The organism is Stenotrophomonas sp. STEN056, from assembly GCF_056759635.1.
Genome location: NZ_JBRRDL010000002.1, coordinates 173,015 through 230,685, shown reverse-complemented (window position 1 = coordinate 230,685; position 57,671 = coordinate 173,015). Strand labels below are relative to the sequence as shown.

General features: G+C 64.0%; 34 protein-coding genes and 1 riboswitch (2 of these 35 running past the window's edge). Of the genes, 20 read left to right on the top strand and 14 right to left on the bottom strand.

Features of this window, described 5'->3' with window-relative positions; genetic code table 11:
- The 4 genes from glyQ to ACVOLO_RS02300 all read left to right on the top strand — a co-directional run.
- Positions 1-540: the 3' portion of a glycine--tRNA ligase subunit alpha gene (gene glyQ, locus ACVOLO_RS02315; RefSeq protein WP_481568660.1), read on the top strand. The gene continues 372 nt to the left of window position 1, outside the view; 540 of the gene's 912 nt are visible here — the last part of the coding sequence; its start codon lies beyond the left edge, outside the window; the stop codon is at positions 538-540.
- On the top strand, positions 537-2,708 hold the full coding sequence (gene glyS / locus ACVOLO_RS02310) for a glycine--tRNA ligase subunit beta (RefSeq protein WP_481568659.1): 2,172 nt from the start codon (positions 537-539) through the stop codon (positions 2,706-2,708). The genes glyQ and glyS overlap by 4 nt, the downstream gene beginning before the upstream one ends.
- A 383-nt stretch (positions 2,709-3,091) precedes the next feature.
- A complete protein-coding gene (locus tag ACVOLO_RS02305; RefSeq protein WP_481568658.1) occupies positions 3,092-4,879 on the top strand; it encodes an autotransporter assembly complex protein TamA in 1,788 nt (595 codons plus the stop codon).
- Positions 4,880-4,923: 44 nt separating this feature from the next.
- Positions 4,924-8,739: a translocation/assembly module TamB domain-containing protein gene (locus ACVOLO_RS02300; protein ID WP_481568676.1), complete on the top strand. Its 3,816-nt coding sequence runs from the start codon at positions 4,924-4,926 to the stop codon at positions 8,737-8,739.
- Positions 8,740-8,879: 140 nt separating this feature from the next.
- On the opposite strand, the gene ACVOLO_RS02295 is transcribed toward ACVOLO_RS02300, so the two are convergent.
- Entirely contained in the window at positions 8,880-10,448 is a 1,569-nt protein-coding gene (locus tag ACVOLO_RS02295) for a J domain-containing protein (RefSeq protein WP_481568657.1), read from the bottom strand.
- Entirely contained in the window at positions 10,445-12,130 is a 1,686-nt protein-coding gene (locus ACVOLO_RS02290; RefSeq protein WP_481568656.1) for an Hsp70 family protein, read from the bottom strand. Before ACVOLO_RS02290 ends, ACVOLO_RS02295 begins: the two co-directional genes overlap by 4 nt.
- Positions 12,131-12,375: 245 nt before the next feature.
- On the opposite strand from ACVOLO_RS02290, the gene ACVOLO_RS02285 reads away from it, so the two are divergent.
- The 5 genes from ACVOLO_RS02285 to ACVOLO_RS02265 all read left to right on the top strand — a co-directional run bounded on the left by ACVOLO_RS02285 (position 12,376) and on the right by ACVOLO_RS02265 (position 32,131).
- Positions 12,376-14,520, top strand: a complete 2,145-nt coding sequence (locus ACVOLO_RS02285) for a S46 family peptidase (protein WP_481568655.1) — start codon at positions 12,376-12,378, stop codon at positions 14,518-14,520.
- A 450-nt stretch (positions 14,521-14,970) separates the two neighbouring features.
- Entirely contained in the window at positions 14,971-15,690 is a 720-nt protein-coding gene (locus ACVOLO_RS02280; protein WP_481568654.1) for a winged helix-turn-helix domain-containing protein, read from the top strand.
- Positions 15,691-16,033: 343 nt separating this feature from the next.
- Positions 16,034-27,718, top strand: a complete 11,685-nt coding sequence (locus ACVOLO_RS02275) for an SdrD B-like domain-containing protein (RefSeq protein WP_481568653.1) — start codon at positions 16,034-16,036, stop codon at positions 27,716-27,718.
- Positions 27,715-31,095 (top strand): Ig-like domain-containing protein, encoded by a 3,381-nt coding sequence (locus tag ACVOLO_RS02270; RefSeq protein ID WP_481568652.1) that lies wholly within the window; start codon positions 27,715-27,717, stop codon positions 31,093-31,095. The genes ACVOLO_RS02275 and ACVOLO_RS02270 overlap by 4 nt, the downstream gene beginning before the upstream one ends.
- 10 nt (positions 31,096-31,105) lie before the next feature.
- Positions 31,106-32,131, top strand: a complete 1,026-nt coding sequence (locus ACVOLO_RS02265; protein WP_481568651.1) for an OmpA family protein — start codon at positions 31,106-31,108, stop codon at positions 32,129-32,131.
- Positions 32,132-32,250: 119 nt separating this feature from the next.
- On the opposite strand, the gene ACVOLO_RS02260 is transcribed toward ACVOLO_RS02265, so the two are convergent.
- From ACVOLO_RS02260 to ACVOLO_RS02245, 4 genes are all read right to left on the bottom strand, one after another.
- Positions 32,251-32,403 carry a hypothetical protein gene (locus ACVOLO_RS02260; RefSeq protein ID WP_481568650.1) on the bottom strand — a complete coding sequence of 51 codons (153 nt, stop codon included), beginning with the start codon at positions 32,401-32,403 and terminating at the stop codon, positions 32,251-32,253.
- A 109-nt stretch (positions 32,404-32,512) separates the two neighbouring features.
- Positions 32,513-34,627 carry a peptidase domain-containing ABC transporter gene (locus ACVOLO_RS02255; protein WP_481568649.1) on the bottom strand — a complete coding sequence of 705 codons (2,115 nt, stop codon included), beginning with the start codon at positions 34,625-34,627 and terminating at the stop codon, positions 32,513-32,515.
- Positions 34,628-34,852: 225 nt separating this feature from the next.
- The gene (locus ACVOLO_RS02250; RefSeq protein WP_481568648.1) at positions 34,853-34,996 is read right to left on the bottom strand and encodes a class IIb bacteriocin, lactobin A/cerein 7B family; all 144 of its coding nucleotides are present in this window, start codon (positions 34,994-34,996) and stop codon (positions 34,853-34,855) included.
- Positions 34,997-35,373: 377 nt separating this feature from the next.
- Positions 35,374-35,514: a hypothetical protein gene (locus tag ACVOLO_RS02245; RefSeq protein WP_481568647.1), complete on the bottom strand. Its 141-nt coding sequence runs from the start codon at positions 35,512-35,514 to the stop codon at positions 35,374-35,376.
- On the opposite strand from ACVOLO_RS02245, the gene ACVOLO_RS02240 reads away from it, so the two are divergent.
- Positions 35,513-35,680: a hypothetical protein gene (locus tag ACVOLO_RS02240; protein ID WP_481568646.1), complete on the top strand. Its 168-nt coding sequence runs from the start codon at positions 35,513-35,515 to the stop codon at positions 35,678-35,680. The genes ACVOLO_RS02245 and ACVOLO_RS02240 overlap by 2 nt on opposite strands.
- A gap of 1 nt (position 35,681) precedes the next feature.
- Here ACVOLO_RS02240 and ACVOLO_RS02235 read toward each other — a convergent pair whose 3' ends face one another.
- The 4 genes from ACVOLO_RS02235 to ACVOLO_RS02220 form a co-directional block, all read right to left on the bottom strand.
- On the bottom strand, positions 35,682-35,840 hold the full coding sequence (locus tag ACVOLO_RS02235; RefSeq protein WP_481568645.1) for a hypothetical protein: 159 nt from the start codon (positions 35,838-35,840) through the stop codon (positions 35,682-35,684).
- 129 nt (positions 35,841-35,969) lie between these two features.
- Complete coding sequence (locus ACVOLO_RS02230) at positions 35,970-37,235, bottom strand: beta-barrel domain-containing protein (protein ID WP_481568644.1); 1,266 nt, start codon at positions 37,233-37,235, stop codon at positions 35,970-35,972.
- 63 nt (positions 37,236-37,298) lie between these two features.
- On the bottom strand, positions 37,299-37,928 hold the full coding sequence (locus ACVOLO_RS02225) for an acyl-homoserine-lactone synthase (RefSeq protein ID WP_481568643.1): 630 nt from the start codon (positions 37,926-37,928) through the stop codon (positions 37,299-37,301).
- Between the two features lie 136 nt (positions 37,929-38,064).
- Positions 38,065-38,490, bottom strand: coding sequence for a DUF4902 domain-containing protein (locus tag ACVOLO_RS02220; RefSeq protein ID WP_481568642.1), 426 nt, complete (start codon positions 38,488-38,490; stop codon positions 38,065-38,067).
- Positions 38,491-38,656: 166 nt separating this feature from the next.
- Here ACVOLO_RS02220 and ACVOLO_RS02215 point away from each other — a divergent pair, with 166 nt between their 5' ends.
- Positions 38,657-39,376 carry a LuxR family transcriptional regulator gene (locus tag ACVOLO_RS02215; protein WP_481568641.1) on the top strand — a complete coding sequence of 240 codons (720 nt, stop codon included), beginning with the start codon at positions 38,657-38,659 and terminating at the stop codon, positions 39,374-39,376.
- A gap of 185 nt (positions 39,377-39,561) precedes the next feature.
- Entirely contained in the window at positions 39,562-43,014 is a 3,453-nt protein-coding gene (locus tag ACVOLO_RS02210; protein ID WP_481568640.1) for a hybrid sensor histidine kinase/response regulator, read from the top strand.
- A gap of 451 nt (positions 43,015-43,465) precedes the next feature.
- On the opposite strand, the gene ACVOLO_RS02205 is transcribed toward ACVOLO_RS02210, so the two are convergent.
- Positions 43,466-44,047 carry a manganese efflux pump MntP gene (locus tag ACVOLO_RS02205; RefSeq protein WP_481568639.1) on the bottom strand — a complete coding sequence of 194 codons (582 nt, stop codon included), beginning with the start codon at positions 44,045-44,047 and terminating at the stop codon, positions 43,466-43,468.
- 7 nt (positions 44,048-44,054) lie between these two features.
- A riboswitch (yybP-ykoY riboswitch) is annotated at positions 44,055-44,215 on the bottom strand.
- Positions 44,216-44,400: 185 nt separating this feature from the next.
- On the opposite strand from ACVOLO_RS02205, the gene ACVOLO_RS02200 reads away from it, so the two are divergent.
- The gene (locus tag ACVOLO_RS02200) at positions 44,401-46,881 is read left to right on the top strand and encodes a methyl-accepting chemotaxis protein (RefSeq protein WP_481568638.1); all 2,481 of its coding nucleotides are present in this window, start codon (positions 44,401-44,403) and stop codon (positions 46,879-46,881) included.
- Positions 46,882-47,347: 466 nt separating this feature from the next.
- Here ACVOLO_RS02200 and ACVOLO_RS02195 read toward each other — a convergent pair whose 3' ends face one another.
- Both ACVOLO_RS02195 and acs read right to left on the bottom strand, forming a co-directional pair.
- Entirely contained in the window at positions 47,348-48,013 is a 666-nt protein-coding gene (locus ACVOLO_RS02195) for a response regulator transcription factor (RefSeq protein ID WP_481568637.1), read from the bottom strand.
- Positions 48,014-48,171: 158 nt separating this feature from the next.
- Positions 48,172-50,115, bottom strand: a complete 1,944-nt coding sequence (acs, locus tag ACVOLO_RS02190) for an acetate--CoA ligase (protein WP_481568636.1) — start codon at positions 50,113-50,115, stop codon at positions 48,172-48,174.
- A 238-nt stretch (positions 50,116-50,353) separates the two neighbouring features.
- Between acs and ACVOLO_RS02185 the strand changes: the two genes are divergently transcribed.
- The 3 genes from ACVOLO_RS02185 to ACVOLO_RS02175 all read left to right on the top strand — a co-directional run bounded on the left by ACVOLO_RS02185 (position 50,354) and on the right by ACVOLO_RS02175 (position 53,975).
- Entirely contained in the window at positions 50,354-51,787 is a 1,434-nt protein-coding gene (locus ACVOLO_RS02185; RefSeq protein ID WP_481568635.1) for a DcaP family trimeric outer membrane transporter, read from the top strand.
- A gap of 152 nt (positions 51,788-51,939) precedes the next feature.
- Complete coding sequence (locus ACVOLO_RS02180; RefSeq protein WP_481568634.1) at positions 51,940-52,257, top strand: DUF485 domain-containing protein; 318 nt, start codon at positions 51,940-51,942, stop codon at positions 52,255-52,257.
- Between the two features lie 38 nt (positions 52,258-52,295).
- Entirely contained in the window at positions 52,296-53,975 is a 1,680-nt protein-coding gene (locus tag ACVOLO_RS02175; RefSeq protein WP_481568675.1) for a cation acetate symporter, read from the top strand.
- 181 nt (positions 53,976-54,156) lie between these two features.
- Here ACVOLO_RS02175 and ACVOLO_RS02170 read toward each other — a convergent pair whose 3' ends face one another.
- Complete coding sequence (locus tag ACVOLO_RS02170; RefSeq protein WP_481568633.1) at positions 54,157-54,909, bottom strand: PAS domain-containing protein; 753 nt, start codon at positions 54,907-54,909, stop codon at positions 54,157-54,159.
- 162 nt (positions 54,910-55,071) lie between these two features.
- On the opposite strand from ACVOLO_RS02170, the gene ACVOLO_RS02165 reads away from it, so the two are divergent.
- The 4 genes in view from ACVOLO_RS02165 to ACVOLO_RS02150 are tightly spaced (each overlapping or abutting the next) and all read left to right on the top strand, a layout consistent with a single transcriptional unit that may run on beyond the window.
- Positions 55,072-56,016, top strand: a complete 945-nt coding sequence (locus ACVOLO_RS02165) for a proline racemase family protein (protein ID WP_481568632.1) — start codon at positions 55,072-55,074, stop codon at positions 56,014-56,016.
- The gene (locus tag ACVOLO_RS02160; RefSeq protein WP_481568631.1) at positions 56,013-57,131 is read left to right on the top strand and encodes an NAD(P)/FAD-dependent oxidoreductase; all 1,119 of its coding nucleotides are present in this window, start codon (positions 56,013-56,015) and stop codon (positions 57,129-57,131) included. Before ACVOLO_RS02165 ends, ACVOLO_RS02160 begins: the two co-directional genes overlap by 4 nt.
- On the top strand, positions 57,128-57,370 hold the full coding sequence (locus ACVOLO_RS02155) for a 2Fe-2S iron-sulfur cluster-binding protein (protein ID WP_481568630.1): 243 nt from the start codon (positions 57,128-57,130) through the stop codon (positions 57,368-57,370). Before ACVOLO_RS02160 ends, ACVOLO_RS02155 begins: the two co-directional genes overlap by 4 nt.
- On the top strand, positions 57,367-57,671 hold the 5' portion of the coding sequence (locus tag ACVOLO_RS02150; RefSeq protein ID WP_481568629.1) for an FAD-dependent oxidoreductase. It continues 1,000 nt past the right edge of the window; the window shows 305 of its 1,305 coding nt (coding positions 1-305); it begins with the start codon at positions 57,367-57,369; its stop codon lies beyond the right edge, outside the window. Before ACVOLO_RS02155 ends, ACVOLO_RS02150 begins: the two co-directional genes overlap by 4 nt.

The window sequence follows — 57,671 nt, the reverse complement described above, 5'->3', positions numbered from 1 at the left end:
TCGCCGACGCTCGGCGCCTGGGGCCTGGGCTGGGAAGTCTGGCTCAACGGCATGGAAGTCACCCAGTTCACCTACTTCCAGCAAGCCGGCGGCCTGGAGTGCAAGCCGGTGCTGGGCGAGATCACCTACGGCCTGGAGCGGCTGTGCATGTACCTGCAGAACTGCGACAACGTCTATGACCTGATCTGGACCTACGGCCCGGACGGCACCCCGGTCAGCTATGGCGATGTCTACCACCAGAACGAGGTGGAGCAGAGCACCTACAACTTCGAGTACGCCGACGTGGAAGAAATGTTCCACCGCTTCGACGCCTGCGAGAAAGAAGCGCAGAAGCTGATTGAAGTGGGCCTGCCGTTGCCGGCCTACGAACAGGTCTGCAAGGCATCGCATTCGTTCAACCTGCTTGACGCGCGCCGCGCCATCTCGGTGACTGAGCGTCAGCGCTACATCCTGCGCGTGCGCGCGCTGGCCCAGGCCGTGGCCAAGTTGTACGAGGGCAAGCGCCTGGAAGCGGTGGCCGCCAAGGAGGTGCAGGCATGAGCATGCAACCGCTGCTGATCGAGCTGGGCGTGGAAGAGCTGCCGGTCAAGGCGCTGCCGGGTCTGGCGCAAGCCTTTTTTGATGGCGTGATCGACGGGCTGGCCAAGCGCGGCATCGCCTTCGAGCGCGACGACGCCAAGCCGCTGTCCACGCCGCGCCGCCTGGCCGTGCTGCTGCCGGGCGTGGAAACCGAACAGCCCGAGCAGCATTCGGAAGTGTTCGGCCCGTATTTGAATATCGCCCTGGATGCCAATGGTGAGCCGACCAAGGCGCTGCAGGGTTTTGCCGCCAAGGCCGGTATCAACTGGACCGCGCTGGAGCGCACCACCGACGCCAAGGGCGAGCGCTTTGTGTTGCGTTCGGTCAGCCCGGGCGCGAAGACCGCCGCGCTGCTGCCGGAGATCCTGCGCGAGGCCATCGCCGCCATGCCCATCCCCAAGCCGATGCGCTGGGGCAACCACGAATACGCCTTCGCCCGCCCGGTGCACTGGCTGGTGCTGCTGCACGGCAATGATGTGGTGGACGCCGAGCTGCTGGGCCTGAAATCCGACCGCATGAGCCGCGGCCACCGTTTCATGGCCGACAAGCAGGTGTGGTTGAGCAATCCGGGGGATTACATCCAGTCGCTGCAGGCCGCCAATGTGCTGGTCGATGCCGACGCACGCCGTGAGCGCATCGTCGCCGAGGTCAACGCCGCAGCGGCGCAGGCCGGCGGCGTGGCGCGCATCACCGAGGACAACCTGGAGCAGGTGGTCAACCTGGTCGAGTGGCCGGCAGCGGTGCTGTGCAGCTTCGAGCGCGAGTTCCTGGCCGTGCCGCAGGAAGCGTTGATCGAGACGATGGAGATCAACCAGAAGTTCTTCCCGGTGCTGGATGACAGCGGCAAGCTGACCGAGAAGTTCATCGGCATCGCCAACATCGAATCCAGGGACGTGGCCGAGGTTTCCAAGGGCTACGAGCGCGTGATTCGCCCGCGTTTCTCCGATGCCAAGTTCTTCTTTGACGAAGACCTGAAGCAGGGCCTGGTGTCGATGGGCGACGGTTTGAAGACCGTTACCTACCAGGCCAAGCTCGGCAGCGTGGCCGACAAGGTGCAGCGCGTGAGCGCGCTGGCGCAGGTCATCGCCACGCAGGTGGGCGCCGACCCGGTGCAGGCCAAGCGTGCCGCCGAGCTGGCCAAGAACGACCTGCAGTCGCGCATGGTCAACGAGTTCCCGGAACTGCAGGGCATCGCCGGTCGCCATTACGCGCTGGCCGGTGGCGAATCGCCGGCTGTGGCCTTGGCGATCGACGAGGCCTACCAGCCGCGCTTCGGCGGTGATGACATCGCACTGTCGCCGCTGGGCAAGGTGCTGGCGATTGCCGAGCGCCTGGATACGTTGGCCGGTGGTTTTGCCGCTGGCTTGAAGCCGACCGGCAACAAGGATCCGTTTGCGTTGCGCCGCAATGCTTTGGGCTTGGCGCGGACGGTGATTGAGTCGGGGTTTGATCTGGACTTGCGGCAATTGCTGCTGAGTTCGGCCTACGAAATCAGGAGTTCGACGGTTGCGCTGGAGGCCAACAGGGCGGTCGAGAAACTGAAGAAGCTTGAGGTCGAAGGCATCGACACCAAGTCGGCAGCTGTGACGCCGCTGGCTGAAGAACCTGAGACGCTGGCTCAAGAACTCTACGACTTCATCATCGACCGCCTGAAGGGCTACTACGCCGACAAGGGCGTGCCGGCCACGCACTTCAATGCCGTGGCCGAATTGAAGCCGGCCTCGCTGTACGACTTCGACCGCCGCATCGATGCCATCGGCACGTTTGCCCAGTTGCCGGAAGCTGAAGCACTGGCGGCAGCCAACAAGCGCATCCGCAACATCCTGCGCAAGGCCGAAGGCGATATTCCGGGCAGCATCGATGCATCGTTGCTGCGCGAGCCGGCTGAAAGCGAACTGGCCGAAGCCGTGGCCGCGGCCATCGATGACACCGGCGCCGCACTGGCACAGAAGGACTACGTGGCCGTGCTCGGCCGCCTGGCCCGCCTGCGCCCGCAGGTGGACGCGTTCTTCGACAACGTCATGGTCAACGCCGAAGACCTTGCACTGCGCGGCAACCGCCTGGCGCTGCTGCGCACCCTGGGCGACCGCCTGGGCAGCGTGGCCGCCATCGAGCACCTGTCCAGCTGATTGCGCACTGCGGATGCTGTTGCAACGAAGGCCCGCGCAAGCGGGCCTTCGTTTTTGCCTGTTCTGAAAGATGACGCGCGCTGCGCATGGCTGCATGGAATCGCCGCGCAGGAGCGGCCTTGGCCGCGAAACCAGCGAATCTGAAGGCACGCACTATCCGCATCGGACAAGGCCGGCGCGGCAGGGTGCAGGCTTTTGCGCGAACATTGTGAGCTTCGCGGCCAAGGCGGCTCCTGCGCAGGCTTGCTGCTGCACGTCGTCGGGTGGGCTTGCTCGCTTGCACCCGGCTTGCCGCAGGGCGCAGGAGATTTGGCGCAATAGCTGTTGTTGCGTTACAGCATTGTGATTTTGCTGGTCATGTTTAGCCCGGTATCCTGCTCGCCATGCAGCCATCCCGAATCGCACGTTCACTCCTGATTGCCACGTTGTTTTTGGCAGCGCCCCTCGCCCATGCCCGTGGCACCGTCCAGAAGGTGGACATCAAGGGGCTGGACAAGGGCGATGATGCCGCGCTCCTTGAAAACATCGAGGTCTCGCTGTCGCTGTACGACGCAATCGGCAAGGTCCAGGGCGAATCGCGGCTGGAGTACCTGCTCTCGCAGGCCGAGCGGCAGACCCGGCAGGCGCTGGAGCCGTTCGGCTACTACAACCCCACCATCACCGTGGAGGCCCCGCGCGAGGGCGACAACCTGCGGGTGGTGATCCAGGTGGACAAGGGGCAGCAGATCAAGGTGCGGCAGGAGGAAGTGGTCATCACCGGCCCGGCCTCGCGCGACCGCTACCTGCAGGATGACCTGGAGGCGTTCACGCCAAAACAGGGGCAGGCGTTCGACTCGGTGAGTTACGAGGCCAGCAAGGTCACCATCACCCGGCGGCTGGCCGAGCGTGGCTATTTCGACGCCGATTTCACCCAGCGCAAGGTGGAAGTCACCCGGGCCGAGAACGCGGCCGATATTTTCCTCAGCTGGGACAGTGGCCGCCGTTACAACATGGGGGCCATCGCCTTCGAGGAAGACTACTTCCGCCCGGGCCTGTTCGACCCGCTGGTGTACTGGAAAGAGGGCAGCTACTGGCACGAGGGCAAGCTGGACCGCCTGCGCGAGTCGCTGACCAAGCTCGACTATTTCAGCGTCATCGACATCCAGCCGCACCCCGAACAGGCCAATGAAAACGGCGATGTGCCGGTGAACGTGAAGCTGACCAAGGCCAAGCGCACCATCTACACCGCCGGTGTCAGCTACGGCAGCGAGAGCGGCGCCGGTGTGCGCGGCGGCGTGGAGCGCCGCTACGTCAACCGTCGTGGCCACAAGCTCAACACGCAGCTGGATTACGCGCAGCGGCGCAAGAGCCTGATCACCAGCTACCGCGTGCCGGGCTTCCGCTGGCTGGATGGCTGGTACACCTACGCGATCAGCGCCTATGACGAGCAGACCGACTACATCGACCTGCGCAACGTCAAGCTCATCGCCAGCCGCAGCGGCGAGATCAACGAGTTCTGGACCGCCATCGTGTCGATGAACGCACTGCGCGAGCGTTGGGGCTACAACACCGGCAACGGCCAGAACCGGACGGAGTACCAGTACTCCACGCTGGTCTACCCGCAGTTGACCGCCGATTACGTCAACGTGGACGACGAGGGCTTCCCGCGCAGCGGCATCAGCGGCAACGCCACCATGCGCGGCGGCATTGAAGGGGCCGGTTCGGACACCAGCTTTGTCCAGGCTGACATGACGCTGCGCTGGTACATCCCGGTGGGCAACGCCGACCGCCTGATCCTGCGCGGCCAGGCCGGCACCACCTGGACCAGCGACCTGGTGTCGATGCCGCCGAGCCTGCGCTACTTCGCCGGTGGTGACCGCTCCATCCGTGGTTACGCCTACCGCGAAGTGGGCCCGCGCACGCCGCCGCCGGACAAGTACGCGCTGGGTGCCAAGCACCTGGTGGTCGGCTCGGCCGAGTACGAGCACTACTTCAACGGCGGCCCGTGGGGCGCGGCGGTGTTCGTCGACACCGGCAGTGCCTTTGACAACACCATCGACCTGCACACCGGCGTGGGCCTGGGCGTGCGCTGGAAATCCCCGGTGGGGCCCGTCCGCATCGACATCGCCCGTGGTTTGAACAGCCCGGATTCGGCCTTCCAGCTGTACCTGAACATCGGAGCTGACCTGTGAGCCGCCGCCCTGATGAGGTAAGCCCCGAAGAGCGCGAAGCGCGTATCGCCGAACTGCGCGCCAGGCGCAAGGCGCGCCTGCGCAAGCTGGCCGTGCGCAGCGGCATCACCCTCACCGCGCTGGTGTTGCTGGGCTTGTTTGCACTGTATTGGCTGCTGCAGACCGTGGCCGGGCGCGAGGTGCTGCTGGCGCAGGTGGTGGCGCGCCTGCCGGCCAATTCGTCGCTGACCTGGAGCAAGGCCGATGGCCCCTTGGCCGGGCCGCTGATCCTGCACGACCTCGACTTCCGCTACGAAGACCTGCATTTCACCGCCAAACAGGCCTACCTGGACCCGGACATCCGCCCGCTGCTGGGCCGCAAGCTGCGCCTGGACGCGCTGCGCATCACCGATGCCACGCTGGAACTGGGGCCGTCGGAAGACACGCCTTTCGAGCTGCCCAACTGGCCGGATGTGCTGCCGGCCATCGAACTGCCGCTGGCCCTGCAGGCCGACACCATCGTGGTCGATGGCCTGCGCATCAGCCAGATGCAGGCGCCGGTGATCGACATCACCCGCATCCGCGGCGGGCTGGAAGCGGCCGATGGCGAGTTCCGCGCCACCCAGATCAAGGTCAACAGCAACCTGGGTGATTTCCGCATCGACGGCCATTACCTGCCGCGCAACGATTACGAAACCGACCTCACCGTGCGCGCGCTGATGCCGGCGCGCCCCGGCCAGCCCGCGGCACGGCTGGGCCTGGTGGCGCGTGGCGACCTGGCGCACATGGAAGTGGCGCTGGCCGGCTACGCACCCAAGCCGCTGCATGCCAGCCTGATCCTGGATGGCCGCAGCGACCCGGTGTGGAATGTTGCCGCGCGTTCGGAAGCGCTGGACCTGGGGCAACTGGTGCCGGCGCAGTTCATGGCCGAAGCCCCCGCGCCGCTGGCGCTGGATTTCACCGCGCGTGGCCGTGGCGGCCAGGCGCAGTTGCAGGGGCGGGTACGCCAGGGGGGGAACGAACTGGTGCTGGCGCCGTCCAACGTCGCCATCGACAAGCAGGTGTTGACGGTTGCACCGCTGGTGGCCGAGGTCTTCGGTGGCAGCGTGCGGCTGCAGGGCACCGCTGATTTCAGTGATGCGCAGAACCCCGGCTTCCGCTTTGCGGTGGTGGCCAACCAGCTGACCTGGACACCCGCGCCGGATCCCACCGCGCCGGACAGCGCGCCGCCGGTGCCGATGCACCTGAAGGAAGCGCGGCTGGGCGTGGCCGGCAATCTCAAGAACTGGGCGGCAATCGGCAAGGCCGATGTGGCCCGCGAAGCGCAGGACGCCAGCCTCGATTTCGACGTGCGCGGCAACGACCAGCAGGCTCGCATCGAACAACTCAAGGCGACCACGCCGGGTGGTTCGCTGGACCTGACCGGCTCCGCCGCCTGGGCGCCGGCCGTGAGCTGGGAAGTGGATGCCACGCTGGCCAGCTTCGACCCCGGTTACTTCCTGCCGGGCTGGGAAGGCAACCTGTCCGGCGCGCTGGCTTCCACCGGCAAGCAGCTGCCGTCGCCGGCCGGCACCGACGAGATGCGCTTTGAAGCCACCGTGGACATGCCGCAGCTCAAGGGCAGGCTGCGTGGCCGCAGCGTGGATGCACGCGCCAAGATTGCGCTGCAGGGCACCCAGGGCGAAGGCGACGTGCGCCTGGTGGTGGGCGAGAGCCGCATCGAAGCCAAGGGCAAGGTCGGCCAGCGCCTGGATGTGGATGCACAGCTGGAGCCGTTGCACCTGGCCGATCTGTTGCCGGGGGCCAGTGGCAGCCTGGCGGGCACATTGCGGCTGCGGGGCACACCGGAGCAGCCGGACATCACCGCCGACCTGCAGGGCAATGGCCTGCAGTGGGATGACTGGAAGGCCGGCCAGGTCAGCATCAACGGCCAACTGCCGTGGAAGGGCGACAACGGCAGCCTGCAGTTGCAGGGCAGTGCGGTGGAAGTGGGCATGCTGCTGGACAGCGTGCGCGTGGATGCGCGCGGCAGTGTGCAGAACCTGCGCCTGGAGGCCGACACTCGCAACGAGCTGGGGGCAATTGCACTGGGCGGCAGCGTGCGTCAGGCCGGGCAGGCGTGGCGTGGCGAACTGGCGTCGCTGCGGATTGCGCCGGTCAAGGGCGCGTCCTGGCAACTGCGGCAGCCGGCGGATTTCAACGTGCAGGGCAGCAGTTTCACCCTGGGCGATGCCTGCCTGGGTTCGGAAACCGGCGGCGCACTGTGCGTGAGCGCCAACTGGCCGCGTGAGGGCCTCAAGTTGCGTGGCGATGCCTTGCCGCTGGCACTGGTGCAACCGTGGCTGCCGCCGAACGAAGGCCGCCGCCTGTACCTGCGTGGCGAAGTCACCCTGGATGGCGAGCTTCGTCCGCGCGGCAACACATTCGAGGGTGGTTTCAAGGTGGCCTCGGCAGAGGGCGGTATCCGCCTGGGCGACAACGCCCGCGGTGAGCTGGTGCGCTATGACCACTTCTCGCTCAACGTGGACCTGCTGCCGAACAGCATCAAGGGCTATCTCGGTGTTGGTTTCCAGGGCGACGGCTTTGTCGATGCCAAGGTGCAGACCGGCTGGGAGCCGGGGGCCGCGCTCAACGGCGAGCTGTATCTCAACATGTCACGGCTGTACTGGCTGGAGTTGTTCTCGCCGGACCTGGTGCGGCCCAAGGGCTTGATCGAAGGCCACGTGAGCCTGCGTGGCACCCGTTCGCAGCCGACCCTGGGCGGTGACGCCAAGCTCAGTGACTTCACCGGCGAACTGCCTGCGCTGGGCCTGACCCTGAGCGAAGGCGCCGCCACCTTCATCGCCCAGCCTGACGGTTCGGCGCGCATCAACGCCTCGGCAAAGACCGGCGGTGAGGGGGCGTTGAAGGTGGATGGCGGACTGTCGTGGTTTGGCGACGCCCAGCCGCTGCAGCTGCATATCTCCGGTGACAAGGTGCTGTTGTCCAACACCAGCGAACTGCGCGTGGTGGCCAACCCGGACCTGAACTTCACCCTGGCCGGCACCGCGATGGAACTGCGTGGCAGCGTGCATGTGCCCGAGGCCGACCTGGACCTGGAGCGCCTGGACCTGGGCACGTCCGTGTCCGAGGACGTGGTGGTGCTGGACCCGGTGGACCCGGAAGAAGGCCCGTCCTCGCCGCTGGACATGGACCTGACCGTCAGCCTTGGCGACAAGGTCAAGATGACCGGCTTTGGCCTGAAGGGCGCGTTGACCGGGCGCATGCAGGTGCGTGCACGGCCCGGCCGCGAGATGACCGCCAACGGCGGGCTGGAAGTGAGCGGCCGCTACAAGGCCTACGGCCAGGACCTGACCATCACCGACGGCCAGCTGCTGTGGAACTACGGCATCGTTTCGGACCCGCGCATCAACATCAAGGCCGAGCGTGAGATCGGCGACATCACCGCCGGCATCCACGTCACCGGCCGCGCGCAGGCGCCGAAGGTGGACGTGTGGTCGGACCCGGCGATGTCGCAATCCGAGTCGCTGGCCTACCTGGTGCTGGGCCGCAGTTTGAGCATGGCCAGCAGCGACCAGGCACAGCAGGTCAACGCGGCGTCGGCGGCGTTGTCGGCGGGCAGCGGGCTGCTGGCAGCGCAGGTCGGCGCCAAGCTGGGCCTGGATGATGCCGGCGTCAGCCAGTCGCGCGCGCTGGGCGGTTCGGTGATCGGCGTGGGCAAATACATCACGCCCAAGCTCTACGTGGGCTATGGCGTGTCGTTGGTCGGCAGCGGCTCGGTGCTGACGCTGAAATACCTGCTGCGCCGCGGCTTCGACATTGAAGTGGAATCGTCCACGGTGGAAAACCGCGGCTCGGTGAACTGGCGCACGGAGAAGTAACGCGCGTCATTGGCGGATGTTCAAGGGCCGACGGATGCCAGGAGGGTGGGGTGGCCATGCAGCATTGCCACCCGAAAGGGACCACAAGAAAAGTTGGTCGAAGTGCGGTGAACCTGCAGACGGTGTGCTGGAAAGCACCGTCAGCAGGTTTTTCTCACGCGCAGCCACGCATCCCGCAGCCAGAGTAGAACTGCGCCGATGGCCGCGAGCTCGCCGAAGAAGAGCACGAGGAACAGTATTTTCATTGCAGGAAGGGCCACGAAGAAAAGGATGCAAAGCCATCCTCGGATATCGAGATTCAACTTCCACGTGTGCCGGCCACGCCGCCAAAGTCGGAGGGTAGCCATCCATAGCGCGAGCCATGCCAGGACGCACCCGGCAAAACGTTGATCGGCCAAGTGGGTCACGGCAACGCTGACGATCGCAAGCATGGGTATGAGCCACAAACGCAGTAGCGGATGGGGCTGACTGGGGTTCTCGTCGGCGGATATCCAGCGCATCAGCACTTGCCAGATGGGTAGCAGTGCGCTTGCTGCAACGAGTGCTCCGGCTCCCCATAGGCCCACTTTCAGAGCGCTGCTCAATGACACCGCGGCGCTGGAAGGTAGGAACAGCTGGATGACCAACCACAGCATGATGGCCATTGCCAAGAGTGCAAGGCCAGCTGAGGCGCTCCGCAGCAATGCCAGCATGAAACGCTGTGCCGACATTTGACTGCTTTTTATCGCCAGCCAGAATGCGACCTGTTCCGGTACCAGTGGGGGAGGAACATTTTGGTCATCATGGATCTGCAGTTTCTCCAGAAGGTGATTCATCCCGACCGTACGCCACGGGGGGATGGCGGTGCAGAGTGACTGCCTGGATCGCCACGGCCGACGCAGATACTGCATATAGCGGTGGACCTGTTCTGAGGTGAACGGCAGCCCGTTGCTGCGCAGATATCTGCCAAGGTCGCCTTGTCCATAGGGTTGCAGCATCCAGGAGCGATGCATGCGATGGCGGTACAAGGCTGCATCCATTGGATCCAGGCCACTACCGATTTCATCCCAGCGGAAGTAGCGGGCGAGTACGTCAAAATTGCTTTCCCGGAGCGCGTACTCGCCCTCAAACAATTTCCACTGCAGGAGTGCGCCAACCTGCGATTTGTCGCGTAGCAGCCAGAGCTCTGGAAGTGCGCTCAGCCAATGCTCCAGATCGGATGGCGAGTACGTGCGAGTACGCTCGATGATGGTTTCGCAGAGCCCCTCCACATCAAGTGGTACAGGCGCGCCCAACTGCACAGGTAGAGCCGGGGGGACGGGGAGTTCCGGGGAAAATGTGGGGGTAGGCTGCTGCTCTGGTGGATGCTCGTCGTTCCCCTTGGCAGGCAGGACCGAAGGGGGCGCTACCTCCTGCCGCCAAGGTAGCGCTTCAAAAGCGGAGTGTTCGCTCTGTGCGCTGTCGGCCGGATCAGCCATTGCCACCACATGAAGACCAAGGTTGTCATCGCAGTCCCTGGTTGGCGTGGGTGCTTCATCTGCCGCTTCCTGGTCCAGGGTTGACCGGAACTGCGCCCAGCTCAATGCGCTCTTGTACGCCTCGTTCAATCGCTGGAAGGCATCGGGATCATCATCGGGGCGGTTGCTGCGCAGCAGCCGTGCATAGGCGCGCTTGATCGCCCGTTCGTCGGCGTCCTGGTCCAGTTCCAGCATCTCCAGTGCCCGGTTCAAAACACGCCCTCCAGCTCGTCCAGGGCGCGGCTGAGTTCACGGCGGTGCCGCTCAACGCGCTGTACGTCCTGGCTTTCCAGCACTTCGCGGAACTGCAGCAGCCAGTTCTGCAACTGGTCGCGCCGATCGACGTATTCGGAATACATGCGCTCGGTGCGGGCCAGCAACGCAAGGTTGGGTTGCTGCTCGCGCGGGTGGATCTTGAGCGCATCCAGGGCCTGCAGGCGCTGGCGGATCTGCTCCGGTGCCAGCACGCCGGGGTTCTGCTCCAGCACCAGTTCGTGGCGCTTGCCGGTGGCGTTTTCGGTGACTTCCACCTGCAGGATGCCATCCACGTCATAGGTGAAGCGCGTGGTCACCGAGCGGTCGCCGTCGCTGGTGGTCAGCGGTATCTGCAGTTCGCCGAGCTTGATGTTCTTGTCCACGGTTGGGCTTTCACCCTGGTAGACATCAATGCGCAGGAATCTCTGCTCGTCGCGGATCGGGTGGAAAACATCCTCACGGCTGACCGGCACCACGCTGTTGCGTTGGATGATGGGGTGGAAATAGCCGGTGCGTTCCTTGCCGTCCGGCCCCGTCCGCGAGACCTGCGTGCCCAGCGTGTAAGGGCAGACATCGGTGAGCACGATTTCCTGCAGCGCGCTGTCGCGTGCCTTCATGCCCGCCGCGACGGCCGCACCCAGGGCAATGGCCTGGTCGGGATTGATATGGCGCAACGGCAGCCGGCCGAACATGCGTGTGGCCAGGCGGCTGACCATCGGCATGCGTGCGGCACCGCCGACCAGGATGATGTCATCCAGCGCCTCGGGCTTGAGCCGGGCATCACGGATGGCGCGCTCGATCGGTGCTCGCATGCGCTGCAGCAGCGGTTCGCACAACTGTGCGTAGCGTGATTCCTCGATGCTCCATTGCAGCTCGCGGCCGCCCAGGGTGATGTCCAGCTGGGCTTCGCTGCGCGCGCTGATTTCGCGCTTGAGTTGTTCCAGGCGCTGCATCAGCTGCGCCTGTTCAACACTGTCCAGCGTGGCGGTATCCAACTGCAGGTCGCGCTTGAATGCCTGCAGCAGCACCTGCAGGAAATCCTCGCCGCCGAGGAAGTTGTCGCCGGCACTGGCGTGTACTTCGACGATGCCTTCGAACAGCTCCAGGATGGAGACATCGAACGTGCCGCCGCCCAGGTCCAGCACCAGGATGCGTCCTTCCTGGTCGCGCTGCTGCAGGCCATAGGCCAATGCAGCGGCGGTGGGTTCGTTGATCAGGCGTTCGACGCGGATACCGGCCAGTTCACCGGCCGCGCGCGTGGCCTTGCGTTGTGCATCGGAAAAATAGGCCGGCACGCTGATCACCGCTTCTTCGACCTTGTGGCCGAGCGCGGCTTCGGCATCGGCCAGCAGCGTGCGCAGCACCAGCGCCGACAGTTCTTCCGGGCGGAAGCCATGGTCGCCCAGGCGGGTTTCACGCTGGGTGCCCATCCAGCGTTTGAAGTGGGCCACGCTTGCCCCCGGGTGGCTGATCAGGCGATCACATGCGGCCTGCCCGACCAGCACGGCGCCATCATCGGCAAGGCTGACCACTGATGGCGTCAGCACCTGCCCGTGTGGATTGGAAAAAAGCACCGGGCCCTCGGCACGGTGCATGCCGATCAACGAGTGCGTGGTGCCCAGATCAATACCGACGATCATCCTTGATGCCCCTGTTCTGATTGACCGCCGATTGTAGGTGCGCGGCGGCAGGGCTGAAACGGTTGCGCCGGGCGGCGCGCCGCGATCAAGCATCAGGGCAAGGCCCGGGCCTTGCGGTGGCGCAGGGCCGCGTCAGAAATGGCGCGGTGCTGTTTCCCGTCGGTCATTTCATGACCGCTGGCGGTTGCTCCGCCTGCCAGCCATCGCTACTGTCCATCCCTGTTCTGTAATCCGCTGGAGTTCCAATGACGCGCAAACCGCTTACCGCCGCGCTGGTGCTGGGCATGAGCCTGGCTGCCGCCGCCAACGCCAATGAGGGCATGTGGATGCCCACTCAGTTGCCGGAGTTGGCAAAAACGTTGAAGGAAGCAGGTTTCAACGGTGACCCGAAGGAGCTGGCCGATGTCACCGCGCCGCCGTTGAGCGCCGTGGTGCGGGTGGGCGGCGGCACCGGCGCGTTCGTGTCCGGCGATGGCCTGCTGTTGACCAACCACCATGTGGCCTATGGCGTGATCCAGTACAACGCCAGCAAGGAACACGACACCATCAACGAAGGTTTCATCGCCCAGGGCCGCGCCGATGAGCGCGCCGCCAATCCGGACTACCGGGTGCTGGTGACGGTGGGCTTCGACAAGGTCACCGACGATGTGCTCAAGGACGCCCGCGGCAAGACCGGCCGTGCCTACTACGACGCGGTGGAAAACGCACGCAAGCGCATCGTCGCCGACTGCGAGGCCGAAGGCGGCGTGCGCTGCTCGGTGGCCAACATGTACTACGGCACCGATTTCTACCGCATCCGCCAGCTGGAACTGACCGACATCCGCCTGGTCTACGCACCGCCGCGTGCCATCGGCAATTACGGCGATGAGATCGACAATTTCATGTGGCCGCGCCACACCGGCGACTTCACCTTGCTGCGCGCCTACGTTGGCAAGGACGGCAAGCCGGCGCCGTACAGCAAGGACAACGTGCCGTACCAGCCGCCGGCGCACCTGAAGATGTCGCTGGACGGCCCGAAGGAAGGTGACTACGCGATGCTGGCCGGTTACCCGGGCACCACCTATCGCCTGCGCACGGCCGCCGAGTTCTCCAACCAGATCGACACCGTGCTGCCGCGCCGCGTGGAGGTGTTCCAGCAGCTGATCGACACCATCGAAGCGCAGGGCAAGGGCAATGCCGATGTGCGCACGCGTTATGCCTCGCAGCTGCAATCGCTGAAGAACAACCGCAAGCGCGCGGCCGGTGAACTGGAAGGCCTGCTGCGCAGCGATGCCAAGGCCCAGCGCGCACAGGACGAGCAGGCGATGCTGGCGGCCACCGACAGCCGCTACAAGGCCGACATTGATGCGCTGTTCGCCTCGCTGGCGGCTGGTGAACAGGCCGAGACCAGCGAGTTCCTGGTGACGCTGATGTCCGGCCAGACCCAGCTGCTGCGCTCGGCCATGTTGCTGGAGCGCTTGCGCATCGAATCGGCCAAGCCCGATGCCGAGCGCGAGAGCGGCTACCAGCAGCGCGACCAGGCGCTGATCGAAGGCGTGCTCAAGCAGGTGCAGCGCCGCTACGACCCGGCGGTGGAGAAGGCCGTCCTCACGGCGCTGCTGACCCGCTACCAGCAGCTGCCGGACGCGCAGCGTGATGCCCATTACGACAACCTGTTCGGGCGTACCCCGGCCGAGCTGGCGCGGCACCTGGACGAGATGTACACGCAGACCCGCCTGGGCGATGAAGCGCAGCGCCTGTCGCGCTTTGAATCCGCGCGCAAGGGCGGATTCATCGAGGGCGACGCGCTGGTGTCGGTGGCGTCGGCGCTGGTGATGGCACAGCTCAACGCCGAACGTGAAAGCAAGGAGCGCGAAGGCGAGCAACTGCGCCTGCGCCCGTCCTACATGCAGGCGCTGTTTGATTGGCGCGCAAAGCAGGGCCGTGCGGTGTATCCGGATGCCAACAGGACGTTGCGCATCGGCTACGGCAAGGTGGAAGCGCTGCACCCGCGTGACGCAGTGAACTATTCGCCGGTTACCACCGTGGCCGGCATTGTCGAGAAGAACACCAACACCGTGCCGTTTGACGCGCCCCGGCCGCTGCTGGATGCAATCGCCAAGGGTGATTTCGGCAGCACCGCCGACCCGGTGCTGAAGACGCAGACGGTCAACTTCCTGACCAACCTGGATACCACCGGCGGCAATTCCGGTTCGCCGGTGCTCAACGCCAAGGGCGAGCTGATTGGCCTGAACTTCGACTCCAACTGGGAATCGGTCAGCGCCAGCTGGTGGTTCGACCCGCGTTACAAGCGCGCGGTGCACGTGGACATGCGCTACCTGCGCTGGCTGCTGGCCAAGGTCTACCCGGCGCCGGAACTGTTGAAGGAAATGGGCGTACCGGCCGAGTAACGCGGCCCTCGCCCCGCCCTTGTCGAGCATTGCTCGGCAAGGGCTCAGCGGCCGCGCCTGCACAGACACGCGCGGCTGTGGCACCGGGCCATGCCCGGCATGCAGCGTCGCCGGCGACCATGGCGCGCCAGAAAGTCTGGGCCGAACAGCGCCCAAGGCCAGCGCGGGCGTTTCTCCTGCGCGACAAAAATGTAATGACGATCCTGTACTGACGAGCCGCGCCCGGCATCCGGCGCGCGTGCCTGCATGCCCGCATTTCACAAAATCCGTGCGATCCCGGTCACGGGTCACTATCGACGCGGATTCAGGTCTTTCTTAACCGCAGTAGGAAAGCTCCGTAGGAAATGCCTCAGTAACTGACATTACGCTGGGCTACTATTCCCCCTATATTGGGCAAGGTCATGTGCCTCACAGCGGGGAGATTGTGTGGTAACGCAAGAATTGGACAACGTGTCGGCTGCTGACGATGCATTGGCGCTGGCTCTGGCGCCGCTACGGGTATGGATTGTTGGAAACCTGGACGTCGTCCTGCCGCTTCAGCGTTATGGCGCGCAGGTACACGCGATGGACAGCATTGCAGCGCTGTACCGTGAGTTGGCCATCGTGCCCTGCGATGTGGTGCTGATCGATACCGCCCTGGTGGACGAGGACCTTTCCACCACCGTTGGCCACCTGCGTCGTCGCGACGACCTGGGCATCGTGCTGCTGGTGGATGCAAAAACCCCGCAACGGGTGGCCCAGGGCCTGTGGGCCGGTGCCGATGCCTGCCTGGCGCAGCGGCCCGAGGCCGAACTGCTGGCCGCCAAACTGCACAGCCTGCGCCGCCGCCTGCCGGGTGAACCGGCCCAGGTGATGGAAGCCGCCGCCGCCGGTGTGACAGCGACCAGCTGGGAGCTGGAATCCGGTGGCTGGAACCTGCGCGCGCCCAGCGGCCAGGTTCTCGCTTTGACTGAGGCCGAGCGCTCGTTTTTGTCGCTTCTTTTTGCCTCTCCCGACGAAACCGTCGGCCGGGATCGGCTGATTGCGGCCCTGACCGACCAGCCGTGGAGCTTTGATCCCCATCGGATCGAGGTGCTGGTGCACCGGCTGCGCAACCGGGTGCGCAGTGTCACCCGCTGTACCCTGCCAATCCGCGCAGTTCGCGGCTCCGGGTACCGGCTGACGTTCTAGTTCACACTTTGGTGTTCAGCAAAAAGTCATGTTTGTGGAGAGAGTGCGGGTTCATATCTGTGAACTCGCACCTGATAAAATTTCCGTTAAATCAATGCGATAGCCGATGAATGTGGATCAGCGCACTGTTTGCGCGTGATCTACAGTGAGTTTTCGTCAGAGTTCGGCACTGTAACCCTCGAAGACGGGCGTAAGAATTCGCGCCGTCACGACATCACTGAACAGGGATGTCGCTCCGACGACCCGTTTTGGGGCGGGCCGTCTTCCAACCAATCACGTCTTACCCGGGTTGCCGTTGAAACGGCAGTCCGGCGTAGCCGCGCGTTTGCAATGGGGTTACCCGGTGAAAAGTCTTTTCGAGCAGAGCAGTGCCATTGGTGGCTACGTCGCCGTAGTCAAGCAGGAACGATCGGGGCTGCGGACACGCATCACCCGCGCGTTGGCCGCAATGACGTTGGCATGGCTGGCACCGGCCACTGCAATGGCGAGTGACCTGATCCTCAACGTCAGTGACACGGGCTTTGATCCGGTGGCTGCCGGCGCGTTGATCAAGTACCGGATTACGGCCAGCAACTCCGATATCGAGCCGGTCAGCAATGGCGCCGTGGTATTTGACCTGCCTCTGGGTGCGACGCTGAGCCAGGTCACCGGCTTGAACAGCTGTACCCCTGCGGCAACCACACCTGTGCGCGTGACCTGCACGCTGCCCGAGCTGAAGACAGACGAGCCGCTGACATTCCACCTTGAAGTGGACACCCGCGCCATCTCCGGGGCCACCACGCAGGATGTCTTCCTGTACGGTGCGATCGGTTTCGCCGATAAGCTCAATACCGTCACCGGCCCGGTGAAGGACATGGGCCCCGGCAACCCCGTGCCGCCCTTCTACGGCGATGACGGCAACACGAACAACAACTGGCAAGGTGAGCGCACGACACTGGAGCGCTCCACGGACCTGCGCCTGGTAAAGCAGGGCCCGGCGACCATCATTGGCGGCGGTATTGCCACGTATACCGTCACGGTGCACAACGACGGTCCGAGCCCCACGGCTGGATTCACGGTAACCGACACCCTGTCCGGCCCTACCTATGTCCCAGGCAGCTTCGTGGGCGCGGGTTGGTCCTTCAACGAAGGCAGCATGACGGCGACCTACACGGGCGCTGCGATTCCGGTGGGTGGCAGCGCCACGTTCACCCTGCGTGCCAAGGTCAATGCAGCCACCGGCACGGTTGAAAACCTGGCGGTGGTGGAACCCAGCGACGACCTCTCGCAGCCACGCGAGTCCAACCCGGAAAACAATGGCGATACGGCAACCACGATCGTCACTGCGGGTGCGGACCTGTCCATCAGCAAGACGCTGAAGACCACGCCGGTCATTGCGGGTGAGCAGGCGACGTTCCAGATCCAGATCAACAACCCGGGCCCTAGTCCTGCACTGAACCCGAGCTGGGAAGACACCTTGCCGGAGGGTTTCACGCTTACCGGCGCGTTGCCCACAGTCCCGAACTGGACCTGCGCCAAGCTCGATGCTGATACCCGCATCAAGTGCGACTACACCGGCAGTCTGGCGGTAGGCGCAATAGCGAACTTTGAGTTCAATGCACTGGCACCGTCCACCGGCACCAACAGCTCCGGCAATGTGACCAATACGGCACATGTGAAGTCGGAAACCGACGACCCGAACACCAGCAACAACGCTGGCGGTACCACCTTCCCGGTGATGTCCAATGGCGTCGATCTGGCGTTGACCAAGAAAAAGAATCCCAAGCTGATTTCGGTGTGGAACGGCGTGGGCGATGACAGCGAGAGCCTGATGACCTCGCTCATCAATGTGCTCAACGACGGGCCGGGGGCGGCGACCAGCAATGTGCAGGTCGTCGATGAGCTGTCAGAGGGTGAGGAATTTGTCAGCGGTGGCAAGACCGGCGAATGGCTGTGCTCGGTCACGCCGTCGCCGTGGACCCAGGGCGGTGCCAAGCAGGTTGTCACCTGTGACCTGGACCCAAGCAGGTACCCCTTGCCGAAGGGCGGCAGGACGCCGGAGCTGACGATCATCACCCGTGCGCGCGCCGCCAATCTGAACATGGAAAACCAGGCCTGCACGGGTGGCTCCGGTGGCTCGTTGACTCCGGGTACCAGCGCTGACAATGCAAGCGTCAAGTACGGCGACCGGGATTCGACCAACAACTGTGCCGGTGATGGCACGCGCACGACGCTTGACCGGGTGGACCTGGCACTTGAAAAGTGGACCAACGGCACCGGCAGTGCGGACAACGTTCTGAAGTTCAATCAGGACACCCTGACCTACACCCTGCGCGTCACCAACCTCAATGTCGGTGATGCTCCGGTAAAGGCCACCGGCATTGTCGTCAACGACACCATTCCGGGCTATGTCGCTCCAGGTCAAATTGAAGGCACGACGCTGCCGGGCACCGGCGTCACCGCGAGCTCGGCCTCGGGCTGGGCTTGCGTGGTCAATGCAGGCTCGGTGACGTGCCGCTCGAATACGGAAGGCCTGGAACCGGGTGAATTTGAAGACATCACCATCACGGTCACTCGCCCGCTGTTTGACTCGTCCGCACAGACCGGAACCGCAAGTTGTGGCGTTGATGCGCCAGCGACAGGGGCTTACTGCAACACGGCCGGCGTGGGCGTGGATGCGGCGGTCGCCGGCTCAATCGCCGAGACCAACTCGGCCAACAACCAGGCCAAGGACTGGGTGGCGATTGAGCGCCAGGCCAACATGCGCACTGCGAAAAAGAGCGTGTCCAACAACGGCGTTGGGCAGATTGGCGTCAACAGCGAATACAAGATCACCTATTTCAATGACGGCCCGTCGCTGATCCCCGGCGTTGTGTTCCGCGATGTGCTCACCGTGCCTGCGAACGATCCCGGCTTCGTGTTCGTGTCGGCATCGCGTACGCCCAACACCGCGATCTGCACGGTGGAGACGGTGGCACCGGGCATTGTCGAGAACCCGAATGCCGGCGGCGGTACGTCTTACAGCAACCCGACGGCTTCTGATCTTCAGCTGAGCATCGCCTGCCCGGCATTGAACATGGCGCACCGCCAGAATGAAGTGATGACGGTCGTGATCCGCCCCAACCGTCATCCCAACACACCGGCAGGCCGTAGCTTCCACGACGTCGGCCAGTTCGAAATCAGCGGTGGCGCAACGGGCCCGGACTACAACTTCAACACCAACAGCGGCGATGACACCAAGGATGCGGAGCTGACCTTCACCCGGGAAAACGCCACGCTGGTCATCAACAAGGATGACCTGCCCGTCAGTGGTGAGCCGGACTTTGGCGGTGTGGATCCGCTGGGCTTCGATGGCCTGAATCCGGCCAACAACACGCTTACCTACCGTGTTTCCGTGCAGAACCTCGGTCCGTCCGTTGCCAGCAATGTGATCATCAGCGACACGCTGCGCGCACCGCTTGGCAAGAGGGTCAGGTTCTTGGGCATGGCCACCAGCGCCAACTACAACCGGCCGGCTGATGCTGCCTACAGCGTGGGCAACTGCACCGTAACGGGTTCCACCACGTTCACCGGCGCCGGCATCAGTCCAGGCGATGCTGGCCTTGAGATCAGCTGCAACCTGGCAGGTTCCGGTTTCACCAACAATGCCGAAGGCGTACTCGCCGCTCGTGCATTCAGCTATGCATTCCTGAGGTACGAGTATCTGGACGCACCGGCCGCCAATGGCGACACGGTGATGAACTCGGTCTCGGTCTCGGCAGTGGAAGCCCCGACCGTATCAAAGACGCAGGACACCACGGTGCGCACGCGCGTGGACCTGAGCATCGCCAAGTCGGTGCATACCGATGTGCCGGTTGCCGACCCCGATACCCCGGCGCCAGCGGCGGCAACGGACGTTACGCTGTGGCAGCCGTTCTACTGGGTCATGGATGCGACCAACCATGGCCCGGGTGCAAGCCTTTCCAAGGATCGCAATGGCACCAGCCCGGAGAGTGGAACCGGCACCGTCATTACTGACACGCTTCCGGCCGGAACCGAGCTGATCGGCAATGTGACCTGGCAAAAGAAGGGCCCGGCACAGGTCGATACCACGCCTGTCGGTAGCGGTACGTGTTCGGTCACTGGTCTGAACATCACCTGCAATGTGGGTGACGTCACCGCGACCGGCAAGGTGCGTGTGATCGCCAAGGTCCGTCATACCAGCTGGCCCAGCGGTGGCAAGGTCAAGAATGTCACCGAGGTGAAAACCGAGCAGGTAGACAGCAAGCCAAGCAACAACAAGGACGAGGAAGAAATTCCGTTCGTGCGTTCTTCGCTGTCCGGTGTGGTCTATGAGGACCGGCTGCGCACCGCCGGCCAGGGCGGTAACCGCCAGGCCGAAAGTGACGAGCCGGGCATTGGCCAGGTGGTGGTACGCCTGTCGGGCACCAACAGCTATGGCAACCCGCTCACCAGCGGGGCGAGTGGTGCAACGGTCAACTACATTGAAGTGAAGACGGGTACTGATGGCCGCTTCACTTTCAACAACCTGCCGCCCTCGGATGCGGCCGGCTACACGGTCACCCAGGTGCAGCCCAGCGACTACGTGGACAGCCCGGACATGGTGCCGGTGGCACCTGCGCCTGGCGCGGCATCGCATGGCGGTACCTACAACGGCTCGGTGATCTACAGCGGCGTCCAGATTGGCCGCACGGACACTGCCACCCACTACGACTTCCCGGAGATCCGGCTTCCGTCCCTGTCCGGCCTGGTCTATGTGGATGTGGACCGCAACAACACCTACGGTGCGGGTGACACGCTGATCGACGGCGCCGTGGTGGAACTGCTTGATGCCAGCAATCCGTCAACGGTGCTCGACACCCGCACGACGGTAAATGGCGCCTACAAGTTCGAGAACCTTGATCCGTTCAAGGTCTATACGCTGCGTGAGCCACTGCCGACCGGCTATGCCAACCGTCCCGATGCCGTGAACAAGGGCAAGATCGGCGGCGTTCTGTGCGCAACGGGTTGCACACCGGGTAACGGTGTGAGTCCGGACGCAGCCACCACGAGCCGTATTTCCGATATCGACCTGTCTTCAGGCCAGGATGGCACCGAGTTCAATTTCGGTGAGAATCTCGTCAGCGTCATTTCCGGGCGTGTCTACCTCGACCAGAACGACGACGGCAGCGACAACACGAACGAGCCGGGTATTGCCGGGGTAGCCATCACCCTGGAAATGGAGACGGCGCCGGGCATCTGGACGGCGGTTGTCACCAGCCAGCCGATCGTTACCGACAGCAACGGTCATTACAGCTACGACGGTGGTGTTGTCGGCAACAACTACCGCATCACCGAAACACAGCCGCCCGGCTTGGGCAATGGCAAGGAAAACGGCACGGTCAATACCGGCACGCCTAACGTCATTGTCATCAACAGCCTGCCGGCGGCCGGCTCGACGAACAACAACTTCGGTGAGAAGGGCGCGACGCTGTCCGGCGTGGTGTTCCTTGACCGCAACAACAACGGCATCCAGGACAGCGGTGAGCCGGGCCTGCCCAATGTGGAAGTGGAGTTGCCTGCCGGTACGCTCAATGCGCTCGGCGTGGCTGTGGGCAAGGTAAAGACCAACAACGACGGCCAATACGCATTCGTCGATCTGCTGGCGGGCATCTATACGGTGACCGAACAGGTGCTGCAGCCGAGCTTTGCCGGTGACATCACCAGCAACGGCATCACCACGCCCGGCTCGACCGGCGGTGACGCGACGGATGTGGACACCGTTCCCAGTGCGATCAAGGACATCATCTTGGCCGCCGGTGGCGTGTCGGAGAACAACAACTTCGGTGAGATCCTGCTGGCCGGCATCAGCGGTACCGTCTACGTGGACCGCAACGACAACGGCAGTTTTGATGCCGGTGACGCCGGTTCGGTGAACTCGGCCAACAACGGCGGCATCGAAAAGGTGTGGGTCGTGCTGTATGCCGCCGACGGCACCAGCGAGCTTGATCGCGTGCAAACCGACGGGTCCGGCAACTATTCGTTCGGCAACCGGCTGGCCGGCGTCGACTATGTAGTCAAGGAACTGCAGCCGGCAGGCTACGGCGAAGGCAAGGAAAACGGCACCAACGAGATCCACATCAGTGCGCTGCCGACGAGTGGTTCGGCGGGCAACAACTTCGGCGAAACCTTGGCTTCGCTGGCCGGTTACGTGTACGAAGATTTCTCGAGCACGGCCTCGGGCAACAACAACGGCGCCAAGGATGCCGGTGAGAAGGCCATCGTTGGCGTGACGTTGACCCTGACGGGCACCGATGGCAGCGGCAAGGCGATCACCCCGCGTACGACCACCACCGATGGTGATGGCAAGTACAGCTTCGGCGACCTGCTTGCAGGCACCTACGTCATCACCGAAAGCCAGCCCAGCGGCTATATCGATGGCAAGCACACCGTGGGCGATGCAACCACGCCGGGCAGCAATGCGACGGCCAACATCATCAGTGACATCGGCCTGACGGCTGGCCAGAACGCCAGCGGCTATCTGTTCGGTGAGTTGGCGGAGGCGCCGATCAGCGGCACGGTCTATATCGACCGCAACAATGACGGCAAGCAGGACGCTGGCGAAGCCGGCATCCCGAACGTGAGCATCATCATCGAGGTGGAACAGAGCCCGGGCAACTGGGTGAAGGTGCCGGGTCCGGCCATCGTCACCGATGCCCAGGGCCGCTACACCTACCCGGACGCTGCCGCGGGCAAGAACTACCGCGTCACTGAAAGCCAGCCGACCGGCCTGGCCGACGGCAAGGAAAACACCAGCAACGTCATCACCATCACCAACCTGCCGGCCACCGGCTCGCAGGGCAACAACTTCGGCGAGATCGCTGCAGTGTTGTCGGGCGTGGTGTACCTGGACAGCAACAACAACGGCAAGCAGGATGCCGGCGAGCCGGGCCTGCCGAACGTGGAAGTGGAACTGCCTGCCGGCACCGTCAACGCCCTGGGCGTTGCCGTGGCCAAGGCAGTGACCGATGTCGACGGCAAGTACCAGTTCATCGATCTGCTGGCCGGCACCTATACGGTGACCGAGCAGCTGAAGCAGCCGCTGTACGGCGGTGTCGAAACCAGCAATGGCAAAACCACGGTCGGCACCACCACCGGCAAGGCAACGGATGTGAAGACCGTTCCCAGTGCGATCAGTGGCATCACCCTGGCCGCCGGTGGCGTGTCCGAGGAAAACAACTTCGGTGAGGTGTTGGTTGCCAGCATCACCGGCACCGTCTATGTGGACCGCAACGACAACGGCAGCTTCGACGCAGCCGATGCAGGCACGGTGAACTCGGCCGCCAACGGCGGTATCGAGAAGGTCACGGTGGTGCTCTATGCCGCCGATGGCACCACTGAAATCAAGCGCGTGGAAACCGATGCGCAGGGTAACTATGCCTTCGCCAATCTGCCGACCGGCGTTGACTACGTGATCAAGGAAATCCAGCCGGCGGGTTATGCCGAAGGCAAGGAACACACGACCAACGAAATCAGCATCAAGCAGCTGCCGTTGAGCGGTTCGCCTGGCAACAACTTCGGCGAAAAGCTGGGTGCGCTGGCCGGTTACGTGTACGAGGATTTCTCGGCCACGACCGCGGGCAACAACAACGGCGTCAAGGAAGCCGGCGAGCAGGGCATCGCAGGTGTCACGCTGACCCTGAGCGGCACTGACAGCAGCGGCAAGGCGATCTCTCCGCGTACGGCCACTACCGACGCCGATGGCAAGTACAGCTTTGGTGACCTGCTGGAAGGCAGCTACACCATCACCGAGACCCAGCCGTCGGCCTATGAAGACGGTAAGCACGCTGCGGGCAATGCAAGCACGGCGGGCAGCAACGCGGTGGCCAACGTCATCAGTGGCATTGGCCTGGATGCCGGCCAGTTGGCGGACGGCTACCTGTTTGGTGAGCTGAAGAAGGCACCGATCAGCGGCACCGTCTATGTGGACCGCAATGACAATGGTGACCAGGACGGTACCGAGCCCGGCTTGCCGGGTGTGGAGATCGTCATCACCAGCAATGGCCCGGATGGAAAGCCCGGTGGCGGCGACGACGTCAATGTAACGATCACCACCGACCAGGACGGCAACTACAGCTGGCCGGATGCGATCGCGGGCGTGGATTACACCATCACCCAGAAGCAGCCGACCGGCCTGGCCGACGGCAAGGAAAACACCAGCAACGTCATCACCATCACCAACCTGCCGGCCACCGGCTCGCAGGGCAACAACTTCGGCGAGATCGCTGCAGTGTTGTCGGGCGTGGTGTACCTGGACAGCAACAACAACGGCAAGCAGGATGCCGGCGAGCCGGGCCTGCCGAACGTGGAAGTGGAACTGCCTGCCGGCACCGTCAACGCCCTGGGCGTTGCCGTGGCCAAGGCAGTGACCGATGTCGACGGCAAGTACCAGTTCATCGATCTGCTGGCCGGCTCCTACAAGGTGACTCAGCAGGTTGAGCAGCCGTCGTGGAATGGCGTGGTGACTGCCAACGGCATCACCACCGTCGGCACGACCACGGGTACGGCCACGCTTGTCACCACCGTTCCCAGTGCGATCAGTGGCATCACCCTGGCCGCCGGTGGCAAATCCGAAAACAACAACTTCGGCGAAGTGCTGCAGGTGTCCATCGCCGGCACCGTGTTCCTGGACGTCGACAACGATGGCGCCATTGCCGGTGCCGGTGAAATCGGCCTGGAAGGCGTGGTCATCGAGTTGAACGGTGTCGATGACACCGGCGCGACGGTGACCCGGAGCACCACCACCGACAAGGATGGCAAGTTCCACTTCGAGGGTCTGCGCCCGGGCAAGTACAGCCTGACCGAGCCGACCCAGCCGACCGGCACCGCCAACGGCATCACCACGGCCGGCAAGGTGGATGGTGTCGCTTCGGGTACGGCTACGCCGGTGACCACGGTACCGAGCAAGATTGTCGACATTGACCTGAGCACGCCGGGCAGCGCCTCGGTGGACAACCTGTTCGGCGAGATTCCGCGTAGCAGCGGCATCACCGGCAAGGTGTGGGTGGATACCGACAACGACGGCGTCGTGGACCCGGATGAAAAGGGCATCAGCGGCGTGACCGTTGAGCTGGAAGGCACGGCCATCGATGGCACCAAGATCACCGTCACGGTGACCACCGATGCCGATGGCAACTACAGCTTCACCGACCTGCCGCCGGGCACCTACACGGTGACCGAGCCGAACCAGCCGCCGGGCACCCTGGACGGCAAGACCGTGCCGGGTACCACGGGTGGCAAGGCAACCACGCCGGGCACCACGCCGTCGAAGATCTCCACGATCAAGGTGGGCGTGAACGAAACCTCGACGGACAACAACTTCGGCGAGATCCCGGTGGGCAGCATTGCCGGCTTTGTCTACAACGACAGCAACGATGACGGCATCAAGCAGAGCGACGAAGGTGGCTATGCGTTGATCGATGTCGTGCTGACCGGCACCGACGACCTGGGCAACCCGGTCAACGTGCCGGGCAAGACCGACGCGCAGGGCCACTACGTGTTCGAGAACCTGCGTCCGGGCACCTATGTGGTGACCGAGCCGACGCAGCCTGCCGAAACCCTCAACGGCCAGACCACCGCCGGCTCGGTCGACGGTGTGAAGTCCAGCGCCAAGGTCACCGGCAAGGAAACCACGCCTTCGATGATCGACGGCATCGTGCTCAAGCCGGGCAACAACTCGGTGGACAACAACTTCGGTGAGATCGGCGATTCGCCGGACATGCTGGTGAGCAAGTCGTCCACCACGGTCAAGTTCACCGTCAACAACGTGGCCACGTACACCATCCGCGTGCGCAACGGCGGGCAGCAGGCGTCGAAGGGCGAGTACCTCGTCAAGGACCGTCTGCCGGCCGGCCTGAACCTGGCGGAAGTTCCGTCGGGCAACGGCTGGACCTGCACCGGCGCGGTGGGCGATGCCCGCTTTGAATGCCGTAGCTCGGAAGTGGTCAATGCCGGCGTGACCTCGGCCTCGGACATCACCGTCAAGGTCAACGTCACCGCCGAAGCCGCCAAGGCCGGCACCGTCAACAATGCGGTGCTGGTGGAAGGCGGCGGCGAGAACGAGTTCCGTACCCCGACCACCGAAGAGAAGACCGCGTTCGAGGGCGATGTCACCGATCTGCCGGTGTGCGATACCGCCATCACCCAGAACGCGTGCCGTGTGCCCAACCAGGTGCAGCTGGCCGCGTCGGTTGGCGGCACCGTGTGGTTCGACATCGGCAGCGAAGACACCCGACTGGATGGTGGCGATGAGCGCCTGCAGTCGTGGATCGTGGAGCTGCTGGACGCGACCACCGGCCTGGTGAGCCAGACCACCACCACCGCCGTGGACGGTAGCTACCGCTTTGGCGACGTGGTGCCGGGCATCAAGTGGAACCTGCAGTTCCGTGACCCTGCCTCGGGCGTGTTGTGGGCGTGGCCGGTCAACCAGGAAACCGCCGGTGGCATGGGCGTTGCCTGTGACAGTGCGCGTGCGATCACCAACGAAGGCGTCAGTGCCTGCCGTGTCACCGAGAACGGCACCAGCCAGCTGCAGGTCGTGCTCGAAGCCGGCCAGCATCTGCCGCAGCAGAGCCTGCCGGTGGATCCGTCCGGTGTGGTGTACGACGCCGTCACCCGTGATCCGGTGCCGGGCTCCATCGTGACCATCACCCCGGTGGGCGTGTGCAACGGCTATGACCCGATGACGGCCATCCTCAACGCGGCTGCCGGTGGCTACCGCGTGGAAGGCAATGCGGTGTCCATGACCGTGGGCAACAACGGCTATTACCAGTTCATGTTCGGCCCGGCTGCGCCGGCACGTTGTGAGTTCCAGCTGACGGTCACGCCGCCGGGTGGTTACCAGTTCGTGTCCTCGCTGATCGCACCGCAGGACGGTTCGCTGTCGCCGCTGGGTGCGGCCGGCAACAACCACCTGGTGCAGCCGCAGTCCAACGCGCCGACCGGCGCGGTGGGCACGCCGACGCAGTACTGGCTGACCCTGTTTGCCGGTTCGGCAACTGCCAGCATCGTCCACAACCACATCCCGCTGGATACCGCCGAAGCCACCGGCCTGGTCATCACCAAGACAGGTGACCGCCAGACCGCGGAAATCGGTGACACCGTGCAGTACACCATCACCGTGCGGCAGACCGCCGGCAGTGCAATGGCGACGTTGAACATCGTCGATACGCTGCCGCGTGGCTTCACCTACATCGATGGCACTGCCCGCGTCGGCGGCCGTGCGCTGGACGAGCCGTTTGGCAAGCCGGGCCCGCGCCTGGGCTTCAACCTCGGCCCGATCAACGTCGGCCAGCAGCTGGTGCTGACCTACCGCGTGCGGGTTGGCGTGGGTGCGCAGCAGGGTGACGGCGTCAACCGCGCCCAGGCCCATGGCTGCTCGATTGCTGGTGGCTGTATCGATCCGGACTCGATGACGCCGGTGCCGGGTTCGGTGCCGTCCAACCGTGCCGAGTACCGCGTGCGTGTCACCGGCGGCGTGTTCACCGAGGAAGCGTGCGTGCTGGGCAAGGTGTTCGTGGACTGCAACAACAACCACCTGCAGGACAACGAAGAGCTGGGTATCCCGGGCGTGCGTCTGTACTTCTCCAACGGCACCTGGGTGATCTCCGATTCGGAAGGCAAGTACAGCTACTGCGGCCTGACCCCGCAGAGCCATACCTTGAAGGTGGATCCGTCCACCCTGCCGGCCGGCTCGCGCCTGACCACCAGCAGCAACCGCAACCTGGGTGATGCCGACAGCCTGTTCCTTGACCTGAAGAACGGTGAGCTGCACCGCGCCGACTTCATCGAAGGCAGCTGCTCCAACCCGCTGCTGGAGCAGGTCAAGGCCCGTCGTACCCAGGGCGAGGTGCGTGCGCCGGAAACCGAAACCGGCCAGTCGCAGCTGCGCTTTGAAAGCAAGCCCGCCCGTGCGCCGCAACAGGCCACGGACTCGGCCAACCAGAGACCGATCGTGCATCCGCGACCCAATCCGCCCTCGGCGCCCGCTTCGCAGGAGGTGCAGCCATGAGCCGCCGCAACCTGCGCGCGATGCCGCGCATGAGCCTGCTGGCCTGTGCACTGGCCACCGCGGCACTGCCCGCCCTGGCCCAGAACGTGGGCAGCAGCACCCGCTTCACGCCGGTGCTGGGTGATGCCAGCACCTTGTATCCGCGCTCGCTGGTCACCACCGATACGCCGCCGGAAGTCGTCGCTGCCCGTTCGGGCCAGGCCGACTACAGCAGCAATGTCGGCGTGGACCGCGTGTCGGTGGAAGTGGACCGTGATGGCGTGCCGGCCGATGGCCAGACGCCGGTGCACATCACCGTGCGTCTGCTCGGTGCCGACGGCAAGCCGCTGGCTGGCACCAGCTACGCCACCATTGAAAACAGTGGTGGCCGCATCCGCCTGCCCGGCTCGCGCACCGATGAGTTCGGCCCCGGCGCCGCCGATGCCGACAAGGTGATGCCGGGCGTGCAGGTCGCCGTTGAAAACGGCGTGGCCGAGTTCGACCTGGTGGCCCCGCACGATCCGCAGGATGTCCTGCTGCGGATCACCGCAGGCGACCAGGTGGCCGAAGGCACGATTGGCTTCCTGCCGGAAATGCGCGAGCTGCTGGCCACCGGCCTGATCGAAGGCATCGTCAACTTCCGCAACAAGACTAACGCCGGGCTGATCTCGCCGGTGCAGCACCACGACGCCTTCGACCGCGACATCCGCCGCTGGGAAAAGACCTTCAACAACGGCAAGGCGAATGCCGCCGCGCGCACCGCGTTCTTCGTCAAGGGGCAGATCAAGGGTGAGTACCTGCTCACCGCTGCCTACGATTCGGACAAGGACGTGCGTGGCCGCCTGCTGCGTGACATCCAGCCTGAAGAGTTCTACCCGGTGTACGGCGACTCGTCGCTGCGTGGCTTCGACGCGCGCTCGGCCGAGCGCCTGTACGTGCGTATCGACAACAAGCGCAGCTACCTGTTGTACGGTGACTTCCAGACCGGCGACACGCTGGCCACCACCAGCGGCATCGGTGGCAGCGGCCCGATCCCGCAGCGCATCCTGAGCACCTACAACCGCACCGCAACCGGCCTGGGCTGGCACTTTGAAAGTGAGCGCGTGCGTACCAACGTGTTCGCCATCGAAGACTCGCTGCGGCAGATCATCGAAGAGTTCCGCAGCCAGGGCAGTGGCCCGTATGCGCTGCGCAACAACGCGGTGCTGGAAGGCAGCGAGCGCGTGGAAATGATCGTGCGCGACCGCAACCAGCCCACCCGCATCGTCTCGGTCAAGCCGTTGGCGCGGTTGGTGGACTACAGCTTCGAGCCGTTCTCCGGGCGCATCCTGCTCAACCAGTTCCTGCCGTCATTCGACAGCGACCTCAACCCGGTGTCGCTGCGCATCACCTATGAACTGGACCAGCAGACCGAGAAGTTCTGGGTGGTCGGCGCCGATGGCCAGTTCAAGCTGACCGACAAGCTGGAAGTGGGTGCCTCGGCGGTGGAAGACCGCAACCCGTATGCCGAATTCAAGATGGGCAGCGTCAACGCCGGCTATCGCTTCGGGCAGAACACCATGCTGGTGGCCGAGTTCGCACGCACCCGCAGCGAGGTCAACACCAACTCGCTCAACCAGGTGACCTCGCAGGGCTTGAAGGATGTCACCGGCGAGGTGGAAGGCGATGCCTGGCGCGTGGAATTCGCCCATGACGGCAGCAAGTTCGACGCCCGCCTGTTTGCCGCGCGTACCGATCCTGAGTTCAACAACGCCGCCTCGCCGTTGTACGGCGGCCGTGGCGAATACAGCGCCCGCATGGCCTACACCGTGGGCCCGCGCCTTGAACTGTATGTGGAAGGCCTGCGCAGCGAAGACCGCAACCCTGACGGTGGCGAGCGTGATGCCGGCGGCGCCGGTGTGCGCATCGGTGCAACCGAGCGGCTGACCGTGGACCTTGGCCTGCGCAGCATCCGCGAGACCATCGGCGTGACGTCGCCGTGGTCCTCCGGTGCACCGTTTGGGCAGATGGGTGGCCTGACCGGCGGCTTTGCCACCGGCGGTGGCGGCGGTGCGCTGGGCTACGGCCAGCAGGCACTGGACCCGGCCACCGGCCTGATGGTCATCAACGGCTCGTCCAGCGGCAGCCCGATCACCAGCGACCTGCCGGTGGGCACCAAGCTGGAATCGGACAGCGCACGCATCGGCCTGGGTTACCGCTTCAGCGACAAGTTCAGCGGCGGCGCCGAGTACGAACAGAGCGTCAGCGGTGAAGACCGCAACCGCGTTGCCGCCGGTGTGGACTACCAGGTGTTCGAGCGCAGCCGCCTGTATGGCCGCTACGAAAAGCAGACCGGCCTGACCAGCGCCTACGGCATCACCACCACCGACCGCGAGGCCGATGCGCTGGTGTTCGGTATCGACAGCAGCTACATCCGCGACACGCAGGCGTTCTCCGAATACCGCATGCGTGACTCGATCAGTGGCCGTGATGTGCAGGCCGCCTCGGGTATCCGCAACAACTGGGACATCGCCCAGGGCCTGCGCCTGAGCAGCTCCATCGAGCGGGTCAACGTGGTGGCCGGTGATACCGGCGACAGCACCGGCCTGGCGCTGGCGTTGGACTACAGCGCCAACCCGCTGTGGCGCGGTGCCATCCGTGGCGAGCACCGCATCTCCGAGGACGTGCCGGGCACCGCCGCCAACGAGGCCTTCAACACCACGCTGCTGCAGTTCATGGTGGCGCGCAAGTTGAGCCGCGACTGGACCCTGCTGGGCCGCAACTACCTGCTGGCCACCAACTACGAAGACCGTGGTGACGTGCTGCAGGATCGCTTCCAGCTTGGCCTGGCCTACCGCGACACCGACCGCAACCGGATCAACGCGCTGATGCGTTACGAGTACAAGCTCGAACGCGACGAAAGCGGGCTGACCCTGCTCGACGGCGACGTGGTGGATGGCACCAGCCAGGACGTGCGCACCCGTGCGCATATCGTCTCGGCGCATGCCGACTGGCACCCCTCGCGCCCGTGGTGGCTGACCGGCCGCGTTGCCGGCAAGTGGCAGCGTGACCAGTTCGCCTACAGCGACGGTGGTCGCGTCAACAGCCGCTTCAACGCGGTGCTGTTGTCCGGCCGCGTGGTCTACGACATCACCGAGAACTGGGACATCGGCGTGCTGGCTTCCACCTTCCGTGGCCAGTTCGGCGCCAACCAGTACGCCTACGGCATGGAAGTGGGCCGCCTGTTGCGCCAGAACCTGTGGTTGTCGGCCGGCTACAACTGGACCGGCTTCGAGGGTGACAGCGACCTCAACGGTTACGAGTACACGCAGCAGGGCGCGTTCCTGCGTCTGCGCTTCAAGTTCGATGAAGATCTTTTCCGTCGGGACCCGGTTCGCTACCGCGATCCGGCCCGCTGAGGACGACACCATGACGCTTTCACATCTGAAAACCCCCGCGTTCCGCTCCCTGCTGGCCGCTGCCGTACTCACGGTGGTTGCCGCCGGCGCCAACGCCCAGCAGACCCAGCTCAACCCGCAGGCCAAGCGCATCAGCGATGAAGCCATCCATGCCGACCTGGCGTCCTACGAGGCCACCCAGGGCCGCATCCAGGCGCTCAACGACGGTGGCCGCCCGATCCGCGACTACCACCTGTCCAAGGCGCAGTGCTGGCTGGACGTGTCCTTCCACGAATACACCCGCAACGACCGCAGCGCGTTCCCGCAGGAAGCGCTGACCGAGTCGGAGAAGCTGATCGTGGACATGGAGAACGGCGTCTCGCCGATCCCCACCGACACCGCACTGGTGAACGACGCCAAGTACCTGCGTGCCGATCTGTGGCAGCGCCTGAAGGTCATCCACGGCACCCCGGGCTTTGCCTGTGCCGCGCAGAAGGTGGCCTGCGGTGAAGTGGAGCTGGTGCATGCCGGCAACGAGTTCAACCAGCAGCAGTGGCGCCACTCCAAGCCGTACATCCAGATTGCCGAAGACCTGGTCAACGAAGCCGAAACCGCCGCGCGCCTGTGCGGCGTGGACCCGGCAGGCCCGGTGGCGCCGCTTGCGCCGGCAGCGGGCCCGCTGATTGCCAACGTGCTGTTCGAGTTCGACCGCGACGGCTACAAGGACATCCGCACCTACTCGCTGGAGAGCATCGACCGTGCGCTGGCCACCCTCAGCAGCGAGAAGCGCGAGCTGGCCGGGGTCACCCTGGTGGGCCACGCCGACCGCATGCAGGGCAACGGCTTCGACTACAACCAGGCCCTGTCCGAGCGTCGTGCCAAGACCGTGCGCGAGTTGCTCGCCGGCCGTGGCATCCCGGCGGACAAGATCCGTTACGAGTACCGCGGTGACACCCAGCAGGTGCAGCAGTGCGAGGGCGTCAAGCCGCGCGCCGCGCTGCTGGAATGCCTGCTGCCGAACCGCCGCGTGGAAGTGCGCTTCGAGTTGGCGCAGTAAGTACAGTTCTACGTTGTGACAAAGAACGCCCCGGCATTGCCGGGGCGTTCTGCTTCACGGCCACAACTTCGCTCGCAGATGAAATTGCAGTGCTTGCGCGGGATCAATGCCGTGCTCGTTCAGCTGAGCCAATCGTCCTGGGTGTTCCTGTCGCCGATCGGATCGTAAGGCCCGGTTGTGTCCTTGGGGTCCCCTGTGCTGGTACTGCCGCCGCTATTGCTCGGGCCGGCACCGAAGATGCTGTCCAGTGCTTCCTGATTGAGTTCGCGCATCATGCTTCCTCTCGTTGGTTGGTCGGCACACCTTGGTGCCGGGGCCGGGAATCGATGGGGTGAAACAGCCATGCAATCAGCAGCCAGCGTGCAAGCCAGCCGATTGAATTCAGGACAGGGCCTGCTCAGGTTCGCGTACCGTAGCGTCCCTGCCTGTGTTCTGACGAAGCTCTTGTGCGACACGACCACCATCCATCACCAGCACGCGATCAGCACTGGCGATGGTTTCAGGTCGATGGGCGACGATGACCTTGGTGAGTTGTAGCTTGCGCACGGCATCGTTCACCAAGCGCTCGCGCATCACGTCCAGGTGGCTGGTTGCTTCATCGAGGAACAAGAGCTTGGGCTGGCGATAAAGTGCGCGTGCGAGGATGATGCGTTGCTTCTGCCCACCGGAGAGCGAACTGCCCATGTCTCCGATCAGGCCGTGGTAGCCCATAGGCATCGCGGCGATGTCTTCATGCACTGCGGCGAGCCTCGCCGCTGCCTCCACGCGTACAAGATCAAAATCAGGGTCAAAAAAGCCGATGTTGTCGGCGATGCTGCCTGCAAACAGCTGATCATCCTGCATCACCGCGCCGATGATGCTGCGTACATTGCGCGCTCCAAGCTTGCGCATATCTTCGCCGCCAATCTTGATCTTTCCTTCCGTTGGTTGCAGCAAGCCCAGCATGATCTTCACCAAAGTCGTCTTGCCACAGCCCGAGGCACCGACGATGGCGATGGAATCACCTGCGTCGACCTTGAAGCTGCAATTCCTCAACACCCAGGGCTCACCATCGGCATAGCGGAAGGACAGGTTCTCGACCTCGATGCAGATGTCCTTCGGGGGAGGGGATTCGGGGCCTGACGTGTTCTCCTCCGGTGGGGTGAGCACGATGTCGGCAAGCCGCTCGCCGTGCAAGCGCAGCATCCGGAACTCGATGAACTTGTCGATGAGGCTGCTTGCACGAGAGGCGAACTGATCCTTGTAGGCAAGGTAGGCGATCAGCATGCCGACCGAGAAAGCACCGTTCATTGCAAGGGTCGCACCGATCCAGATTACCGCGACGCGTTCCAGGCCGAATACCAGTTGGCTGGCACTGCTGAACCCAAGACCGAGATGGGCCACGCGAACGTCGCGACTGATGGTATCCACCATGAGGTTGTCGTAGGCGCTGCGACGACGGGACTCTTCACCAGCGACCTTCAGGCTCTGCATGCCGCGCAGGGACTCGAGAAGATGCGTCTGTTGCTTGGCCGATGCGATCAGCTGTTGCTCGGTCCCGTCGCGCAGGGGGCGCCAAGCGATAGCACGGATGGCAGCGTACAGAATCACTGCGACCAAGGTGACCAAGGCCAATTTCCAGCTGTAAACCAACATCAGTACCAGGGTCACCACTGCCATGAGGCCATCGATCAGCGCCTCGACAAAACTCGTTGTCAGGGTCTTCTGGATGGTTTGTACCGAAGACAGGCGCGAGGTGATGTCACCGAGGTTGCGCTTCTCGAAGAAGTCCAATGGCAACCTGAGCAGGTGGGCGAACACATTCCCCATCCATTGCAAGCCGAGACGGGAGGACAGGTAGACGACGGCACCGCCACGTAACAGGCTGATGGCAACCTGCAGCAGCAGGGCCAGTCCGAACCCAAGGCCGAGCACGGTAAGCAGGTCGCGGTCGGCGGATACCAGTACCTGATCGACCACCCATTGCATGAAGAACGGAGCCAGCACCGCGAAGACCTGCAGCGCAATTGAGAGCAGCAGGATCTGGGCGAGCGATGGCCATAGCCCGCGGATGCGGCCGGTCAGCTGCTTGATGCTGACGGCAGGTGCGGGTTTGGTTTGCGCAAATTCAGCGGTAGGCGTGAGTTCGAGTGCTACGCCTGTGAAGTGATCTGACACCTCGGAGAGAGGCATCAGGCGCTCGCCAAGGGCCGGATCCAAGATCGTAGCTTTGGTACGGCCTACCTTGGCTAGCACGACAAAGTGATTCAGGTCCCAGTGCAGAATGCACGGGAGTTTGAGATTTCCGAGGTCTTCCATCTCCAGGCGCAGTGGCCTGGTTGAGAAGCCAAGCTGCTGGGCAACAGATATCAGCTGCGACAGCTTTGCTCCCTTGAGCGATAAAGGAAAGCGTTGACGGAGCTCCGGTAGTCCAATTTCAAGCCCGAACGATGCTGACACCATCGCCAACGCGACCAGGCCACATTCCGCGGACTCAGACTGAATGATAGGTTTCACCGAGCTCCCGGCAAAAGTGCGTCTTCGGAGGCAGTTTTCTCAGCTGACATCTTGTTGTCAGCGATAGCGGCTTTGTAGCCTATATACATGCCGATAAACGCAAAGGATAGGCAGCTGATCACGGCGAAATAAACGATGGTCTGAACTTTTCTCACGTTGTTTGCTCCGTTAGGGTTGATGGCCGTGATGCCAGATAGCGCTATCGAAGCATCACGGCCCTAATGCTTATTTCGTAGCCCGGTTGTCGCGTTCCGCAGCTGCGAGACCCATGGCTGCGCCCGCAGCGATGGAAGCTATCGCGATGGTAACGAGCAGATTGGCGAGCCCACCTTCTACCTGATCAACTTCGAACTGGTTCAACTCTTTCATGCATCCTCCAGATTTTCTGATTAGCAGTCTCGGGCCGCGTAGTACATCGCTACGAACCCAATTCCGATCAAGGGGCTGACTGCGGACACAATTCCGAGCTGCACCTTTGTTGCGGTCGACATTTCGCACTTTTCCAGTCCGCCGGAGATTGAGTCAACTTCATCTGCAAATAGCTCACGCATCGTTACTATCCTCTAGGAGTGCAGTCCCTGCACCTGGGGCCGGGAAGTTCTCGGCGATGGCGATTGAAAGCGGTCTCGATTACGCGTCTTTGGAGACGCTTTTGCGAATCTGGAACCAAGTTTTCTTGCAGGTGTGAGGTCAAGCTTGCTGGGTATCCAGCGAATAGCGTTGCTTCCCTCATGCTTGGCATCGAGTTAGTTCAAGCCAAGACGTTCTTTCCACATCTCCCACTCCAGCCAGCTCATCTCCCGCTGCTGCGGGTACTTTGACGGCGGTTGCTCCAGGTTGATGCCGCCGGATACGCGCTCGATGTCCTTCGAATCCATGAGATGCATGTTGCTGCTCCTTTGCTTATTTGATGCCAACCCGGCATCAGTAGGGCTGGTGTTGCGACCAGCAGTCACTCGTCTTCGGCACTATGCTTGCCGTTCCACGGTGATTTCAGAAAAGGCGATCAAGCGCCAGGTGCATGTGAGTCCGTTGGATGAACTCAACGAGTGAATCAGCGTGCCGTAGGCGCGTCGTTCGTTACCGGCATTGGTTTGGACCAGTCACGCAGCAGGTCCTTGAGGCTGTCGCTGGTGCCGGAGTCTCCGTACGGCGGATCCTGGTTGAACCCACCACCGACGGTGGAAATCTGTTCTTCACATAGATGATGCATGCTGCAACCTCGCTGCTCTAAAGGGTCCGCCGGTAAAGTCGAAATTGGATAGTCGGCGGATTCAAACTATCGAACGCGCGTCCACCTGGGTGCAGGCAGAAGGTGTTTCTCGTTGGGTTTCCGATCTGATCAGCTGTCCCAAACTTTCCCGCTGATTGAGTAGAGCGGTTCGAATATCCATTCGATCAATTTTCGCTTCTCGCCCATGACATCCGCTTCCAGCAGCATTCCAGGCTTCAACGTTTCCTGCTTGCCGTAGGCTGTGATCGCCTGCTGAGAAAGTGCAACGGTGACGCGATAGAAAGGTTCAATTTTCTCTGTACTTCCAACCAATGTGCCAAGTTCTGCCGGGGTCAGCGCACTACGACTGATGCGCGATACCTTTCCTTTCTGGTGGCCGAATTTTTGATACGGAAATGCCTGGTAGCGCAGCAGTACGAGATCGCCCGGTGCAATGAAGCCGATGGCTCTGCTGGGAACAAGCAGTTCTGCTTCAAGCCTGCCATCACCCGGAAGCAAGCTCAGCAATGGCTGGGCGGCCTGGACTGCCTGGCCGGATTTGACGACCTGGGTGGCCACTACACCATCGACCGGAGCGGTAATTACCAGCGAGCCATTGGCCTGCGTTTGCACACGCTCCTGTTCAAGTGCGGCCAGCTCGCGTTGGTAGGACGCGCTGCTGGCCGCACGTTGGCTAGGGAGTTCCAATAGCGATTGCTGCAGCTGTGCAATCAGCCGGCGTGTGCTGATGGCTTGGCGCTGCAAGCCCTGCATCTGGCTGGTGTAGTCAAGTACCAACGCCTCTTGCTGCTTGATCTGCAGGATGCTGACGAACTGTTTGTCCTCGAGTCGCCGCAGGCGCTCCAGTGTTTCGCTGGCGATTCGTATCTGCTGGCTTCGCGTGACGGTCTCGACTTCCACTTGCTGCAGTTCACGCTGTGCAGTGGAAAGCTGGTTTTTTATGCCCTGCGATTGCACCGCGAGTTGCCCTTCCTGAGCGTCATGCGCCAGCTCGAGACCATCTTTGCGCTGGTCGAGACGGTGCTCCAGTGCGGCCTGCGTGTTGCCGCTGCCGGAGGTAGCACGGGGGACGCTGACCAGGGCAAGTACATCACCTTGGGCGACACGGGAGCCTTCCGGAAAATCGAGCTCTGTAACAACACCGGTTGCCGGCGAAAGTACGGTTGCCAGGCCTTGTGAAGGAACCAGCTGCCCGGTGACTGAGGAGCGACGGGTATAGCTACCAAACACGATGAATGAAACAACGGTGACTGCGATCAGGACAGCTACGACCGTCAGAATCCAGAGTCGGACCGGTTGCGCCAACGAAATGTTCCCAAGCCACCCGGATCGGCGAGCCTGCAGTACTTCGCTGCGGAACAGATCGTTTGTCACCGTGTGCAACCTTTGGAAAGAGAGGGCGTATTCGAGGGCGTCATGCGGGAATACGAATCTCCGCTACGAAAGCCTTGGCGCGCAACTGTCAGAAATGACAGTGTTGGCACTTGGCGATCCTTCCCTTGAGAGCGTAGGATTTTGTAATTCCAGCCAGCAAGCGAAGGTTGGATGGCCTTCTATCAAGACTGGCGGTGCAGCGCGATGTACGTGGAAACCGCTTTTCCTGAGCAGGCGTTCCATGGCCAACGGCGACACGGTGACGAGACGCTTGGCTCCTTTGCTTTGCACGTGACGTGCGGCGATTTTCAGGATGTCCATGGCCAATGTCGAAGGTTGCTGCATGTGGATTCCAGAGCGGGACCCTTGCAGGTCCACTGCGGCAAAGCGAGACAGTTCCCATATTTCATCCGAGCAGGGTATCGGCTGGTCGCGCATCAGCTGCGGGAACAGGCTGCCTAGAAGATACGGACGTGTAGTCGGCAGCAGGCGAGCACAGCCGATGATTTGCTGTTCGTCGTTCCTGGCGATTACATACACGGTTTCCGGACAATCAAACTGGTCGCGTTCGATCCCTCGCGGAGTATCGAGCTGCCATCCCAGTTTTCTGACAAAAACGTCGTATCTATATCTGTCCAGGGCGTCACAAAGCGGCTTGGACAGGCTACATGCTTCCGAAAGAATGAATTCCATTTCTCATCCCTGCTTCCTTGGGTAGGGGGATGAGTGTCGCGAGCCATCGCGTTGCTTTTAACTGTCAGAATTGACAGGTGGTTGAATACTTGGGTACAGGGGTGGAGCTTCTACAGATGCAGCACCAAGGCGCCGATCAGTTATTTGTGGCTCTCTTGCCATCGTCGTCCAGCCGGGCAAGTCCAATGGCCGCCAATACGACGGGTTCCCATCCTAGTTTCCTGACGAATGCGTCAATGCGAAGGCTCGTGTCCTTCACGCCCAGGTCGGCGCCCGAACTGTCGGTAAACATGAGGTTTCCCTGGATGTCGCCATAGGGAACAAGCACCAGCGGTTTGGTGCATGTGGCAAGCCGCCAATCCCATCCGAGCGATATCACTGGCAGGCATGTACTTGCCCATTCGGTATACCCGAGCATTTCCGAACAGCCATCGTGGGCTGGGCTGTTCTCGTGGTTTGCATAGGTACCAGAGATAAGATGGGTGAACGAAATATGCTTCAGTATCCCCGGTTCCATTCGGATGTAACCATCGGCATCGACTTCCATGAGGTCTCTCTTCATCAGTCGCGCCTCTTGTTCATGTTTGTGACAAGTGAAAGGATGTCAAGAGATTCTGGAGATGGACGACAAATTTAGGAACTGTCCTTAATGACAGGTGTCACCATCACGTATAAATTCTGCTGACGTTTAGATTATTTTTCCTGCAGGGACGGACAGGGAGGCGGCATTGGAAGCTTGGCGAGAGGATCAGTTGAATTTGCTGGTCGCAGGTGGCGAGCGGGACGAAGTTTTCTCGAAGGTGACGGATCTGGCGAGGGGGTTGGGTTTCACAAATTGCGCTTATGGAATGCGTGCCCCACTCCCGCTCTCTCGGCCAGAGATCGTGATGCTGAACGATTACTCGGATGCGTGGCGTGATCGCTATGAGGAAGCTGCGTACTTGAGCCTGGACCCCACGGTACAAAGGGGCGCTGCTTCATTGGAGGCCTTCGCGTGGTCGCACCAGCAGAGCGCTTCTGCTGCTGTCGCTGAGTTCTGGGAGGACGCGCTAGGACATGGCGTTTCCTACGGCGTGTCGTTGCCGATGCTTGCGGCCAACAGCGTGCGAGGGATGTTGACGCTGACCAGAGGGAGCGATCTTCCTACGGACAAGGAATTGGCCGAAAAATGGCCTCAGCTGCTGTGGCTGGGCCAGGTTGCACACCATGCGCTGTCTCGCCAGATACTGCATAAGTGGCGTTCGGGTATCGGTGAGGGTCTGAGCGATAGAGAGACGGAAATACTGCGATGGGTAGCCGAAGGTAAGACCAACAAGCAGATTGCTTCCAGTATTAATGTCACCGAGCGCACGGTGAATTTTCACTTGAATAATGTGATGGTCAAGCTGGGTGTTCCGAACCGCACGGCGGCAGCGGTAAGCGCAGTGGTCCTGGGGATCATTGCGTAGCTGGTCGGCGGATGCGGTATCCCTCTCGATAATGGCTGTTTGAGAATCGCAAAGATCCACCTCCAATCGTATGCACTCGATTCGCGGAGCGCACGGGTTCTCGATTGCGTGACGGCAGTAGTTCTGTCAACCCAATGCCAGGGAAATGGCTAAACTCGGCTAGGTTTTTTTTCGCGGACAAGCCCTTGGTCTCCAGCTGGATCCTGCTCCTGGTGTCACTCGGCTACGCCGCGCTGCTGTTCGGCGTGGCCTGGTGGGGTGACCGTCGCCCGCTGTATCCGGACCGCCCCTGGCTGCGGCCGGTGGTCTACAGCCTGGCGCTGGCGGTGTACTGCTCGTCGTGGACTTTCTATGGCGGCGTCGGCACCGCCGTGCGTTACGGGATCGGCTACCTGCCCATTTACCTGGGCCCGTTGCTGATGCTGGCGTTCGGCTGGCGCATCATCGAGCGGCTGGCGTTGATCGCCCGCACCGAGAATGTGGTTTCCATCGCCGACTTCATTTCCTCGCGCTTCGGCCGCTCGCGACGGCTGGCCGCCTTGGTCGCGCTGATCGCCTTGATCGGCGTGGTGCCGTACCTGGCGCTGCAGTACAAAGCCGTGGCGATGAGCCTGCAGGTGCTCAGTGGCGATGCCGGCGGCAAGGGCGTATTCACCGACCCGGCGTTGTACGTGGCCCTGCTGATGGCCTTGTTCGCCATCCTGTTCGGCACCCGCCAGGTGGATGCCACCGAGCACCACCACGGCATGATGCTGGCCATCGCGCTGGAGTCGATGATCAAGCTGATCGCGATGGTGGCGGTGGGCTTGTTTGCCTACCTGCTGATCTCCGACCGTGGCGAGTCGGTGGTGCGCTCGGCGCGCACCTTGTTCGAGGGCATGCCGCCGGTCGGCTTTGTCTCGCAGACCCTGCTCAGTTTCCTGGCGTTGATCTGCCTGCCACGTCAGTTCCATGTCGCGGTGGTGGAGTGCGGCAATGCCGGTGACGTGCGTCGCGCGCGCTGGATGTTCGGTGGTTACCTGGTGGTGATCTCGCTGATGATCATCCCCATCGCCAGTGCAGGCGCCACGTTGTTCGGCACCGGGCTGGCCTCGGACGACACACTGGTGCTGGCGCTGCCGATGTCCGAAGGCAGCATGGCGTTGGCCCTGGCCGCCTATGTGGGCGGTTTCTCGGCGGCCACCGGCATGGTCATCGTCTCTTCCATCGCCCTGGCCACCATGATCAGCAACGACCTGGTGATGCCGGTGCTGCTGCGCCGCAGTGGCGACCACCGCGAAGCGGCCAGCGTTGCCTCGCGCGTGTTGTGGATCCGCCGCATGGCGATCCTGCTGTTGGCATTGGTGGCCTACGGTTACTACCGCGGCAGCAACAACGACACCATGCTCGCCACTTACGGCCTGATGGCATTCGCAGCGGTGGCGCAGTTCGCGCCGGGTTTGATCGGTGGTTTGTACTGGCGTGGCGCCAGCCGCCGCGGTGTGGAAATCGGCATGCTGGTGGGCTTCGGCGTGTGGATTTATACGCTGCTGATCCCCGCACTCAGCCATGGTGGCTGGCTGGATGAATCGCTGCTGCAGGATGGCTTGTTCGGCATTGAATGGCTGCGCCCGCAGCAGCTGTTCGGCTTGGCCGGCTGGGATGCGCTGACCCACGGCACGTTCTGGTCGTTGCTGCTCAACACCGCCACCATGCTGCTGGTGTCGATGCGCTGGCGCCCCGACGTTGCCGAGCGCCTGCGCGCGGCGCCATTTCTTGATCCCTATGCCAAGCGCCCGGTGGTGGCCGGTGACTGGCCGGCGCACGTCAAGGTGCGTGACCTGCTCGCGTTGGCCACGCGCGTGATCGGCGACAGCCGCGCACGCCGCTCCTTCATCGAACAGGCCCAACTGCTGCAGCGTGATTTCCTGCCTTCGGCCGCGGCCGACCGCGTGTGGGTGCAGTTCACCGAACGCCTGCTGGCGGCCTCCATCGGTGCGGCCTCGGCGCGTCTGTTGCTGACCAGCCTGCTGCGCGGCTCGGGCATGGACCTGGGCGAAGTGGTGGCGGTGCTGGATGAAGCCGGCCAGGAGCTGCGCTTCAACCGCGAAATTCTGTCCACCACGCTGGAGAACATCAGCGCCGGGGTCAGCGTGGTCGATCCGGAAATGCGGCTCACTGCATGGAACCGCCGCTATCAGCAGATGTTCGGCTATCCCGACGGCATGCTCTACGTCGGCCGCCCCGTCGCGGATCTGATCCGCTACAACGCCGAACGCGGCGAGTTGGGTTCGGGCGATACCGAGGTGCAGATCAACCGCCGCATCGGCTACATGCGCGCCGGTTCGCCGCATGTGTTCGAACGCACAGGCGCCGACGGCAAGGTGATCGAACTGCGCGGGCAGGCGTTGCCCGGTGGCGGTTATGTCACCAGCTACAACGACATCACCGATTTCAAACAAGCCGAGCAGGCACTGCTGGAAGCCAACGAAACGCTGGAGCAGCGCGTCGCCGAACGCTCGCAGGCGGCCGAAGCCGCGCAGCAGTCCAAGACCCGCTTTCTGGCCGCCATCAGCCACGACGTGCTGCAGCCGCTCAATGCCGCGCGCCTGTTTGCCTCGGCGTTGCGCGACAGCCTGCCGGAGACCGACGAACAACGGCATCTGGCCGAACGTGTGGATGCATCACTGCGCGCGGCAGAAGAACTGCTCGACGGCCTGCTCGATGTGTCACGCCTGGATGCCGGCGGCCTGCGCCCGACCATCACCGAGTTCGACGCCAGCGTGCTGGTGCGCGAAATGGCCGCGCAGTACACGCCGATCGCGGCAGGGCGCGGCCTGCGCCTGCATGTGTTCGCGCGGCCGGCGTGGGTGCGCAGTGACCGGCGCCTGCTGCGCCGCGTGCTGCAGAACTTCATGGCCAATGCACTGCGCTACACCCGCACCGGCCGCATCGTGCTGGCGCTGCGCGTGCGTGGCGAGCAGGTGGAGCTGCAGGTGTGGGATACCGGCCCGGGCATTCCCGAGCACCACATGCAGCAGATCTTCAAGGAGTTCCATCGCTACCAGCAGCCCTTCGACTGGGGCGAGCAGGGCCTGGGCCTGGGCCTTTCCATCTGCCAGCGCATCTCGCGCCTGCTCGACCACGGCTTGAATGCGCGCAGCCAGACCGGCCACGGCAGCATGTTTTCCATCACCTTGCCGCGCGTTGCCGCACCCAGCGTGCCGCAGCCGGAGGCAAAGCCGGCGTCCGCGTTCGGCGGTGATGATTCACTGGCCGGCATGCGCGTGCTGTGCGTGGACAACGACCAGGAAATCCTCGATGGCATGCGCGCCTTGCTGGGCCGCTGGAAGGTCGAAGTCATCGCCGCCAGCACCGTGGACATGGCACTGGAAAAACTGGCCGAGCAGCCCGACGTGATGCTGGTGGATTACCACCTGCACGACCGCCTGGACGGCCTGGATACGCTGGTCGCCCTGCGCGAAGCCGCCGGTCGTCCGTTGCCCGGTGCATTGCTCACCGCCGATGGCCGCGACGAACTCAAGCGCATGGCCCGCGAACGTGGCTACCGCGTGCTGACCAAGCCGGTGAAGCCGGCCTCACTGCGTGCCTTCCTCAGTGCGTTGAACGACCCACGCCGCCGGCACGACAACGCATAGCTCCACGCCGACGATACCGAAGTGCTGTAGGGGCGGCGTAGGAGCGCTGTAGGAGCGACTTCAGTCGCGAAACCAAACCAAGAATCGCCCCGAAGCCGACGAAAGCAGCGCACATCTCGGAGTGGCGATGGGTTGCAGAAAGCGACCCCTCCCCAACCCGTCCGGCCCGAAGGCACAGCCTTCGGTCGTTCATCAGGCCGCGCGCCAGTGGCGCGCAAGCAGGCTTTCTTCACCCCCTGCGCAACGCGCAAGGGAGGGAGCAGGTCATATGCGCCGTCAGCAACGCGAGCGACAGCTCTCACAGTGACAGCCGCAACAGCAACCGCAACAGGAACCGCAACAGCAATTGTTGCTCTTCGCCCTCCCTTTGCCGAAGGCAAGGGGAGGGCCGGGGAGGGGTGCTTCTGGTTTCGCTTCTGCTTCGGCATCCAAGAAGCCAAACACCAGGAACTCACCCCACCGCAGTCAGGTGCTCATAAAGAATCGTGCAGCCGATGATGATCAGGATCGCGCCGCCGATGATCTCCGCGCGCTTGCCGGCCAGCGCACCCAGCACGCGTCCCAGCATGATGCCCAGCGTCACCATGGTCAGCGTGCACAGGCCGATGACCAGCGCCACCACGCCGATGTGCACATCCAGGAAAGCCAAACCCACGCCAATGGCCATCGCATCGATGCTGGTGGCAAAGCCGGTGGCGGCCAGCGCCCAGAAACCGTGTCGTGGCTTGTCGGCGGATTCGTCGTCGGCCTCTGCGTCGTCGGGCTTGAGCCCGGCAAGAATCATGTGCAGGCCCAGCACGCCGAGCAGCACAAAGGCGATCCAGTGATCGAAGGCTTCCACATACTGCGAGGCGGCGCGGCCCAGCAGCCAGCCAATGACCGGGGTGATGGCTTCGATGACGCCGAAGATAAGGCCCGCGCGCAGCGCGTCGGTGAAGCGTGGCTTGCGCATTGCCGCGCCCTTGCCGACCGCAGCGGCAAAGGCATCGGTGGACATGGCAAAGCCAACAAGCAGGATGGAGATCGGGGACATCAGAAGTACCGGGCCGGGCGGACACATGCGACACACGGCGCGCCCAACCTGTCGTTGCGCACGCGTGCCGCTGGTCTCGCCAACCGGGTCTGGCTGCCCACGCCACGGCGCACTGGCCGAGCATGTTGACGTGGGCGCTTCCATTGCTGGAAGCAGGCTACTCCCCAAGGGAAGGCGGATTCTAGCACGGGCCGGCCGGATGGCCCCCGGCTGCCACAGCGCTGTCATCTTGCGATGGCCTGATAGGCACGGCATCCGGGGGTGGAATTCCGCGCAAGGATGCGTGGAAACCGCACTAAAGCTGCGCAGGCCACGGCCGATAAACCAGCGTCCTTACGCCTGGAGTCCGTGGCATGAAGTTCCCCCTTGGAATCGCCCAGAAGCTGCGTCTGAGCCTGTTGGCGCTGGTGGTTGGCCTGGCCGTGATTGGCTCGGCCTATGCCTGGCTCAGTGCCGGCATGCAGCGCGCTGATCTGCGCCTGCAACGCTACCAGCAGGACGCCGCGCGGCTGGAAACCCTGGCCTCGGCGTTTGCCGAGGTGCGGCGTGCGCAGGCCGAGTATGCCATGTCGTTTTCCGCCCCGGCCGGCACCGCTTTCCTGGCGGCAAGCCAGCGCCTGCAGGCGGCGTTGGCATCGGCGCCGGGCAGTGCCGCGTGGAGCAAGGAACTGGCGGCGTCGCTGCATGCCTACCTGGAGTCGGCCACGGCACTGGATGAGCGCATCAACGAACTCGGCCATGACGCAGACAGCGGGCTGCAGGGCGAACTGCGCGGTGCCGTGCACCAGGTGGAGGACCTGATCGGCAACTACAACGTACCGGCATTGCAGGTGTCGATGCTGACCATGCGCCGCTACGAGAAGGATTTCATCCTGCGCCGCGAGCAGAAATACGCCGACGAACTCAGCGCGCAGGTGATGCCCTTCGAGCTGCTGTTGCAGCAGGCACGCATGCCTGAGGCCATCCGGGGCCAGGTGCGCGATGCGATGCAGACCTATCAGGGCGCATTCCTGTCCTATGCCGCGGCCCGCTTTGGTGCTGACAGCGAAACCCAGGCGATGGACGACCTTGCCGCGCAGGTCGGGCCGGTGATCCAGGCACAGCAGCAGGCACAGCGCAGCGCCCTGCAGCAGCAACGGAGCGAACAGGCCGCCGCGCGTACCTGGATGAACATTGCCTTTGCCGTCACCGTGCTGCTGGTCGGGCTGGTGCTGGTGACGCTGTTGCTGCTGGTGCTGCGTGCGGTCAACCGGCCGCTGGCCGACGCGGCCCATTTCGCCCGTGCGATTGCCGATGGCCACCTGGACGGCAGCCTGGTGGTGCGCAACACCCATGACGAAATCGGCCGCCTGGCAGCGGCGCTGATGCAGATGCAGGCCAGCCTGCGCGAACGCATCGCCAGCGAACGCGTCATCGCCCAGGCCAACCAGCGTGTGCGGCAGGCGCTGGATGTGGCAGGTGCAGCGGTGCTGGTCACCGATACCGATGGCTGTGTGGTCTATGCCAACCAGGCACTGGCGCGCAGCTTCGGGCAGGCCGGCGTGGCGCAGACGATGGAGACCGGCACCGACGTGGCCGTGCTTGGCGAAGCGGTGCAGGCCGTCCTGCAGCAGGCGCGCGACACGGCCAGCAGCGTCGATGCTGAAGTGGAACTGGGCAACAGTGGCTTCCTGCTGCGCGCCAGCCCGGTGCTGGAGCAGTCGCGCGTGCTCGGCCTGGTGATGGAATGGCAGGACCGGCGCCTGGAGCGGGTGATCGTCAACGAAGTGGCGGCGGTTGTTGCCGCCGCGGCCGCCGGCGACCTGCAGGGCCGCATCCTGCTGGATGACAAACAGGGTTTCGTGCGGCAGCTGGGCGAGCGTATCAATGCGTTGCTGGACAGCGTGCAGGCCCAGCTCGGCGATGCCACGCGGGTGATCGGGCACTTCGCCCACGGTGACTTGAGCGCGCGCATGCGCGATGACGGCCGCGGCATCTATGCGCAACTGCGGCAGGGGCTGGAAGAGGCGATGCAGCAGGTGGGCAGCATTGTCTCCCGCATCCAGCACGCGGCCGGCAGCGTGCAGGACGCGGTGGACGACATGGCCAGCGGCACGGCGGATCTGTCCGGGCGTGTGGAGCAGCAGGTGCGCGATGTGCATGACGCACTCGAACGCGTGCGCTCGGTGGCCGGCGAAGCGCGCGAGAACGCCGGCAGTGCACGGCACAGCGCGGAGGTGTCCGGGGCTGCCAGTGCCGCGGCCGCGCGTGGCAGCGAGGCAACCGCAGCGGCGATCACCGGCATGGAACAGCTGCGCGCTTCCTCGCGCCATATCCGCGAGATCGTCGCCACCGTGGACAGTTTGTCGTTCCAGACCAACCTGCTCGCGCTCAACGCCGCCGTGGAAGCAGCACGCGCCGGGACGCACGGCCGTGGCTTTGCCGTGGTGGCCGGCGAGGTGCGGATGCTGGCGCAGCGTTCGGCTGATGCCTCCAAGCAGATCCGCGAACTGGTGGATGCCTCGCTGCAACAGGTCGAGGAAGGCGCCAAGCTGGTGGATACCAGTGGCGAAGCCATGCATGACATCAACGGCCGGGTGCAGCAGGTGGTGACGGCGATGGCGCGCATCGATGCCGCGTCGGAGCGCCAGGTCAGTGCGGTCGATGACGTGGAGCGGTTGCTGCGTCGTATCGGCGAAGGAACCCAGCAGAGCGGCAACGTCGCGCGCGCCTCGTCGCAGGCGGCGGTGGAGATGCGCGGACAGGCACAGGATCTGGCTGCGGCGGCGGAGATATTTGTGCTGGGCGGTGCGGAGCAGGACGCTGCGGCAACACCTGCGCGTCGGCGGGCGTGATGCGCTGAGAGCACCCCTCCCCAACCCTCCCCTTCACCTTCGGTGAAAGGGAGGGGGCGGTGGAGCAACAGCCAAAGCCAAAGCAACAGCCAAAGCCAAAGCAACAGCCAAAGCAACAGCAGAAGCAGAAGCAACAGCCCCCGCAATCCTGCTGGCAAACGCAGGAACCGCAGCAACTACAAAGCAACGGCATCGGCGGTCATTCAATCGTGCAGCTGCACGTTCCGCCCCCTCCCTTTCGCACCGCGAAGGGGGTGAAGAAGGCCTGCTTGCGCGCCACTGGCGCGCGGCCTGATGAACGACCGAAGGCTGTGCCTTCGGGCCGGACGGGTTGGGGAGGGAGGCTTTCGCAACCACGGCACAGCCACGCCCGGAACGGACGTCCACTGCGTCGTCAATGAAATAAAGGACACGCCGGCATACCTTCCCTGCATTCGCCACCAGACAGGCGAACGCGGCGTGTCGCTCAGTCTTCTTCCGGCGGCAGCACGATGGCGTCGTCGTCGATGGCCAGCTTGCCGGCCATCAGCACCGCCTGGGTGCGGTTGGTGACGCCAAGCTTGCGCAGGATCGCGGTGACGTGCGCCTTGATGGTGGCCTCGGAAACGCCCAGGTCGTAGGCGATCTGCTTGTTCAGGCGGCCGGCACCGAGCATCTGCAGCACACGGAACTGCTGCGGGGTCAGCTCACGCAGGCGCTGGCCGACCTCGCGTTCTTCGTGATCGGTGGGCGGCACGTTGTGCGCCTCGGCTGGTGCCCAGCGCTCGCCATCGAGGATGGTGCCCAGCGCGTGGCCGATGGTGTCCGAGTCGGCGGATTTTGGAATGAAGCCGAAGGCACCGTGGTCGAGTGCGCGGCGCATTACCGTGGGTTCCTCGCGGGCGGAGACCACCACGATGGGCAACTGCGGGTGCAGCGAGCGCAGGTGCACCAGCGCGTTGAAACCCTGCGCGCCGGGCATGTTCAGATCCATCAACACCAGGTCGGCATCGGGGTGTTGTTCGGCCAGTGTGTACAGCGCTTCGACGCTGTCGGCCTCCAGCAACTGCACGCCGGGAATGACACGTTGCACCGCGCCCTTGAGGGCTTCGCGGAACAGCGGGTGGTCATCGGCGATCAGGAGGGTAGGCATGTCACCAACGGGGAATGGGGAACAGGGCGTCGGGAGTGGGGACTCCCTGGGCGGTCAGTTTGCCTGCCGCCCATGGAGTTTACGAGGAACCGGCGGGAATGACGCTTTACCGGCCGTGCATTCCCGCTGCCCTGTTGGCCGCTGTTGCGGCATGTTGCTCAGCGGACCTTGCGTTCTTCCACCAGCGAGGCCACCACCGACGGATCGGCCAGGGTGGAGGTATCACCGAGCTGGTCCGGCGCGTTCTCGGCGATCTTGCGCAGGATGCGGCGCATGATCTTGCCCGAGCGGGTCTTGGGCAGGCCCGGTGCCCACTGCAGGTGATCGGGCGCGGCGATCGGGCCGATCTCCTTGCGCACCCACACCACCAGTTCCTTGAGCAGTTCATCGGTCTGCGGTTCGCCGGCCACCAGGGTGACGTAGGCGTAGATGCCCTGGCCCTTGATGTCGTGCGGGAAGCCGACCACCGCCGCTTCGGCCACCTTCGGGTGCGAGACCAGCGCGCTTTCCACCTCGGCGGTACCGATGCGGTGGCCGGAGACGTTGATAACGTCATCGACGCGGCCGGTGATCCAGTAGTAGCCATCTTCATCGCGGCGGCAGCCGTCGCCGGTGAAGTAGCTGCCCGGGTAGGTGCGGAAGTAGGTGTCGATGAAGCGCTGGTCGTCACCGTACACGGTGCGCATCTGGCCCGGCCAGGAGTCGCGGATGATCAGGTTGCCTTCGGCAGCGCCTTCCAGCGGCTCACCGTCGGCACTGACCAGGGCCGGCTGCACGCCGAAGAACGGCAGCGTGGCCGAGCCGGGCTTCAGGTCGATGGCGCCGGGCAGCGGCGAAATGAGGATGCCGCCGGTTTCGGTCTGCCACCAGGTATCGACGATGGGGCAGCGTGCATCGCCCACCACCTCGTAGTACCAGCGCCAGGCTTCGGGATTGATCGGCTCACCGACACTGCCCAGCAAACGCAGGCTGGAACGCGAGGTGCGCTTGACCGGCTCCTCGCCTTCGCGCATCAGCGCACGGATGGCGGTCGGCGCGGTGTAGAAGATGGTGACCTGGTGCTTGTCGATCACTTCCCAGAAACGCGAGGTGTTGGGGTAGTTCGGCACGCCCTCGAACATCACCGAGGTGGCGCCGTTGGCCAGCGGGCCGTAGACGATGTAACTGTGGCCGGTGACCCAGCCCACGTCGGCGGTGCACCAGTAGATGTCGTCCTCGCGCAGGTCGAACACGGCTTCATGCGTGTAGGCCGCGTACAGCAGGTAACCGCCACTGGTGTGCAGCACGCCCTTGGGCTTGCCGGTGGAGCCGGAGGTGTAGAGGATGAACAGCGGATCCTCGGCGTTCATGCGCTCGGGTTCGCACACGGCCGGCTGGGTATCCACCACATCATGGAACCAGCGGTCGCGCGGCGCCTGCATGTCCACCGCGCCGCCGGTGTGGCGCACCACCAGCACGGTTTCCACGGTGTTGGTGCCGGGCAGCTTCAGTGCGGCATCGACGTTGGCCTTCAGCGGCACCTTCTTGCCACCGCGCAGGCCTTCATCGGCGGTGATGATCAGCTTGCTGCCGCAGTCACCGACACGGTCGGCGATGGAGTTGGCGGCAAAGCCACCAAACACCACCGAATGGATTGCACCGACACGGGCGCAGGCCAGCATCGCCACGGCGGCATCGACGATCATCGGCAGGTAGATGGTGACGCGGTCACCCTTCTTGATGCCGAGCGCGCGCAGTGCGTTGCCCAGGCGGCAGACGCGCTCGTACAGCTCGCGGTAGGTGATCTTCTGCGACGGCGTGTCGGGGCTGTCGGCCTCGAACAGGATGGCGGTCTTGTCACCGCGCGTGGCCAGCTGCCGGTCCAGGCAGTTGACGCTGACGTTGAGCTCGCCGTCCTCGAACCACTTGATGCGGAAATCGTCGAGCTTGTAGCTGACGTTCTTGATCTTGGTCGGCTTTACATACCAGTCCAGGCGCTCGGCGGCCTTGGCCCAGAAAGCATCGGGGTTTTCCACCGATTCGCGGTACAGCTGCTGGTATGTGTTCTTGTCGATCCGTGTCTTCTCGGCGAACGCGGAATCAACGGGATATACATCAGTCATGGCAACCCTCACATTTGCACTTGTAACCAATGGATGAGCCATGTCGTGTGACATGGCCGGACCCCCCAAGTGTGCCGCATCCACCCCATCCCGCGCTGCCCCCGCTGTTAGACGATGGTCGAATGCACCGCTGCTTACGACTAATGGCGAATAGCCGCCCGCCGCCGGCGCCGCGCACCCTGCCCGGGAACGTGCCGCTGCTGCGGTCGCCAACGCCAGTCGGAGAGAGGCTGATTCCATGAGTACACAACTGTTGAAGACGGCCCGTCGGCCGCTGGCCGCCGCGGTATTCGTGGCGCTGCTGGTGCCCGGCATGGCCTTTGCACAAACGGCCAAGGAGCAGGCACTGGAAGCACGCGTGATGGAGCTGGAGCGGCAGGTGCAGTTGTTGCTGTCGGCGCAGCAGCAACAGCAGAGCGCCATCACCCAGGCCCAGAGTGACGTGGTGCAGGTGCGCGCGGCGCAGGCCGAACGCCCGGCCGTGGCAACGGTGCCGGCCGGCAAGCAACCCATCCAGGTCACCAGCATCACCCCGGGCGCAGCGCCGGGCACCACCTTCAAGTTTGGTGGCTTCATCAAGGCCGACTTCCTGGCCACGCGCACCGGCGACGGTCAGCTGGCCGACGATGCCACCGGCCGCGCGCTGTACCTGCCGGGACAGACGCCCGTGCACGGTGCCGGCGGTAGCGGCAAGGCATCGGATGTGGACTACAACGCGCACGCCAAGTTCTCGCGCTTCAATCTGGGTGTGGACCATGTGGCCGAAAACGGCGACAAGGCCGGCGCCATGGTCGAGATGGATTTCTTCGGCAATTCGCTGGGCAACCAGACCGCGACCAACACCTACGGCGTGACCCTGCGTCACGCTTACATGTACTGGAACAAGTGGTTGGCCGGCCAGACCTGGTCCAACTTCATGGATGCAGCGTCGATCCCCGAAGCGGTGGATTTCGTCGGCCCGACCGATGGCGTGGTGTTCGTGCGCCAGGCGCAGATCCGTTACACCAATGGCGGTTTGAGCGTTGCCCTGGAAAACCCGGAAACCACCACGCTCACCGGCACCTTCAACCCGGGCACCGGCAAGTGGAACGTACCGGCGGTGGCCAACTCCGACCGCGGCTCGATGCCGGACCTGACCGTGCGTTACGGCTGGAAGGGCGACTGGGGCACCTTCGGCGTGGCCGGCCTGGTGCGCCAGCTCAAGCTCGACAACCAGGCCACGGGTGCCGACGCCAGCAAGGTGGCCGGCGGCCTCACCCTGGGCGGCAAGTGGGTGATGGGCGACAGCGACAGCCTGCATTACCAGCTGACAGGTGGCGAAGGCATTTCCCGCTACATCGGCCTGGGCATCACCGCCGACAGCGGCTATGACGCGATCCGCGACGAGATCGACCCGACCGGCGTGGTCGCCGCTTACGTGGGCTGGCGCCATGCCTTCAGCCCGAAGCTGCGCACCAACCTGATCTACGCCCGCAGCGATTACGACAACAACGCTTCCATCACTGGCGACCTGGTGACCAAGAGCACGCAGTCCATCCGCGGCAACGTGTTCTACACACCCATGCCCAAGGTCGATATCGGTGCCGAGCTGATGTACGGCGTGCGCGAAATCGAGAACGGCAAGAAGGGTGACATCAGCCGCTTGCAGTTCACCACCAAGTACAGCTTCTGAATTGCCGGCGCCGGTGTCCTCGCAGGCACCGGCGCCGTTGAAGCAAACGCAGTACGCCTCATCTCCCTACCCCCACGGGGAGCACTCATGCCATCGCACAGGTGTGCCCTGCACACCCGCGCGGCCGTATTCCCGAACTCTGGAGAATTCCGATGAATGCTTCCGTCGATCCTCGAATTGAGCGGATCGCCTCCAACCCGAAGTACCAGCGCCTGCGTCGCATGCGCAACACATTGGGTTGGACCCTCACCGTGCTGATGTTGCTGGGCTACTACGGCTATATCGGCCTGATCGCTTTCGACAAGGCCTTCCTTGCCACGCCCATCGGTGCCGGCAAGGTCACCACCGTCGGCATTCCGATCGCGCTGGGCCTGATGGTGTTCACCATCCTGATCACCGGCTTCTACGTGCGCCGTGCCAACAAGGAATTCGACCAGTTGACCCAGCAGATCGTGGAGGAATCCAAATGAGCCACTCCTTCCTGCGATCAGGCGCGTTGCTGGCGCTGATGGCGGCCAGCGGCGCCGCACTGGCGGCCGGTGGTGACATCGGCCAGACCGTGCGCCAGCCGACCAACTGGACCGCGATCATCATGTTCGCGGCCTTCGTGCTGGCCACGTTGGGCATCACCAAGTGGGCCGCGGCCCGCACCAAGTCCGCGTCGGATTTCTACACCGCCGGCGGCGGCATCACCGGCTTCCAGAACGGCCTGGCCATTGCCGGTGACTACATGTCGGCGGCTTCGTTCCTGGGCATCACCGCGGCGGTGATGGCCAATGGTTACGACGGCCTGATCTACGCGCTGGGCTTCCTGGTGGGCTGGCCGATCCTGACCTTCCTGATGGCCGAGCGCCTGCGCAACCTGGGCCGCTTCACCTTTGCCGACGTGGCCGGTTACCGCTTCCAGCAGAAGCCGATCCGCATGTTTGCCGCGTCCGGCACGCTGGTGGTGGTGCTGTTCTACCTGATCGCGCAGATGGTCGGTGCCGGTGCGCTGATCAAGCTGCTGTTCGGCCTGGACTACTGGGTGGCGGTGGCGCTGGTCGGCGTACTGATGATGGTCTACGTGCTGTTCGGCGGCATGACCGCCACCACCTGGGTGCAGATCATCAAGGCCTGCCTGCTGCTGTTCGGCGTCACCTTCATGGCGTTGATGGTGATGTGGCACTTCAACTTCAGCTTCGAGGCGCTGTTCACCGAGGCGGTGCGGGTCAAGACCCAGATCGCGGCCAACAGCGGCAAGAGTGCCGAGGAAGCGGCGGCCAGCGGCCTGGCCATCATGGGCCCGGGTGGCTTCGTCAAGGACCCGATCTCGGCCATCTCCTTCGGCATGGCGCTGATGTTCGGCACCGCCGGCCTGCCGCACATCCTGATGCGCTTCTTCACCGTTCCCGATGCAAAGCAGGCACGCAAGTCGGTGCTGTGGGCGACCACCTGGATTGGCTACTTCTACATCCTGATCTTCATCATCGGCTTTGGTGCCATTGCACTGGTGTTGACCAACCCGGAGTACGCCGATCCGGTCACCGGCACCATCCAGGGCGGCCCGAACATGGCGGCCGTGCTGGTTGGCAAGGCCGTGGGCGGCAACCTGTTCATGGGCTTCATCTCGGCGGTGGCGTTTGCCACCATCCTGGCCGTGGTCGCAGGCCTGACGCTGTCCGGTGCTTCGGCGGTGTCGCATGACCTGTACGCCACCGTGTTCAAGCAGGGCAACCCGCCGCCGGGCTCGGAGCTGCGTGTCTCGCGCATCACCACCCTGGTGCTGGGTGTGATCGCCGTGCTGCTGGGCATCGTGTTCGAGAAGCAGAACGTGGCCTTCATGGTGTCGCTGGCCTTCGCCATCGCTGCCTCGGCCAACTTCCCGGTGCTGATCCTGTCGCTGCTGTGGAAGGACTGCACCACCCGCGGTGCGGTGATCGGTGGTTCGCTGGGCCTGGCTTCGTCGCTGATCCTGACGTTGCTGTCGCCGTCGGTGTGGGTGGACACGCTGGGCAACGCCGCCGGCAGCGCGCCGTTCCCGTACACCAGCCCGGCGCTGTTCTCGATGACCATCGCGTTCGTTGCGATCTGGTTCTTCTCGATCACCGACAAGAGCAAGAACGCACAGGCCGAACGTGCCGCCTACCCGGCACAGCAGGTGCGTGCCGAAACCGGCGTCGGTGCCAGCAAGGCGTCTTCGCATTGATTGAGCGACAACGATGAAACAGGAAACGCCGGCCGCAGGGCCGGCGTTTTTCTTTGCGGTCCATCAGATTCCAGTGCAGTGGTTCATCTGCGGCTTTCACTCGAACGCGGCTTTCATCGGGCTGCAGAGACGCCCCGGCCTCGGTGCGGGGCAGGCGGCCCCGTCAAGCATGCCGGTGGCGTCATCCCGTGCGCGATTCGGCCGCTTCCAGTGCCGGTTCCATCATGCCGAAGCTGTCGTCCAGGGCGCGGTACTCACTTGGCGTCATGCCGACGATGGCCTTGAACTGGCGGGCAAACGCGCTTTGATCACTGAAACCACAGCGCTGGCCGATGCTGGCAATGCTGCCGTCGTCGCGGAGCAAGCGCATGGCCATCTCGATGCGCAGCTTTATCAGGTACTGCTGCGGCGTGAGCTGGAACACATGGCGGAAATGCCGCTCCAGCTGTGCCAGGGAAATCCCCGCCATCTCCGCCAGCTGCGGTGCGCGCAGGTTGGTTTCAAAGTTGAGCTGCATGAAGGCCACCACGCGGTCGAGCTGAGCGAATGCGGAATGACGGCTGTTGGGGCGGCCGAGGTCGCGTGACACGCCCATCAGGCCGCTGATCACACCGGCGCAGTACAGGGGCCGCTTGAGGGTCAGGCACCAGCCGGGGCGGCGGTTGGGATACAGGTGCACTTCCAGCCGATCAACGATGGGGTCGCCATTGAGTACCTGCTGGTCCTGCAGCAGGTAGCGGTTTCCCAGCGGCGGCGGAAAGACATCCAGCGGCGAACGCCCGATGACGTCACCGCGCTTCTTCTTCCCCAGCCGCTGCACCAGGGTGAGGTTGCAATGGGTGTAACGCCCTTGCCGGTCCTTGACGAAGAACACGGTGTCGGGGAGTGCATCAAACAGGTGCTGCACATCGTTCGAGGAATGCTGTGCTTCCATGGGCATCGTCATCGCGGTGGCGGCCTTCAGGGTGGCGTGCGGCCGATGCTAGCGCATGCCACGGGACGTTTGCCGGGCTCTGGAGGGGTTGTGCCGAATTCCGCATGAGGGCACGCAATCGCCTGCTATTCGGGCCTGTGCCGGCGATGGGAGCATGGCTGCATGCACGCAATAGACATCATCGATTCGCATACCGCAGGCGAACCAACGCGGGTCGTACTTGGCGGTTTTCCCGATCTTGGCCATGGCAACCTGCAGCAGCTGCGGGAGCGTTTTGCCGAACATTTCGACCACTGGCGCTCGGCCCTTGCATGCGAGCCGCGTGGCTCGGACACCATGGTCGGTGCGTTGTTGGTGCCAGCACAGGACGCCACTGCCTGTGCCGGGGTGATCTTCTTCAACAACGTGGGCTACCTGGGCATGTGCGGCCACGGCACCATCGGCGTGGTGCGTACCCTGGCCGAGCTGGGGCGCATTACAGCGGGCAGGCATCGCATCGAAACGCCGGTGGGCACGGTGGGTGTGGAGCTGTTCGAGGACGGCCGCGTCGCGGTGGACAACGTCGAGAGCTGGCGCTACCTGGCCGATGTTGCCGTCCAGGTGCCGGGCCATGGCGTGGTGCGTGGTGATGTTGCCTGGGGCGGCAACTGGTTTTTCATCACCGCACAGGCGCCCTGTGCGCTGAGCCTGGACAACCAGCGCGAGCTGACGGCCTATACCGAGGCGATACGCATTGCGCTGGAACATGCCGGCATCGCCGGCAGTGACGGTGCCATCGACCATATCGAGGTCAACGCGGCGGCGCCCGATGGCAGCGGACAAATGCGCAACTTCGTGCTGTGCCCGGGGCTGGCGTATGACCGCTCACCCTGCGGTACCGGCACCAGCGCCAAGCTGGCCTGCCTGGCTGCGGACGGCAAGCTGGCTGAAGGCGAGGGCTGGGTGCAGCAGGGCATCCTGGGCACTGCATTCGAGGCGTCGTACCGCCGCGGCGTGCGCGGCATCCTGCCGCGCATCAGCGGCCAGGCGTGGATCACCGCGCGTGCCACGCTGCTGGTTGATCCCGCCGATCCCTTCGCCTGGGGTATCGGTGGTATGCGGGCATGATGCAGCGCAGCCACCATGACCTGATCATCATCGGTGCCGGCATCGTCGGTGCGGCCTGCGCGGAAGCGGCCGTGGCCGCCGGCCTGCGCGTGGCGGTGGTGGAGGCGGGCGTGATCGGCGGCGGTACCAGTGCCGCGGCAATGGGGCACCTGGTGGCGATGGATGGCAACCGCGACGAATTGGCGCTGTGTACGTATTCGCTGGGCATGTGGCAGCGCTGGGCAAACTGGCCGCAGGCCGAATACCAGCGTTGCGGTACCTTGTGGGTGGCGCGCAGCGAGGCCGAGTTGGCCGACGTTGACAGGCGCGTGGAGGCGCTTGCGGCGGCGGGCGTGGGCGCACATGCGGTGGATGCGACGCGCCTGCACGCATTGGAGCCGGCGCTGGCTGCTGGCATGCACGGTGGCATGCGGGTGGCCGACGACGCCGTGGTCTACCCGCCGCGCATCGTGTGGCGTCTGATCACCGAAGCCTGCCGCGACGGCGCCCAGTTGTTTGCCGGTACGCGCGCCGTGCAACTGGTCGATGACGGCGTACTGCTGTCCGACGGCCAGGCGCTGCACGGCCCGGTGCTGGTAGCCACGGGCACGGCGTTGCAGGAACTGCTGCCCGAGCTGCCCATGCGCGCGCGCAAGGGGCAACTGGTCATCACCGACCGGCACCGCCCGCTGCTGCGACATCAACTGATCGAAATGGGTTACGCCGCTGCCGCACACGGCAATGATGCGGCCAGCGTTTCATTCAACGTGCAGCCGCGTCCGAATGGACAGCTGCTGATCGGCTCGTCGCGGGAATACGACGCAAGCGACAACGGTGTGTCGCCCGTGTTGCTGCAGCGCATGCTGCAGCGGGCATTCGAGTTTGTGCCTGCGCTGCAGGGACTGAACGCATTGCGCAGCTGGTGCGGTTTCCGGCCGGCCACGGTGGATGGCCTGCCGTATCTGGGAGCAGTGCCGGGGCGTCGCGATGTGTGGGTGGCGGCGGGCCACGAAGGCCTGGGCATCACTGCTGCGCCGGGCAGTGCCCGCCTGGTGATCGATGCGCTGCTGGGCCGGTCGCCGGCACTGTCGCTGTCGCCGTTCGAGCCGGGCCGTGTACTGGGTGCAGCGCAATGAGCCGTGTTGTCCTGAACGTGGATGGCCGGCGCGTGGAGGTGGCAGAGGGCGCGACCGTCGCCGCCGCCGTTGCCCAGGTCAGCCAACGCTTCCGTCGCTCGCCTGGCGGGGAGCCGCGTGCACCGCTGTGCGGCATGGGCATTTGTTTTGAATGCCGCGTGCGCATCGACACGGCCGAGCAGGTACGCGCCTGCATGGTAGTGGCGCGGCCCGGCATGCAGGTGGAGACACCGCGATGAAGCAGCAGTGTTTCGATCTGCTGGTGGTCGGGGCCGGCCCGGCGGGGCTGGCGGCCGCACACGCGGCAGCACGGCGTGGCGCCAGGGTTGGGCTGGTGGATGCGCAGCCGCGCGCAGGTGGCCAGGTGTGGCGGCATGATCTGCGCTTCGGCATACCGGCAATGGCACGGGCGCAGATCCAGTCACTCCCGCACGCGGGCATCCACTGGCTGCCCGCGCATGAAGTGGCGATGGCCGACGCGCATTGTCTGCTGGCCACGCAGGGCGACGAAACGGTGGCGCTGCATTGGCGCAAGCTGGT

Bases quoted from the DNA above. Each gene is read 5' to 3' on its own strand.
- glyS (WP_481568659.1), top strand. From the start codon at position 537: ATGAGCATGCAACCGCTGCTGATCGAGCTGGGCGTGGAAGAGCTGCCG.
- ACVOLO_RS02305 (WP_481568658.1), top strand. From the start codon at position 3,092: ATGCAGCCATCCCGAATCGCACGTTCACTCCTGATTGCCACGTTGTTT.
- ACVOLO_RS02290 (WP_481568656.1), bottom strand. From the start codon at position 12,130: ATGATCGTCGGTATTGATCTGGGCACCACGCACTCGTTGATCGGCATG.
- ACVOLO_RS02285 (WP_481568655.1), top strand. From the start codon at position 12,376: ATGACGCGCAAACCGCTTACCGCCGCGCTGGTGCTGGGCATGAGCCTG.
- ACVOLO_RS02270 (WP_481568652.1), top strand. From the start codon at position 27,715: ATGAGCCGCCGCAACCTGCGCGCGATGCCGCGCATGAGCCTGCTGGCC.
- ACVOLO_RS02265 (WP_481568651.1), top strand. From the start codon at position 31,106: ATGACGCTTTCACATCTGAAAACCCCCGCGTTCCGCTCCCTGCTGGCC.
- ACVOLO_RS02260 (WP_481568650.1), bottom strand. From the start codon at position 32,403: ATGCGCGAACTCAATCAGGAAGCACTGGACAGCATCTTCGGTGCCGGC.
- ACVOLO_RS02250 (WP_481568648.1), bottom strand. From the start codon at position 34,996: ATGAAAGAGTTGAACCAGTTCGAAGTTGATCAGGTAGAAGGTGGGCTC.
- ACVOLO_RS02240 (WP_481568646.1), top strand. From the start codon at position 35,513: ATGTTGCTGCTCCTTTGCTTATTTGATGCCAACCCGGCATCAGTAGGG.
- ACVOLO_RS02245 (WP_481568647.1), bottom strand. From the start codon at position 35,514: ATGCATCTCATGGATTCGAAGGACATCGAGCGCGTATCCGGCGGCATC.
- ACVOLO_RS02235 (WP_481568645.1), bottom strand. From the start codon at position 35,840: ATGCATCATCTATGTGAAGAACAGATTTCCACCGTCGGTGGTGGGTTC.
- ACVOLO_RS02225 (WP_481568643.1), bottom strand. From the start codon at position 37,928: ATGGAATTCATTCTTTCGGAAGCATGTAGCCTGTCCAAGCCGCTTTGT.
- ACVOLO_RS02220 (WP_481568642.1), bottom strand. From the start codon at position 38,490: ATGAAGAGAGACCTCATGGAAGTCGATGCCGATGGTTACATCCGAATG.
- ACVOLO_RS02205 (WP_481568639.1), bottom strand. From the start codon at position 44,047: ATGTCCCCGATCTCCATCCTGCTTGTTGGCTTTGCCATGTCCACCGAT.
- ACVOLO_RS02200 (WP_481568638.1), top strand. From the start codon at position 44,401: ATGAAGTTCCCCCTTGGAATCGCCCAGAAGCTGCGTCTGAGCCTGTTG.
- ACVOLO_RS02195 (WP_481568637.1), bottom strand. From the start codon at position 48,013: ATGCCTACCCTCCTGATCGCCGATGACCACCCGCTGTTCCGCGAAGCC.
- acs (WP_481568636.1), bottom strand. From the start codon at position 50,115: ATGACTGATGTATATCCCGTTGATTCCGCGTTCGCCGAGAAGACACGG.
- ACVOLO_RS02185 (WP_481568635.1), top strand. From the start codon at position 50,354: ATGAGTACACAACTGTTGAAGACGGCCCGTCGGCCGCTGGCCGCCGCG.
- ACVOLO_RS02180 (WP_481568634.1), top strand. From the start codon at position 51,940: ATGAATGCTTCCGTCGATCCTCGAATTGAGCGGATCGCCTCCAACCCG.
- ACVOLO_RS02175 (WP_481568675.1), top strand. From the start codon at position 52,296: ATGGCGGCCAGCGGCGCCGCACTGGCGGCCGGTGGTGACATCGGCCAG.
- ACVOLO_RS02170 (WP_481568633.1), bottom strand. From the start codon at position 54,909: ATGGAAGCACAGCATTCCTCGAACGATGTGCAGCACCTGTTTGATGCA.
- ACVOLO_RS02165 (WP_481568632.1), top strand. From the start codon at position 55,072: ATGCACGCAATAGACATCATCGATTCGCATACCGCAGGCGAACCAACG.
- ACVOLO_RS02160 (WP_481568631.1), top strand. From the start codon at position 56,013: ATGATGCAGCGCAGCCACCATGACCTGATCATCATCGGTGCCGGCATC.
- ACVOLO_RS02155 (WP_481568630.1), top strand. From the start codon at position 57,128: ATGAGCCGTGTTGTCCTGAACGTGGATGGCCGGCGCGTGGAGGTGGCA.